Origin of the sequence: Paraconexibacter sp. AEG42_29, from assembly GCF_040581415.1 — a bacterium.
Lineage (GTDB): Bacteria > Actinomycetota > Thermoleophilia > Solirubrobacterales > Solirubrobacteraceae > Paraconexibacter.
The window spans coordinates 5,498,039-5,554,393 of the sequence record NZ_CP114014.1; the positions used below are offsets into that span (position 1 = coordinate 5,498,039).

General features: G+C 73.0%; 49 protein-coding genes (2 of these 49 only partly in view). 23 read left to right on the forward strand and 26 right to left on the reverse strand.

Annotated elements, in window-relative coordinates; translation table 11 throughout:
- Positions 1-1,499, reverse strand: partial view of an ATP-binding protein gene (locus DSM112329_RS26075; protein ID WP_354699498.1) — the 5' portion only. Its footprint begins 907 nt before the window's first position; only the first 1,499 of its 2,406 coding nucleotides appear in the window; the start codon lies at positions 1,497-1,499; its stop codon lies beyond the left edge, outside the window.
- Positions 1,500-1,569: 70 nt separating this feature from the next.
- Between DSM112329_RS26075 and DSM112329_RS26080 the strand changes: the two genes are divergently transcribed.
- Both DSM112329_RS26080 and DSM112329_RS26085 read left to right on the forward strand, forming a co-directional pair.
- Complete coding sequence (locus tag DSM112329_RS26080; RefSeq protein ID WP_354699499.1) at positions 1,570-2,928, forward strand: hypothetical protein; 1,359 nt, start codon at positions 1,570-1,572, stop codon at positions 2,926-2,928.
- A 35-nt stretch (positions 2,929-2,963) separates the two neighbouring features.
- Positions 2,964-4,007, forward strand: coding sequence for a glycosyltransferase (locus DSM112329_RS26085; protein ID WP_354699500.1), 1,044 nt, complete (start codon positions 2,964-2,966; stop codon positions 4,005-4,007).
- Positions 4,008-4,214: 207 nt separating this feature from the next.
- On the opposite strand, the gene polX is transcribed toward DSM112329_RS26085, so the two are convergent.
- Positions 4,215-5,960 (reverse strand): DNA polymerase/3'-5' exonuclease PolX, encoded by a 1,746-nt coding sequence (polX, locus tag DSM112329_RS26090; RefSeq protein ID WP_354699501.1) that lies wholly within the window; start codon positions 5,958-5,960, stop codon positions 4,215-4,217.
- Positions 5,961-5,985: 25 nt separating this feature from the next.
- Between polX and DSM112329_RS26095 the strand changes: the two genes are divergently transcribed.
- The 3 genes from DSM112329_RS26095 (at position 5,986) to trxA (ending at position 7,884) form a co-directional block, all read left to right on the forward strand.
- Positions 5,986-6,708 carry a polyprenol monophosphomannose synthase gene (locus tag DSM112329_RS26095; RefSeq protein ID WP_354699502.1) on the forward strand — a complete coding sequence of 241 codons (723 nt, stop codon included), beginning with the start codon at positions 5,986-5,988 and terminating at the stop codon, positions 6,706-6,708.
- 69 nt (positions 6,709-6,777) lie between these two features.
- A complete protein-coding gene (locus tag DSM112329_RS26100; protein WP_354699503.1) occupies positions 6,778-7,482 on the forward strand; it encodes a stage II sporulation protein M in 705 nt (234 codons plus the stop codon).
- A gap of 78 nt (positions 7,483-7,560) precedes the next feature.
- Positions 7,561-7,884 (forward strand): thioredoxin, encoded by a 324-nt coding sequence (gene trxA, locus DSM112329_RS26105; protein ID WP_354699504.1) that lies wholly within the window; start codon positions 7,561-7,563, stop codon positions 7,882-7,884.
- Positions 7,885-7,940: 56 nt separating this feature from the next.
- On the opposite strand, the gene DSM112329_RS26110 is transcribed toward trxA, so the two are convergent.
- The 4 genes from DSM112329_RS26110 to DSM112329_RS26125 form a co-directional block, all read right to left on the reverse strand.
- Entirely contained in the window at positions 7,941-8,237 is a 297-nt protein-coding gene (locus DSM112329_RS26110; RefSeq protein ID WP_354699505.1) for an MGMT family protein, read from the reverse strand.
- Between the two features lie 78 nt (positions 8,238-8,315).
- Positions 8,316-8,666, reverse strand: coding sequence for a VOC family protein (locus DSM112329_RS26115; protein WP_354699506.1), 351 nt, complete (start codon positions 8,664-8,666; stop codon positions 8,316-8,318).
- Between the two features lie 44 nt (positions 8,667-8,710).
- Positions 8,711-11,848 (reverse strand): isoleucine--tRNA ligase, encoded by a 3,138-nt coding sequence (ileS, locus tag DSM112329_RS26120; protein ID WP_354699507.1) that lies wholly within the window; start codon positions 11,846-11,848, stop codon positions 8,711-8,713.
- Between the two features lie 76 nt (positions 11,849-11,924).
- On the reverse strand, positions 11,925-12,809 hold the full coding sequence (locus DSM112329_RS26125) for a MerR family DNA-binding transcriptional regulator (RefSeq protein ID WP_354699508.1): 885 nt from the start codon (positions 12,807-12,809) through the stop codon (positions 11,925-11,927).
- 157 nt (positions 12,810-12,966) lie between these two features.
- Here DSM112329_RS26125 and DSM112329_RS26130 point away from each other — a divergent pair, with 157 nt between their 5' ends.
- On the forward strand, positions 12,967-13,380 hold the full coding sequence (locus DSM112329_RS26130) for a DUF192 domain-containing protein (RefSeq protein WP_354699509.1): 414 nt from the start codon (positions 12,967-12,969) through the stop codon (positions 13,378-13,380).
- A gap of 7 nt (positions 13,381-13,387) precedes the next feature.
- On the forward strand, positions 13,388-13,897 hold the full coding sequence (locus DSM112329_RS26135; RefSeq protein ID WP_354699510.1) for an isoprenylcysteine carboxylmethyltransferase family protein: 510 nt from the start codon (positions 13,388-13,390) through the stop codon (positions 13,895-13,897).
- A gap of 656 nt (positions 13,898-14,553) precedes the next feature.
- Here the strand turns inward: DSM112329_RS26135 and DSM112329_RS26140 are convergent.
- On the reverse strand, positions 14,554-14,772 hold the full coding sequence (locus tag DSM112329_RS26140) for a helix-turn-helix domain-containing protein (protein WP_354699511.1): 219 nt from the start codon (positions 14,770-14,772) through the stop codon (positions 14,554-14,556).
- A 175-nt stretch (positions 14,773-14,947) separates the two neighbouring features.
- Entirely contained in the window at positions 14,948-16,273 is a 1,326-nt protein-coding gene (locus DSM112329_RS26145; protein ID WP_354699512.1) for an MATE family efflux transporter, read from the reverse strand.
- Between the two features lie 24 nt (positions 16,274-16,297).
- On the opposite strand from DSM112329_RS26145, the gene DSM112329_RS26150 reads away from it, so the two are divergent.
- Positions 16,298-16,759 carry a hypothetical protein gene (locus DSM112329_RS26150; protein ID WP_354699513.1) on the forward strand — a complete coding sequence of 154 codons (462 nt, stop codon included), beginning with the start codon at positions 16,298-16,300 and terminating at the stop codon, positions 16,757-16,759.
- 67 nt (positions 16,760-16,826) lie between these two features.
- On the opposite strand, the gene DSM112329_RS26155 is transcribed toward DSM112329_RS26150, so the two are convergent.
- Positions 16,827-17,990: an aminotransferase class I/II-fold pyridoxal phosphate-dependent enzyme gene (locus DSM112329_RS26155; protein ID WP_354699514.1), complete on the reverse strand. Its 1,164-nt coding sequence runs from the start codon at positions 17,988-17,990 to the stop codon at positions 16,827-16,829.
- Between the two features lie 20 nt (positions 17,991-18,010).
- Complete coding sequence (locus DSM112329_RS26160; protein ID WP_354699515.1) at positions 18,011-19,120, reverse strand: serine protease; 1,110 nt, start codon at positions 19,118-19,120, stop codon at positions 18,011-18,013.
- A 109-nt stretch (positions 19,121-19,229) separates the two neighbouring features.
- Between DSM112329_RS26160 and DSM112329_RS26165 the strand changes: the two genes are divergently transcribed.
- A complete protein-coding gene (locus tag DSM112329_RS26165; protein ID WP_354699516.1) occupies positions 19,230-20,549 on the forward strand; it encodes a class II fumarate hydratase in 1,320 nt (439 codons plus the stop codon).
- A gap of 3 nt (positions 20,550-20,552) precedes the next feature.
- On the opposite strand, the gene DSM112329_RS26170 is transcribed toward DSM112329_RS26165, so the two are convergent.
- From DSM112329_RS26170 to DSM112329_RS26180, 3 genes are all read right to left on the reverse strand, one after another.
- Positions 20,553-24,389, reverse strand: coding sequence for a hypothetical protein (locus tag DSM112329_RS26170; RefSeq protein ID WP_354699517.1), 3,837 nt, complete (start codon positions 24,387-24,389; stop codon positions 20,553-20,555).
- A 100-nt stretch (positions 24,390-24,489) separates the two neighbouring features.
- Positions 24,490-26,268, reverse strand: a complete 1,779-nt coding sequence (locus tag DSM112329_RS26175; protein ID WP_354699518.1) for a glycoside hydrolase family 2 TIM barrel-domain containing protein — start codon at positions 26,266-26,268, stop codon at positions 24,490-24,492.
- Positions 26,269-26,506: 238 nt separating this feature from the next.
- Complete coding sequence (locus DSM112329_RS26180) at positions 26,507-27,988, reverse strand: NAD-dependent succinate-semialdehyde dehydrogenase (protein ID WP_354699519.1); 1,482 nt, start codon at positions 27,986-27,988, stop codon at positions 26,507-26,509.
- 178 nt (positions 27,989-28,166) lie between these two features.
- Between DSM112329_RS26180 and DSM112329_RS26185 the strand changes: the two genes are divergently transcribed.
- Positions 28,167-29,819 carry a SpoIID/LytB domain-containing protein gene (locus tag DSM112329_RS26185; RefSeq protein ID WP_354699520.1) on the forward strand — a complete coding sequence of 551 codons (1,653 nt, stop codon included), beginning with the start codon at positions 28,167-28,169 and terminating at the stop codon, positions 29,817-29,819.
- A gap of 93 nt (positions 29,820-29,912) precedes the next feature.
- On the opposite strand, the gene DSM112329_RS26190 is transcribed toward DSM112329_RS26185, so the two are convergent.
- Entirely contained in the window at positions 29,913-30,371 is a 459-nt protein-coding gene (locus tag DSM112329_RS26190) for a MaoC family dehydratase (protein ID WP_354699521.1), read from the reverse strand.
- A gap of 36 nt (positions 30,372-30,407) precedes the next feature.
- On the reverse strand, positions 30,408-31,808 hold the full coding sequence (locus tag DSM112329_RS26195) for an AarF/ABC1/UbiB kinase family protein (RefSeq protein WP_354699522.1): 1,401 nt from the start codon (positions 31,806-31,808) through the stop codon (positions 30,408-30,410).
- 52 nt (positions 31,809-31,860) lie between these two features.
- On the opposite strand from DSM112329_RS26195, the gene DSM112329_RS26200 reads away from it, so the two are divergent.
- The 3 genes from DSM112329_RS26200 (at position 31,861) to DSM112329_RS26210 (ending at position 36,550) form a co-directional block, all read left to right on the forward strand.
- Positions 31,861-32,757, forward strand: a complete 897-nt coding sequence (locus DSM112329_RS26200; RefSeq protein ID WP_354699523.1) for a 5'-3' exonuclease — start codon at positions 31,861-31,863, stop codon at positions 32,755-32,757.
- Positions 32,758-32,852: 95 nt separating this feature from the next.
- Complete coding sequence (locus DSM112329_RS26205) at positions 32,853-34,946, forward strand: glycoside hydrolase family 2 TIM barrel-domain containing protein (protein WP_354699524.1); 2,094 nt, start codon at positions 32,853-32,855, stop codon at positions 34,944-34,946.
- A 5-nt stretch (positions 34,947-34,951) separates the two neighbouring features.
- Positions 34,952-36,550: an SDR family NAD(P)-dependent oxidoreductase gene (locus DSM112329_RS26210; RefSeq protein WP_354699525.1), complete on the forward strand. Its 1,599-nt coding sequence runs from the start codon at positions 34,952-34,954 to the stop codon at positions 36,548-36,550.
- A 79-nt stretch (positions 36,551-36,629) separates the two neighbouring features.
- Here the strand turns inward: DSM112329_RS26210 and DSM112329_RS26215 are convergent, their stop codons facing one another.
- From DSM112329_RS26215 to DSM112329_RS26230, 4 genes are all read right to left on the reverse strand, one after another.
- Positions 36,630-37,889: a VWA domain-containing protein gene (locus tag DSM112329_RS26215; protein WP_354699526.1), complete on the reverse strand. Its 1,260-nt coding sequence runs from the start codon at positions 37,887-37,889 to the stop codon at positions 36,630-36,632.
- Between the two features lie 66 nt (positions 37,890-37,955).
- Positions 37,956-38,432: a DUF6174 domain-containing protein gene (locus tag DSM112329_RS26220; RefSeq protein WP_354699527.1), complete on the reverse strand. Its 477-nt coding sequence runs from the start codon at positions 38,430-38,432 to the stop codon at positions 37,956-37,958.
- 543 nt (positions 38,433-38,975) lie between these two features.
- Positions 38,976-40,052, reverse strand: coding sequence for a redox-regulated ATPase YchF (gene ychF / locus DSM112329_RS26225; protein WP_354699528.1), 1,077 nt, complete (start codon positions 40,050-40,052; stop codon positions 38,976-38,978).
- Between the two features lie 8 nt (positions 40,053-40,060).
- Positions 40,061-40,654 carry a phosphatase PAP2 family protein gene (locus DSM112329_RS26230; protein ID WP_354699529.1) on the reverse strand — a complete coding sequence of 198 codons (594 nt, stop codon included), beginning with the start codon at positions 40,652-40,654 and terminating at the stop codon, positions 40,061-40,063.
- 104 nt (positions 40,655-40,758) lie between these two features.
- On the opposite strand from DSM112329_RS26230, the gene DSM112329_RS26235 reads away from it, so the two are divergent.
- From DSM112329_RS26235 to DSM112329_RS26245, 3 genes are read left to right on the forward strand one after another with little or no spacing between them, the layout of a single operon-like run.
- Complete coding sequence (locus DSM112329_RS26235) at positions 40,759-41,598, forward strand: diacylglycerol kinase family protein (RefSeq protein WP_354699530.1); 840 nt, start codon at positions 40,759-40,761, stop codon at positions 41,596-41,598.
- Complete coding sequence (locus tag DSM112329_RS26240; protein WP_354699531.1) at positions 41,595-42,959, forward strand: phospholipase D-like domain-containing protein; 1,365 nt, start codon at positions 41,595-41,597, stop codon at positions 42,957-42,959. The genes DSM112329_RS26235 and DSM112329_RS26240 overlap by 4 nt, the downstream gene beginning before the upstream one ends.
- A gap of 6 nt (positions 42,960-42,965) precedes the next feature.
- A complete protein-coding gene (locus DSM112329_RS26245) occupies positions 42,966-43,760 on the forward strand; it encodes an alpha/beta fold hydrolase (RefSeq protein WP_354699532.1) in 795 nt (264 codons plus the stop codon).
- Between the two features lie 6 nt (positions 43,761-43,766).
- Here DSM112329_RS26245 and DSM112329_RS26250 read toward each other — a convergent pair whose 3' ends face one another.
- Together DSM112329_RS26250 and mce are read right to left on the reverse strand one after the other, a co-directional pair.
- Positions 43,767-43,982 carry a hypothetical protein gene (locus tag DSM112329_RS26250; protein ID WP_354699533.1) on the reverse strand — a complete coding sequence of 72 codons (216 nt, stop codon included), beginning with the start codon at positions 43,980-43,982 and terminating at the stop codon, positions 43,767-43,769.
- A gap of 12 nt (positions 43,983-43,994) precedes the next feature.
- Complete coding sequence (gene mce, locus DSM112329_RS26255; RefSeq protein WP_354702530.1) at positions 43,995-44,405, reverse strand: methylmalonyl-CoA epimerase; 411 nt, start codon at positions 44,403-44,405, stop codon at positions 43,995-43,997.
- Positions 44,406-44,466: 61 nt separating this feature from the next.
- Between mce and DSM112329_RS26260 the strand changes: the two genes are divergently transcribed.
- Both DSM112329_RS26260 and DSM112329_RS26265 read left to right on the forward strand, forming a co-directional pair.
- Positions 44,467-45,027, forward strand: a complete 561-nt coding sequence (locus DSM112329_RS26260) for a LemA family protein (RefSeq protein WP_354699534.1) — start codon at positions 44,467-44,469, stop codon at positions 45,025-45,027.
- A complete protein-coding gene (locus tag DSM112329_RS26265; protein WP_354699535.1) occupies positions 45,024-45,917 on the forward strand; it encodes a hypothetical protein in 894 nt (297 codons plus the stop codon). The genes DSM112329_RS26260 and DSM112329_RS26265 overlap by 4 nt, the downstream gene beginning before the upstream one ends.
- A 20-nt stretch (positions 45,918-45,937) precedes the next feature.
- Here the strand turns inward: DSM112329_RS26265 and DSM112329_RS26270 are convergent, their stop codons facing one another.
- The gene (locus DSM112329_RS26270) at positions 45,938-47,500 is read right to left on the reverse strand and encodes an AAA family ATPase (protein ID WP_354699536.1); all 1,563 of its coding nucleotides are present in this window, start codon (positions 47,498-47,500) and stop codon (positions 45,938-45,940) included.
- 68 nt (positions 47,501-47,568) lie between these two features.
- Here DSM112329_RS26270 and DSM112329_RS26275 point away from each other — a divergent pair, with 68 nt between their 5' ends.
- Together DSM112329_RS26275 and DSM112329_RS26280 are read left to right on the forward strand one after the other, a co-directional pair.
- Positions 47,569-48,312, forward strand: coding sequence for a HipA family kinase (locus DSM112329_RS26275; RefSeq protein ID WP_354699537.1), 744 nt, complete (start codon positions 47,569-47,571; stop codon positions 48,310-48,312).
- The gene (locus DSM112329_RS26280) at positions 48,299-48,682 is read left to right on the forward strand and encodes a DUF3037 domain-containing protein (protein WP_354699538.1); all 384 of its coding nucleotides are present in this window, start codon (positions 48,299-48,301) and stop codon (positions 48,680-48,682) included. The genes DSM112329_RS26275 and DSM112329_RS26280 overlap by 14 nt, the downstream gene beginning before the upstream one ends.
- Before the next feature lie 149 nt (positions 48,683-48,831).
- Here the strand turns inward: DSM112329_RS26280 and DSM112329_RS26285 are convergent, their stop codons facing one another.
- From DSM112329_RS26285 to DSM112329_RS26295, 3 genes are read right to left on the reverse strand one after another with little or no spacing between them, the layout of a single operon-like run.
- Positions 48,832-49,659 carry a DUF1385 domain-containing protein gene (locus DSM112329_RS26285; RefSeq protein ID WP_354699539.1) on the reverse strand — a complete coding sequence of 276 codons (828 nt, stop codon included), beginning with the start codon at positions 49,657-49,659 and terminating at the stop codon, positions 48,832-48,834.
- Entirely contained in the window at positions 49,656-50,957 is a 1,302-nt protein-coding gene (locus DSM112329_RS26290) for a M20/M25/M40 family metallo-hydrolase (protein ID WP_354699540.1), read from the reverse strand. The genes DSM112329_RS26285 and DSM112329_RS26290 overlap by 4 nt, the downstream gene beginning before the upstream one ends.
- A 24-nt stretch (positions 50,958-50,981) precedes the next feature.
- On the reverse strand, positions 50,982-52,229 hold the full coding sequence (locus DSM112329_RS26295) for an MFS transporter (RefSeq protein ID WP_354699541.1): 1,248 nt from the start codon (positions 52,227-52,229) through the stop codon (positions 50,982-50,984).
- Positions 52,230-52,316: 87 nt separating this feature from the next.
- On the opposite strand from DSM112329_RS26295, the gene DSM112329_RS26300 reads away from it, so the two are divergent.
- The 3 genes from DSM112329_RS26300 to DSM112329_RS26310 all read left to right on the forward strand — a co-directional run bounded on the left by DSM112329_RS26300 (position 52,317) and on the right by DSM112329_RS26310 (position 55,060).
- A complete protein-coding gene (locus DSM112329_RS26300) occupies positions 52,317-53,300 on the forward strand; it encodes a LysR family transcriptional regulator (protein ID WP_354699542.1) in 984 nt (327 codons plus the stop codon).
- Positions 53,242-54,546, forward strand: a complete 1,305-nt coding sequence (locus DSM112329_RS26305) for a replication-associated recombination protein A (RefSeq protein ID WP_354699543.1) — start codon at positions 53,242-53,244, stop codon at positions 54,544-54,546. Before DSM112329_RS26300 ends, DSM112329_RS26305 begins: the two co-directional genes overlap by 59 nt.
- A gap of 160 nt (positions 54,547-54,706) precedes the next feature.
- Positions 54,707-55,060, forward strand: a complete 354-nt coding sequence (locus DSM112329_RS26310) for a hypothetical protein (RefSeq protein ID WP_354699544.1) — start codon at positions 54,707-54,709, stop codon at positions 55,058-55,060.
- Positions 55,061-55,536: 476 nt separating this feature from the next.
- On the opposite strand, the gene DSM112329_RS26315 is transcribed toward DSM112329_RS26310, so the two are convergent.
- Positions 55,537-56,355: the 3' portion of a 2-oxoacid:ferredoxin oxidoreductase subunit beta gene (locus DSM112329_RS26315; protein ID WP_354699545.1), read on the reverse strand. 201 nt of this gene lie beyond the right edge of the window; only the last 819 of its 1,020 coding nucleotides appear in the window; its start codon lies beyond the right edge, outside the window — the gene reads right to left on this strand; it ends in the stop codon at positions 55,537-55,539.

The following is a 56,355-nucleotide window of genomic DNA, read 5'->3' on the forward strand; positions in this document are numbered from 1 at the left end:
CGCTCGAACAGCGAGGGCAGCCGGTCCGCCGCGATGCCGATCCCGGTGTCGCGGACGTCCACCAGGACGCGGACCGCGCCGTCGCCGGAAGCCTCCGTCGCGACGCTCACGACGATCTCGCCCGTGGGCGTGAACTTGACGGCGTTCGCCAGCAGGTTCAGGAGGACCTGGCGCAGGCGGGCCACATCGCCGCTGACGGCGTCGTGCAGCGGCTCCTGCACCAGGATCGCGAGCTCGAGGCCCTTGCCCAGGGCGGCAGGGCCGAGCAGTGCGACCGTGTCCTCGACGGCGGCGTGAAGGGAGAAGGGGACCCGCTCGAGCTCGATGGCGCCGGCCTCGATCTTCGAGAAGTCCAGGACGTCGTTCGTGATCGTGAGCATGTGCTCGCCCGACGTGGAGACGACGCCGACGAGGTCACGCTGCTCATGGTCGAGCGTCGTGTCGGCGAGGACCCGCGTGGTCCCGATCACCGCATGCAGCGGCGTGCGGATCTCGTGGGTGACGTTCGCCAGGAACGCGGCCTCGGCGCGCTCGCGGGACTCGGCCAGGCGGCGCGCCTGGTCGAGCTCGGCGGTGCGCTCGGCGACCCTCCGCTCAAGGACCGCCGCCGAACCCTGCACCGCGGCGAGCGCGCTCCGCCGCTCGCCCGCGAGCGTTCCGAGGATCAGCCCGGTCATCGCCACGCATCCGCCGAAGACATCGAGGACGATCAGCCGCTGGGTGAGGTCGAGGCCGGCGAACGGCCCGACGTCCGCGAGGGTCGCCGCGGAGGCCACGGACCCCATCACGATCGTGACGATGCCGATGAGCGTCAGCGACCCGCGCGCCGCCGTCCAGACGACGACCGGGAGCGCGAGGTACGCGATGGGTGCGTCCTGCGCGAAGAAGATGAGGGCCGCGGTGCCCGCAGCGAGGACGACGAGCAGGGCCGGCTCGTGGCGGCGGGTGTGGCCGGGGAGCGCCCGGCCGCGCACGTGCGCGACGAGCAGCAGCAGCGGGACCCCGACGAGCATCAGCCCGGAGACGTCGCCGGCCCACCACGCGAGCCAGGTCAGTCCCAGCTCACCCGCCTCCTCGTGGTTCAGCGCGATGACGGCCGTCCCGAGGGTCGCTCCGATCGGGGCGACGAGCGTGCCGATCAGCACGAGGCCGGCGACGTCGCGCAGCCGCTGCAGGTCCACACGGAGCTCGAACTCGAGGAACAGCTCGCGGATGATCGCCGCGTTGACGGCGGACACGAGGCCGATCGCGAGCGACTCGCCGAACTGCGCGCCCGTCAGCAGATCGGCGGCGGTCCCGCCCATGACGATCCCGATGAGCGCGGGGCGCCCGAGGAACAGCAGGGAGACGATCGCGAACCCCACGGCCGGCCAGACGGCCGACGCCTCGGCGAAGGTGTCCTCGACCGTGAGCTGGTAGCCCAGGTACGCGAGCGCGCCGTAGATCACGGCGACGCCGAGCGTCGCCGTCCCCCACCGGAGTCCCGGGCCCCCGTCCACCCGTCGCAGCATAGTGGCGATAGGGTGCCGCCCGTAGCCGGTTCCCGGGGGCGGAGGTGTTGCAGCAGTGTTGACGGTCCGCAGTGTCATCGCCGTCGTGCTCGGGGTCGCTGCGCTGCTGCTCGGCTCCTCGATGTACATCGCCAGCGTGCAGCTCGAGAACGGGAACGAGCGGGCTGACGCGGAAGAGCTGCGCGTGACGTCCGCCCGCCTCGCCGAGAGCGTCCGGGCATCGTCGAACGACCTCACGCGGATGGTGCGCCTCTACGCCACCACCGGCGACGCCACCTACCGCATCGCCTTCCGTCAGATCCTCGCGATCCGGGCGGGGACGGCGCCGCGGCCCCGGGTGTACGGGCCGTCGTTCTGGGACCGCGCGCTGCGGGACGGCCTCGGCGACATCGAGTTCGGCCCGCCGCGGTCGCTCGTGCAGCTCATGCGCGACGAGGGGTTCGCCGGCGACGAGTTCGCCGCCCTACGCCGCGCGCTGCGGGCGTCCGACGTCCTCGCCCGCACCGAGGAGGACGTCATCAGGCGCGTCCAGGCCCTGCGCCTGTCGCCCGGCGACCCCCGTGCGACCGCCGCCCTCTACCCGCTCGCGCTGCGCCTGTCCGACGCGGCGTACAACCGCGCGAAGGGGACCATCGCGGCCGAGATCGACACCTTCGTCGGGTTGGTCGACGCCCGGACGGCCCGCCAGGTCGAGCGCCTCTCCGACCGTTCGCGAACCCTCGTCCTGGTCCAGATCGGGCTGCTCGTGGCGATGGCGCTGCTGGCGTCGACGACGTTCGCCGCCGCTCGTCGCGGGCTCGTCGATCCGCTCGCCGCGGTCCGCGACGGCGCGCGGAGGGTGGCTGCGGGCGAGGTCGGCGTGCGCATCTTCCGCCGCTCACGCCGGGAGCCGCGCGAGCTGCAGGAGTCGGCCGAGGCCTTCGATGCGATGGCCGAAGCCGTCGACGCGCGCATCGCCGAGCGGGATGAGCTGCTGGCCGACGCGGCGCGCGCCGCCGACCTCGAGCCCGCAGCCGCACCCGTCCCCGGCACGACGGCGGTGGTCCCGGTGGACCTTCGCGAGCTGCTGCGCGAGCTGACGTCGCCTGTCCAGGGCGTGTCGGTCGAGGTCGACGCCACCACCCCTGCGCTCCTGGCGTTCGACCGCGAGCGCGTGGCCGAGGTCGTCGGCCTCGTGCTGCGTGCCCTCGGCGGCGCACCGGGGATCGGCATGACGGCGTCCGCCCGGCGCCTCTACGGCGAGCGCCACGAGGTGCGGATCCACGTCCACGCCCCCGGCACGTCGCCCGGGACCGGCGCCGTCGAGGCGGAGCGCGACGCCGCGCTCGCGGTCGTGGGCCGCCTGACCGAGCTGCTGGGCGGCAGCCTCGCGGTCAAGGGGCCGGCGGCCTCGCTGACGTTCATCGCGACGGGCTGACCCCGCTGCGGCCCGCTCGCCGGGATGATGCATGCGTGTCCGTCGACGTGCTCCTCGTGGCCCTCGGGTCGACCACCGGCCTGCGCCTGGCCGAGGCCGAGCTGGCGGGCTCGCTGGAGCGCGCCGGGCTCAGCGTCGCCGTCGCCCGCGCCGAGCCGCCGCGCGAGGTCCGGACGTTCGCGGCGACCGACCTCGGCTGGGCGCTGGCCGCCCGCCGCGCGGCCCGCGCCGGGATCGCCGCGCACCGGCCGCAGGCCGTCGTCTACTCGACGACGACCGCGGCGCTCCTGTGGCCGCGGCGCGGGGCCATCCGCTTCGACGCGCTCGCGGCCGCCAACCGGCCGGGGCGGCACGGCTTCTGGCAGCGCCCGCAGGAGCGCCGCCGCCTGGCCGCGGCGACGCTGCTGCTGCCGCAGGACGACGGCGCCCTCGCCGAGCTGGGGGGCGCGGCAGCCCGGGTCACGGTCCCTACGGTCGTCGTCCCGATTCCCGTCGACCCGTCGGGGGACGCGGTCCCGTGGGCGGCGCGCGACATCGCCGCGATCACCTACGCCGCCAACCCGGCGAAGAAGGGCCTGGACCGCGTGCTCGCCGCATGGGCGCTCGCGCGGTCCGGCGGCGAGGAGCTGGTCGTCTGCGGCATCGACGCGCTGCCGGCCGGCGCCGCGACCGCCGGGCTGCCGGCCGGGTCCGTCCGCGTCGCCGGGCTGCTCGCCCCTGACGCCTACCGCGCGCTGCTGCGCCGCAGCCGCCTCTACGTCACGGCCCCCCGCCGCGAGGACCACGGCATCGCGCAGCTCGAGGCGCTGGCCGACGGCTGCGCGCTCGTGACCACCACGGCACCGGGCCCCTACGCGGCGCTCGGACCGGCGCGCACGCTGGACCCGCGCTGGGTGCTGCCCGACGGCGCGCCGGCCGCCGCGCTGGCCGCAGCGATCCGCGCAGCGCTCGACGACCCGCCGGCGGACCTCGCCGCCCGCGGCCCGGCGTCGGTGGCCACGCACTCGCGAGCGGCGGTCGACGCGCTGGTGGCCACGCGCGTGGCCCCGCTGCTGCGCGCCACCCTTTCGACGGATTGAGAACCGCGAGCTGGAGATAGCAGGGATCGCCGCCGCGCTCATCGTCTGACAGCAACCACCAAGTCCTCACCAGGGCGGGCGGCCGACGGTCCTGGTCCGCAGCGGCGTCCGGCGCCGAACCGCGGTGGCCCCTTCCGCAACGCGCCCCGGCGCCCCAGCCGCGGAGGCCCATGACCGATCGCCGACCGCCCCCGGCAACGAGAACCCTCACCCTCCCTTGCGCAGCTTAAGAAGCTCCGGCAGGGGACGGGTGTTCGCCACGTCGGCCGCCGTCAGCCACGCGCGCCGCGCCGTCCCGACCCCCCAGCCCGTCACCCCCAGCTTCTCGGCGCCGTGGGCGTCCGAGTCGATGACGATCAGGACACCCGCCGCCGCGGCTGCCCGTGCGTGGACGTCGTGCAGGTCGCGCCGGTCCGGGGCGCTGTTGATCTCGAGGAACGTGCCGGTCCGGGCGGCGGCGTCGATGATCGCGTCGATGTCGAGCGCGTACGCCGGGCGCTGCTCGATCTTGCGCCCGGTCGGATGGCCGAGGGCGTGGACCGACGGATGCTCGAGCGCGGTGACGATCCGCTTGGTCATCGTGCGCTCGTCCATCCCGAACTGCGTGTGGACGGAGGCGACGACCCAGTCCAGCTCGGCCAGCAGCTCGTCGTCGTAGTCGAGCGTGCCGTCCGGGAGGATGTTGACCTCGCTGCCGGCGAGCACGGTGATGCCGTCGAGCTCCTGGTCGACCTCGTGCACCCGTTCGATCTGCCGCCGCAGCTCGTCCGGGGAGACGTCGTTGCCGAAGCCGTGCGACGCCGAGTGATCGGTGATCGCGATGTACTCGAGGCCGCGCGCGAGGGCCGCCTCCGCCATCTCCCGGATCGTCCCGCGCCCGTCCGAGGCGACCGTGTGCATGTGCAGGTCGCCCTTGAGGTCCTCCTGCGTGATCAGGTCGGGGATGTCCGCGGCGTCCTTGAACGCCAGCTCCCCCCGGTCCTCCCGCAGCTCCGGCGGGATCAGCGGAAGGCCGAGCAGCGCGTAGACCTCCTCCTCGGTGGCGCAGCGGTGCGTGACCCCGGTGGCGTCGTCGAGGACGCCGTATTCGCTGACGTGCAGGCCCTTGCGGACCGCCGCCGCCCGCAGCGCGAGGTTGTGGTTCTTCGAGCCGGTGAAGTGCTGCAGCAGGTTGCCGAGCTGGTCGGGCTCAACGACGCGCACATCGATCGACAGCCCGTTGTGGGTGACGCCCTTGGCCGCGTTGTCGCCGGGGACGTTCGACGTCTCGAGCTCGGGCAGCGCCGCGAACGCCTCGAGCAGGGCCCGCGGGTCGGAGGCCGTCGCGATGATGTCGAGGTCCTTGGCGCTGTCGGCGAGGCGCCGGGCGCTGCCCGCGACGTGGACCTGGTCAGCGGCGGGGTGCGCCCGCAGCGCCTCCACGATCGGCGCGGCCGTCTCGAGCGCGCGGTGCATCGGGATCCGACGCGAGCCCTCGGCCCCGTGACCGGCGTCGATCGCGGCCAGGACCATCTCCTCGAACTTCTCGCCGAAGCCCTTGACCTCGCGCAGCTTCTGCTCCTTCGCCGCCGTCGCGAGCGCGTCGAGCGAATCGAGGCCGAGCTCGTCGTACAGCTTCCGCGCGCGCTTGGGTCCCAGGCCGGGCAGGCGCGTCATCGCGAGCAGGCCGGGCGGGAACTTGGCGCGCAGCTTCTCGAGCGCCGGGATCGACCCCGTCTCCAGCAGCGCGACGAGCTTCTCCTCGAGCGTCTTGCCGACGCCCGGCAGCGACGTGACGGTGCCCCCGCGCGTCAGCGTCGCGACGGAGCGCGTCGCGTCCCGCACCGCCTTCGCCGCGTTGCGGTAGGCCAGCACGCGGTGGATGACCGCCCCGTCGAGCTCGTAGAGGTCCCCGAGCTCATCGAGCAGCTCCGCGATGCGGGCGTTGGACAGGTCGGGTGGGGTCTCGGGCATCGGTATCCATAGGCTACGCCGACCCGTGCCCGGATTGCCCTGGCTCATCCTGCCGACCTTCAACGAGGCCGAGAACATCGACGCCGTCGTGCGCGCGGCCGATGCCGCGCTGGCCTCCGCGTCGCCTGAGGGACACCGGATCCTGGTCGTCGACGACGACTCGCCCGACGGGACCGGCCGCCTCGCCGACGGACTCGCCGAGGAGCTTGCCGCCGTCTCGGTCCTGCACCGCACCGTCCGCGAGGGTCTGGGGCCTGCCTACCTCGCGGGGTTCACCCACGCCCTCGACCACGACGCCGGCTACGTCCTGGAGATGGACGCCGACTTCTCCCACGACCCCGCCGACCTCGGCCGGCTCCTCGACGCGGTCCGCTCAGGCTGCGACCTCGCGCTCGGGTCGCGCTACGTGCCCGGCGGGTCGGTCGTGGACTGGAGCCGCTCGCGTCAGTTCGTCAGCCGCGGCGGCTCGTGGTACGCGCGCCGCGCCCTCGGCCTCGGCGTGCAGGACCTGACCGGCGGCTACAAGTGCTTCCGCGCCGAGGTCCTGCGCGCCATCGACCTGCCCACGGTGCGCTCGCGCGGATACGCCTTCCAGGTGGAGCTGACCTACCGTGCCGTCCGCGCCGGGTTCCGGGTCTGCGAGGTGCCGATCCGGTTCCGCGACCGGCAGCTGGGCCAGTCCAAGATGTCCGCCGCGATCGCGGTCGAGGCCATGTTCCTCGTCCCTCGCCTGCGCCGCCGCCGCTGACCGGGGCCGCGCCCGGATCCGACGTGCTTGACTCAAGGGTCGACGATGCGGCGCCGATGCAAGCCCTCCATGGACTCCTCTCAGTTCGCCTTCGTCCAGGGGGTCCGCGACACCCGCACGGCACTCGTCCGCTGGAACAACGACCCCTGGTCGGTCCTGCGCGGCTGGCTGCTCGGGGCCGCCCTGGTCACGGCCGGCCTCCTCGGCTCGGTGTGGGTCATCGGCTCGCTGGCCACCCCGGACCCGTCCACCACCGGGAGCTACCTGCCGGGCTTCAACGCGCCCGCCGGGATGTCGGACGTCGGCCATGTCCTGTACCGCAACGCGCTGGTGCTCGCCCTTCACTCGCTGGCCTGCGTCGCCGGCTTCATCGCAGGCAGCTCGCTGCCCGCCCAGTCCGAGGGACGCGGCCGGCTCTCGGCCCGGCTGCACGATCACATCGGCCGCGCCGCGATCATCTTCGTCGTCTGCGCGACCACCTTCTCGCTGGTCACCCAGGCCCTGACCATCGGCCAGGCTGCGTCCTCGCTCGCTGCGGACAACGACATGTCGGTCGGCATCCTGCTGCTGGGCCTGCTGCCGCACGCGATCCCGGAGCTGATGGCGCTGTTCCTCCCGCTGGCCGCGTGGATCGTCGCGAGTCGCCAGGGAGACTGGGACCAGCTGCTGGCCGCGACCTTCGTCACGACCGCCCTGGCCGTGCCGGTGATCGTCGTCGCCGCGTTCGTCGAGGTCTTCGTCAGCCCGCATCTGCTCGTGTCGCTACGCGGGTAGGCTCGTTGCAGGACCCGTCACGAGGCGGGTCACTTCACTTTGTATAGTGGTTGTCAGCGCAACTTCAAGGAGGCCGACATGGGCAGTCTGCAGGACGTCACCGATTCCAACTTCCAGGCCGAGGTCATCGAGTCAGAGCAGCCCGTGCTCGTCGACTTCTGGGCCCCCTGGTGCGGTCCGTGCCGCGTCGTCGGGCCCGTCCTCGAGGAGATCGCCGGTGAGCGCGACGACCTCAAGATCGTGAAGCTCAACGTCGACGAGAACCAGCTGGTCGCCAGCAAGTACGGGGTGCTCTCGATCCCGACGATGATCCTGTTCAAGAACGGCGCCGAGGCCAAGAAGATCATCGGCGCGTTCCCCAAGCGCAAGATCGAGGCCGAGCTCGGGTCAGCCCTCGCCTAGCGGCTCGGGCTGACCCTGGGAGTTCCTCGCCCAGGGGCTCGGAACTCCCGGCCGGCCTATACCGCTGCCGGCGCGACCCTTGCGGCCGGATCGGCTCGGCCGCGGGTGAAGCTCAGCTTCTCCTTCGCCAGCGCGTTGTGCACCTTGCGCGGGTCGCCGAGTGCGGTCGGCGCGACGGTGCCGTCCGCCTTCAGCACCCGGTGGGCGCCCTTGCACCCCAGGCGCGTGAGCCGCATGTTCAGGCCGAGCGCCTGGCGCGGGTGGCCGCCCGCCGCCTCGCAGACGTCCGCGTAGCTCATCCAGTGACCGGGCGGGATCGCGCCCACGATGTCCTGCAGGGTCTCGTCGTCCATCGTCGCTGCTCCTTCGGTTGGGAGGGTGTCCCTCCCTATAGGCCGGCGCGGGGCACGCTCGCCCCCGTCGATCCCTGATCAGGCGTGGGCGACGACGTTGACGACCGCGCCGCTGCGGTCGCGGACGAAGAAGCGGCGGACGCCCCAGGGCTCGTCCGTGAGCGGGTGCACGATCTCGAACCCGCGCCGCACGGCATCGGCGTGGGCGGCGTCGACGTCATCCACCTCGATCGAGACGTGCGGCCGGACCGGGGCGCTCGCGTCCTCGCGCATGACGCTCAGCTGCGTCTGCGGCGCCCCGGGTGCCGCGTAGGTGACGATCCACCCATGATCCATCGCGACCTGCAGCCCGAGGACGTCGACGTAGAGCTCGTGGCTCGCCGCCGGGTCGTCGGCGTGCAGGTCCGGGACGATGCGCCTCACGTGCATGCGGCTGAGTATCGCCGCGTGGGCGCCGGCCGTGGGTCGCCTGGTCAGGCCAGGCGGATCGCCAGGTGCAGCGCCTGGCCGTCGACCGCGATGTCCGTCGCACCCGCCGCAGGCCCCGCGGCCCCGGCGTCGTCCCCGTAGGCGACCGCGGTCGCCAGCACCTCGCCCGCGATCCAGTCCTCCCACTCCCGGGCGGCGCCGACCAGCAGGTCGCCCCCCTCGAGCGCGAGCGTGATGCGGTCCCCGACGCTGAGCCCCGAGTCCTTGCGCAGGTTCTGCACGGCCCGGACGACCTCGCGTGCCCAGCCCTCCCGGCGCAGCGCGTCGTCGATCGTCAGGTCGAGGGCGACGGCGTGCGCGCCCTCGCGCTCGACCTCGTAGCCCTCAAGGGGCTGCATCACCAGCTGGATGTCGTCCGGCCCGAGCTCGTGCTCCTTGCCGTCGACGAAGACGCCGACCGTCCGCCCGCCACGCAGGGCGGTCGCCACGTGCGCGGCGTCGAGCGCGTCGACGGCGTCCCGCGCCGCCGGCATCTGCTTGCCGAAGCGCGGCCCGAGGGAGCGGTAGTTGGCCTTCAGCTCGTAGGACCCGAGCTCGTCGGCCGACGCGATGAAGCGCAGCTCCTTGACGTTCAGCTCCTCGCGGATCATCCCGTCGTGGGCGGCGATCGCCTCGCGCTCGCGGTCGGCCGCGACGATCACGGCCTCGCGCAGCGGCTGGCGGACCTTGATCTTCGACTGCCCGCGCGCCTTCAGGCCGAGGCGGACCGCGTCGCGTGCGATCGCCATCTGCTCCTCGAGGGCGACGTCCCGCGGGGCGGCGACGGGCCAGTCGGTGAGGTGGACGGAGTCGAGGGCCTCGTCCGTCCCCTCGGTCAGGCCGACGTAGATCGCGTCGGCGATGAACGGCGTGAACGGCGCCAGCAGCTGGGACACGGTCAGCAGGCAGTGGCGCAGCGTCGCGAAGGCACCGGGGTCGCCGGCGAAGAACCGGGGCCGGGAGCGGCGGACGTACCAGTTGGAGAGGTCGTCGACGAACGCCCCGATCGCGCGGCCGGCAAAGGTCGCGTCGTAGTCGTCCAGGCGCTCGGTGACCTCTTCGACGGTGGCCGAGAGGCGGGACAGGACCCAGCGGTCGAGCTCGGTCTCGGTCGCCGGGGCTCCCTCCTCGACGGTGTAGAGCTGCAGGAACGCGTACGTGTTCCACAGCTGCCGCAGGAACAGCCGGACGCCCTCGCCGATCGCCTCCGTCGAGAAGCGGTAGCCGTCCCACGGCTGCTTGGACGTGAAGAAGTACCAGCGGAACGCGTCGGCGCCGAACTGGTCGATGACCTCCCAGGGCACGACGATGTTGCCCTTGGACTTGGACATCTTCTGGCCCTCGCCGTCCAGGATCAGGCCGAGGCAGACGACGTTCTCGTACGGCGCGCGGTCGAACAGCAGCGTCCCGACAGCGAGCAGCGAGTAGAACCAGCCGCGGGTCTGGTCGAGCGCCTCGCAGATGTAGTCCGCGGGGAACTGGTCGGCGAGCAGCTCCTGCGAGCCCGCGGCGTGCGGGTAGGCGTGCTGGGCGAAGGGCATGCAGCCGCTGTCGAACCAGACGTCGATGACCTCGGGGACGCGCGTGAGCGTCGCCCCCGTGACCGGATGGGGGAACGTGACGTCGTCGACAAAGGGCCGGTGCGGGTCGTCCAGCTTCGTCCCGGACAGCTCCTCGAGCTCCGCCAGCGACCCGATGACGTGCACGTCCTTGCCGTCCTCGCTGCGCCAGACCGGCAGCGGCGTGCCCCAGTAGCGCTCGCGCGAGAGGGCCCAGTCGACGTTGTTGTTCAGCCAGTCGCCGAAGCGCCCGTGCTTGATGTGCTCGGGGTGCCACGCGACGTCCTCGTTGGACGCGAGCAGCTTGTCGCGCAGCTTCGACGTCCCGACGAACCACGACGGCTTCGCGTAGTAGATGAGCGGCGTGGAGCAGCGCCAGCAGTGGGGGTAGGAGTGCTCGTAGTCGGTCGCCTTCAGGAGCCGCCCGAGCGCGTCGAGCTGCGCGACGATCTCCCCGTCGACGTCCTTCACCGAGCGGCCCGCGTAGTCGGTGATGCGCTCGTCGTAGGTGCCGTCGAGCTTGACCGGGTTGACGACGGTCAGGCCGGCTTCGGTCCCGAGGCGGTAGTCGTCCTCGCCGAACGCGATGGCGGTGTGGACGATGCCGGTGCCGTCGTCCGCGGTGACGAAGTCGCCCTCCAGGACGGAGTGCGCGCGGTCGCCCCATTCGCTGCTCGCGATGTAGTGGAACGGCGGGTCGTAGACGGCGCCGGTGAACTGCGCGCCCTGGAAACGGTCGTGGACCTTCGCGCCCTCGCCCAGGACGCGGTCGACGAGCCCGGCGGCGAGGACGAACGTCCCCGCCCTGCCGCCCTCGGGTGCGCTCGCGCGGACGTACTCGAGGTCCGGGGCGACCGCGACAGCGGCGTTCGACGGCAGTGTCCACGGCGTCGTCGTCCACACCAGCAGCTCGTCGCCGACCTGGACCGGCCCGGCGGCGGTCGTGACCGGCAGGCGGACGTAGACCGACTGGTCGACGACGTCCTTGTACCCCTGTGCGACCTCGTGGGAGCTGAGCGCGGTGCCGCAGCGGGGGCAATAGGGGACCACCTTGTGGCCCTCGAACAGCAGGTCCTTCTCGCTGAGCGTCTTGAGCGCCCACCACACCGACTCGACGTAGCTGCTGTCGAGCGTGCGGTACGGGTTCTCGAGGTCGAGCCAGAAGCCGATCCGCTCGGTGAGGCGGTCCCACTCCTCCAGGAAGGTGAAGACGGACTCGCGGCACTTCTGGTTGAAGGCCTCGATCCCGTAGGCCTCGATGTCGGCCTTGTTCGTGAGGCCCAGCTCCTTCTCTACCTGGATCTCGACCGGGAGGCCGTGGCAGTCCCAGCCGCCCTTGCGGTCGACGCGGTAGCCGCGCATCGTCTTGAAGCGCGGGTAGATGTCCTTGAAGGCGCGAGCCAGGACGTGGTGGCTGCCGGGGCGGCCGTTGGCGGTCGGCGGGCCCTCGTAGAAGACCCACGGCTCGGCGCCCGCACGGCGCTCGATCGACTGGCGGAAGACGTCGCGCTCGCGCCAGCGCTCGAGGATCGCCTCTTCGAGCGCGGGGAAGGACTGGGCGGGATCGACGACCGGGCGGGACATTGCGATCCATTCTCGCAATCAGGCGCCGCCGGACCCCTCCCGGTGGAGGCGTGGGTGCGTCGGCCCGGCCGCAGGGTCAGCCGGCGCTGCGGGCGCGGCTGTCCTGCGTGCGGCCGTCGACGTGCTCGAGGACCAGCTCGCGGGCGGCGACCGGCTGGTCGCCGAGGGAGGCGACGGTCGAGCCGGTGATCCCCCCGCGGGCGCTGAGGGCGCCGCGGTAGTCCAGGACGGTGACGCGGTCGCCCGCCACGCGGCGGACGGCGAAGACCAGGCGCCCGAGCTCGTCGAGCGAGGCGCGGCGGCCGGTGAGGATGACGATCCGCGGGTCCAGGGCGGTGAGGGCGTGCGTCAGGCGGTTCGGGTCCAGCGTCGCGGTGAGGGTCAGCGTCCGCAGCCCGGCCCGGCGCAGGAACAGCTCGAGCGCCTGGGCGTGCAGGGCGTCGAGGTCGACCGGCCGGGAGGCGTCGAAGACGAGGACCGAGTCGCGGCGGCTCGCGGGCGGCGCCACGCGCTGCTGCGCGGCGAGCCAGCCGGCGGCCCAGCGCCAGGCGAAGCCGTACTCGACGCTCTCGCCGCTCTCGGCTTCGGGCTCCTGCTCGTCGAGGGCGGCGACCGACGGGAGCATGACCTCCTCGACGGTGCGCTCCAGCGAGCGGACCGTGAGGGACTCCTCGACGATGCGGTCGGCCTCGCCGTCGTCGAACCGGGTGAAGGCGGACTTCAGGCGTGCGGGGGTGGCGGGACCGGCGCCGCGCTCGCGGGCGATCGCGATCGCGCTGGAGACGTTGTGCGTCTCCTCGAAGGCGCTGCGGAGGGCCTCGACCTCGGTCAGCTCGAACTGGCGGTGCCCACCCGCGGTGCGGCGCGGCTCGGGGAAGCCGAAGCGGCGCTCCCACGAGCGCAGCGTGTTCGGGCTCACGCCGAGCATCGCTGCCGCCGCGTTGGTCCTGATGGCGGGCATGGGGCGATCATCGGGAGCGGGCGGGTGTTGTGCAAGAGGTGCAGGGATAGCTGCAGATGTGGAGCTTTGGCGGGGTCTGCGGTCCGAGCGCCGCGCGGGTGTGCCGATTGACGCGCTTCTGCGGGGCGTGCCGTGCGGGTGCGGTCTCCTGGGGCGGATGACCGGTTCACCGCAGGCCGCCCCCTTCGTCATCACCTGCCGCGGCCGCGTGCTGTGCGCACAGTGCACGGTGGCCCGGACCTCACGGCAGCGCCTGCGCGGCCTGATCGGGCGTCCGCTGCCGGCGGGTGGCGGACTGCTGATCGTGCCGTGCGCCTCGGTGCACACCGCGTTCATGCGCCGAGCGATCGACGTCGTCTTCCTGGACCGGGCCGGGTGCGTGCTGCGGGTCGTGCCGGCGCTCGGGCCCTGGCGGGTCGTTGCCTGCCGGGGCTCGCGCGCTGTGCTCGAGCTCCCGGCCGGGACGTGCACCGCGGTCGGGGTCGCGGCGGGCGTGACGCTGCGGTCCGCCGGCGCCGAGCTGCCCGGCCGCCGCAACGGCTGGGCCGGCCGTAGCGGGCGTCCGCGATGATGGCCGCGTGCCCCGTCGTGCCGCCGCCTGCCTGAGCGTGCTGTTCTTCGTCCTCGGCCCCTGTCTGGAGGCGGGCGTGGGCCCGTTCCTGCTGACCGGTGGGTGGGACCAGGGTTCCGACCTGCCGGCGCAGCCGTTCTGGACGGTGCTCGGGGTGGCGCTGGTCTGCGCCGGCCTGGCCGTGGTCGTGCGCGCGTTCGTCGCGTTCGCGGTCGACGGCCGGGGGACGCCCACACCGGCCGCACCGACGGACCGGCTCGTGGTGAGCGGCGCCTACCGCCACGTCCGCAACCCGATGTACCTGGCGACGGCGGCGATGATCGTCGGCGAGGGACTCGTGCTGGCCCGTCCGATCCTGCTGGTGGCGGCTGCGGCCTATCTGGCGACCCTCGCGGTGCTGACGACACGCCTGGAGGAGCCGACGCTCGCCGCGCGGTTCGGGGCGCCGTACGAGGACTACCGCCGTGCCGTCCCGGGCTGGGTGCCGCGGCTGCGGCCGTGGTCGCCGGGGGGCTGACGCGCCGGCGACGACCGGTGCGGTCGTCCCCATGCCTGCCACCGACCGGCAGCACTCATGACCGCGCTTACGGGGCGGAGCGGGGGTGTGGTGCCGGGGGGCGTGGTCTGGTCGTCGGGCGGTGTCCCGGGTGAGGGCCAGGGGCGACGCGCGGAGGGCCTGGCGGGCCTGACCCGTCGGATCCTCCGAGCGTCCCGCCCAGGCCCGGCTGCGTGGAGGGTCGCGGGGGCCTGACCCCCCGAATCCTCCGAGCGTGCCGGGCCGCCGGGCGGCGACGGCCTACGGCGATCTACCGGGCTGGGAGCCGTGCGATCCACCACTCGTCCCGCCCGGCAGCGGCCGATGGCGCTCCACCCGACTGGGAGCCGTGCGATCCACCACTCGTCCCGCCCGGCCAGCCGCCCGCCCCACGCCCCGCACCCGAGACCCCGCAGCGTCCCAGCGCCCGCCATCGTCTACAGCCCGCAGTTCCCAGAGCCGCCACGACCGGGACGGCCGTCGGCGTCAGCGCCACCGACCCCCGACCACCGAGCCCTCGGCGTCAGCGCCACCGACCCCCGACCACCAGTCCGTCGGCGTCAGCGTCCCGACCACGACGTCCCTCCCCGCGCCAGGCAGGGACGTGCCCGCCGCGGACCGCAGGACCCCTACCCGTCTCAGAGCGCGGAGCGCTCGCGGGCGTCCTGCTCGAGCGAGTCCAGGAATGCGTCGAGCTGCTGCAGGCTGAAGCGCCGCTGGCCACCCGGCGTCCGGTAGCCGATCAGGTGACCCTGGTCCGACCAGCGCCGCACCGTCGACAGGCTGACGCCGAGGTGGGCGGCGGCCTGGGACGTGGTGAGCCCGAGGCGGGTCGGGACGGTCGTGCGCTGAGCCATGGAGCCGGTGTTCTACGGGCCGCCGGGGCGGCGACGGCCGGAGCACCCGCTTTGCGGAGCTTTCGCGCGCGATCGGCACGTTCGCTGCAGCTTGGCCGGTCGCCCGCGGGCGGCGTGCGGCGTGGAGCTCCTCATATGAGCTCTGCGCCGCACGCCGACTCCGTCGGCGGATGGCTCAGCGCTCCGCGCCGACGACGGCCCACGCACCGCCGCGGAACCGCCAGGCCATCGTCCCCAGCCGCGCGAGCATCAGGACGTTGATCGCGACCCACACCCCCACCACGCCCCAGTCGAAGACGAGGCTGGCGAGCGCGACCGGGGCGAAGCAGGCCAATGCGCTGAAGGCCATCGCCCGCGCGATGAAGCGGGTGTCGCCGGCCCCGATGAGGATCCCGTCGAGCGCGAACACCACCGCGCCCGACACCTGCAGGACCGCGAACAGCGGCCACAGGTCACGGGCCTGGTCCAGCACAGCGTCGTCGCTCGTGAACGCCCGCGGCACGATCCCGGTGAGCCCGAGCAGGACGACGGCGAACAACGCGCCGACGACCACCGACCAGCCGATCATCCGGCGGGCGGCGACGGTCGCGCCGGACGCATCGCCGGCGCCGAGCGCGCGACCGACGATGATCTGGCCGGCGATCGCGATCGCGTCCAGCACCAGCGCGAGGAAGACGAACAGCTGGAAGGCGATCTGGTGCGCCGCGAGCGCCGCGGTGGACGTCCGCGCGACCACGGCGCCCGCCGCGATGAACGCCAGCAGCAGCGCCCCGGTCCGCACCAGCAGGTCCCCGCCCAGGACCAGCAGCGCGCGGATGTCGGCCGGGCGCGGGCGGCGGGAGACGTCGGGCCCGCCGGCCCGCAGGAGCGTGATCGCGAACGCCGCGCCCATCCCCGCCTGCGCGGCGACCGTCCCGAGCGCCGACCCGTCGAGCCCCAGGTCCAGCCCGTAGACGAGCACCAGCTCGAGCACGACGTTGACGAGGTTCGCGACGATCAGGATGACGAGCGGGGTCCGCAGCCGGTCGACCCCGCGGAGGTACCCCTGGCCCGCGAGCGCGATCAGCGCGAAGGGCAGCCCGGGGGCGCTGAGCCGCAGGTAGCGCTCGGCGGCGCCGGCCGCGTCCCCCGTCCCGCCGAGCGCGAGCATGAGCGGGTGCGCCAGCAGGACCAGCGCGACCGCGAGCAGGACACCGAGGCCCGCGGCGAGCCACAGGGCCTGGGCGGCGATCTGGGCCGCCCGTTCGGGCTGACCGGCGCCGTGCAGCCGTGCGACCTGCGCCGTCGTCCCGTACGTGAGGAAGTTGCAGAGCGCCACGACGGACGTCAGCGCCGTCGCCGCCAGTGCGAGCGCGCCGAGTTCCAGCGTCCCCAGGTGGCCGACGATCGCGGTGTCCGCGAGCAGATACAGCGGCTCTGCGGCGAGCGCGCCGAGGGCGGGGACGGCGAGACGCACCATCTCGCGATCGTGCGCACGCGGGCTGAGCGGTTCCGTGGGCAAGGGCGCGGACTCTACGATGCGTCGATGAGGAGGTCGTGGGTCCCCACGCTGGGCTGTGCCGTGGCGGTGCTGGCCGGCTGCGGGCCCGGCGCCACGCCGATCTCGCCTGGCTGCACCGAGGACGTGGCCCCCGTGATCCGCGCGCTCGAGCGCGCCCCGGCGGCCGTCACGCTCGTCGACGGCTCCCGGTTGTCCGAGTGCATCAGCGACGGGACCGACGAGGCCGAGCTCCTGAACGTCGGCATCACCTTCTCCCGCGCGGCGGAGGAGCTGCGGGTCACCGCCCGCGAACAGGAGGATCGCGCCGTCGCGGTGCAGCTGGGCTACCTGATCGGGGCGACCCGTCGTGGGGCCGAGCGCACCGCAGGCGTCATGTCCGAGCTCCAGCGCCGGGTCGAGCTCGTCGGCGGCCGGCTGCAGACCGAGGCGCCGGACCTGGCCGCAGACGTGGACCGCGGCCTCGCGGCCGGCGAGAAGACCGGTTGAACCCCCGTCCTACGGGCGCCGAGACCCGGCGGGCATCGGACCGGGTGATGAGGAACGGGTCTCGACGTCAGGGGAGCGTGCGGGTGACCGCTGCCGCCAGGCGGCGGGCGCCCTCGTCGAGGTCCGTGTCCGCCGTCGCCAGCGAGAGGCGGACCCAGCCCTCGCCCTCGGCGCCGAACCCGACGCCCGGCGCGACCCCGACGCGGTCCTCGCGCAGGAGGGTCGCCGCGTCCAGGCCGGCCGGTGGCCGCCACCAGGCGAAGAACGTCCCGGCCGGTGCGTCGATCTCGGCGCCGGCCGCGCGCAGCGTCCCGACGAGCCGATCGGCCCGCGCGCGGTACAGCGCGCGCAGCTCCGCGACCCCGTCCTGCGGCCCGGTGAGCGCAGCGTGCAGGCCGCGCTGGACGGCTGCGAAGACCCCGGCCGTCGTGTGGTCGATCAGCGTCTGGACTCGCGCGACCACGTCTGCGCGACCGACGAGGAAGCCGACGCGCCAGCCCGCCATGCCGTAGATCTTCGACGCCGACCACAGCTCGACGGCGACCTCCCGCGCACCCGGCACGGCGAGGACGCTGCGCGGCGGCGACGTCCCGAGCCCGAGCGCGCCGTAGGCGAAGTCGTTCAGCAGGACGGCGTCCCGCTCGGCGGCGTATGCGACGGCGGCCTCGAAGGTCCCGGGCCGCTCGACGACCGCGCAGGGGTTCGACGGATAGTTCAGGACGACCAATGCCGGCCGCTCGGCGGCGACCGCGTGGTCGCCCACGAAGTCCGGCTGGAAGCCGCCGGCCGCCCGGAGCAGCAGCGGAACCCGCCGCGCGCCGGCCAGTGCGATCGCCGAGAGGTAGTCCGGGTAGCCCGGGTCCGGGAGCAGCACCGCGTCCCCCGCCGCCGCGCAGGCCAGCGTCGCCAGCATGATCCCGGTCTTCGTCCCCGGGACCACCGCGATCTCGCGCTCCGGGTCCAGGACGACCCCGTGATCGGCGCGGTAGCGCGCCGCGATCGCCTCGCGCAGCGCGGGGAGCCCGGCGAACGGCGGGTAGCCGTGCACCGCCGCGACCGGATCGCCGGCGGCCGCCTGCAGCGCTGCAACGGCGTGGTCGGGCGGCGGCTGGTCGGGGTTGCCGCGCCCGAGGTCGATGATCGGCGCGCCGGGCGTCGCCCGCGCCGCGGCGACCTCGGCGAGGATCCCGGTGAAGAACTGGGCGGGGAGGCGGTCGACGGCGCGGGACACCGTCGTGACGCTACCGCGGGCTACCCGCCGCAGACCTTGAAGCGCCGCGTGTCGGTCACCTGCTTGCCGCTCTTGAGCCGCATGACGAGCTTGACGGTGACCGTCCGCGGTTTGCCGGCGGGCAGGACCACGCGCGTCGACGTCTTGCCCGACCGCAGCGTCGTCAGCCGCTTCCCGGCGACCAGGACGACCACGGAGCGCAGCTTGCCCCGGTAGATCCGCTTGACGGTGACGGTCAGCCTCCGCGGCTTGGAGCAGGTGGTGGGCCGCACGACCGGCTTGGGCCCGGCGACGGGCGTCGGGGTGGCCGGCGCCGCGGACGCGTCGGCGTCGACGGCGTCGCCCGCGATCCCGCGGATCCACTCGCGCAGCGGTGCGTCGGCGATCCGGGCGTAGATGCCGGGCTTGCCGGCGCGCGCGCAGCCGTCGCCGTTGCTGGTCGCGCCGACGAGCACGAGCGAGCCGTCCGCGCGGCGGCCGAAGAGCGGCCCGCCCGAGTCGCCCTGGCAGCTGTCGATGCCGCCCTGCGGGAAGCCCGCGCAGATCTGCGTGGTGAAGTCGGTCCCCGGATACGACTTCGCGCAGTCCGGGTCGGCGATGATCGGGACGTTGGCTTCTTGGAGGTGATCGGGGATGTCCCCGTCTTCCTTGGTAAGCCCGTAGCCGACGATCGTCTCGCTGACGCCGGGCGCCCAGGCCCCCTCTCCGCCGCGGCCCGCGATCCGGACCGGCGTCGTCTTCGCGGGCTTGTCGAGGATCAGCAGCGAGATGTCGGACCCCGTGGTGGCGAGGTAGTCCGGCGGGATCCTCACGGAGGACACCGTGGCGCGCTCGCCCGGCCCGTCCGGCGACTCCGCACCGAGCGTGACGGCGATCATCGACGGCGGCCAGCCGATCGGCGTGGCGATGAGCGAGCCCGTCAGGGAGCCACAGTGGCCGGCGGTGACGACCACCTTCGGCGCGACGAGCGTCCCCGTGCAGGCGAACGAGCCGCTGATCTTCACGAACGCCACCGCGGGATACGCACCCGGCGCGGTGTCCTTGCCGCCGACGATCGCCTGCGCAGGAGCAGCTACGACCACGCTCGCGAGCAGCGTGGCGGCGGTCAGGACTGAAATCCGGAGTCGCATGCTCTACGAACGTAGCGGGAGCACCACCGATGCGGCGCCGTTTGCGCCATCTGACGGAGTGTCGAGCGGCACGCCGCCTGCCCCGGTGATATGGGAGGCTCCGGGATCTATGGCCAAGAAGATCCTGTACAGCGGCGAGACCCAGAAGGCCGTCGACAACTTTCCGATCAGCGGCGAGGTCGTCCCGATCGCCGTCATCCACTGGCTCGGGCGCATCAAGGGTGCGGCCGCGCGCGTGAACGGCGACCTCGGGCTGATCGACGCGGACCTCGCGGCGAAGATCGCCGAGGCGGCGGACGCGGTCGCGACGGGCGCGTACGACGACCAGTTCCCGATCGACGTCTTCCAGACCGGCTCGGGCACGTCGTCGAACATGAACACGAACGAGGTCCTCGCCTCGCTCGCGGGCGCGCACCCGAACGACCACGTGAACTACGGGCAGTCGTCGAACGACGTCTTCCCGTCCGCCGTCCACCTCGCGGCGCTGGACAAGACCGTGAACGAGCTCCTGCCCGCGCTGAGGCAGCTGCAGAAGTCGTTCGCGAAGAAGGCCACGAAGTTCAAGGACGTCGTGAAGTCGGGCCGCACGCACCTGATGGACGCAGTCCCGGTCACGCTCGGCCAGGAGTTCGGCGGCTACGCGGCGCAGCTGACCCTCGCGATCGAGCGCGTGGAGGCGACGCTGGTCCACGTCGGGCAGATCCCGCTCGGCGGCACCGCGACCGGCACCGGCCTGAACACCGACCCGAAGTTCGCCGGCAAGGTCATCGCGCTGCTGAAGAAGGAGTCCAAGCTCAAGCAGATCGCCCCGCCGCTGGACCGCTTCGAGGCGCAGGCCAACCGCGACGCGCTCGTCGAGCTGTCCGGCGCGCTGAAGGTCGTCGCCGTGTCGCTGACCAAGATCGCGAACGACATCGCGCTCATGGGCTCCGGCCCGCGTGCCGGCATCGGCGAGATCTACCTGCCCGAGCTGCAGAAGGGCTCGTCGATCATGCCGGGCAAGGTCAACCCGGTCCTCCCCGAGGTCGTGCTCCAGGTGTCCGCACAGGTGATCGGCAACGACACCGCGATCACCATCGGCGGCATGCAGGGCCAGTTCGAGCTGAACGTGCGCATCCCGCTGATCGCCCGCAACCTGCTGCAGTCGATCCACCTGCTCTCGACGACGTCCAAGGCGTTCGCCGAGAAGTGCGTCGACGGCATCACCGTGAACAAGGGCGGCGTCGAGGCGTCGGCCGGCAACACGCTCGCCGTGGCGACCGCGCTGAACGGCGCGATCGGCTACGACAAGGCCGCCGTGCTCGTCAAGAAGGCGGCCGCCACCGGCCGCCCGCTGCGCGAGATCGCGCTCGAGGAGGGCGTCGACGGCGACCTCTACGACAAGACGATCGACCTGCGGAAGATCGCTGCCGGCAACCAGAAGTATTGACGGCTAGGCCTTCTTCTTCTTCGTCTTGGCGGCCGTCGCGGGCCTGAGGGTCGCGACGGTCGACGGGCCGGTCAGCGCGGTCCGTCCGACCGCGACGACCGTGACCCTGCCGCCCTTCCTCGGCAGGAACGCCGCCACCCGGACGAACGGGCGCGCCGTCGCCTTCACGATCCTGGTCGTCGCGTGGCCGTCCTTGAGCCGGAACGTCACCACGTAGCGCGACGCACGCGGCACGGCCTTCCAGCTCGCGCGGACCGCGCCGGCACCGGAGACGCGGAGCGTCACCCCGCGCGGCCTGCCCGGCTTCAGCGACGCCGGCGCGACGTAGCTCGTGAGCACGACGCTCCTCCGCGGCAGCCCGTCCTGCGAGACGAGCGCCACGATCTGACGGCGGCCACCCCGGCCCTCCCCGGGCGTGAAGCGGACGCTGCCGGCCTTCACGCCGGCCCTGAGGTCCCCGATCGGGTGCTGCAGGGACTTGGCACGCTCGACGAGGGTGACGGTCTCGCCCGCGCGCAGCTCGCGCTTGAACGCGACGACCCGGCTCCGGCCCTTGCCCGACACGCGCGCGGTCACCTTCGGCTGCGGGAAGTCGACGCTCTTCTGGATGCGCGTGATCGGCGCGGTACCCAGCTGCGACTCCACCCGCCACACGCCGGCGGCCGGACGCCGGAGCTGCACGTAGGACGCCTTCAGCGTCCGGGAGGAGAGGATCGACCCGGCCGGCCCGCCCGCGATCTGCTCGGCCCGGATGCGGCCTTCGTAGGACTGCGTCGGACCGTCGACGCGCTCGCCGCCGGGGCCGACCACCGAGATCAGCGGCGTCTGGTTGCCGCTGACCTTCAGCTCGAGGACCTTCGTCCCCGGTGGGACGGTGAAGGACTGCGCGGTGCTCGCCTGTCGCGTGAAGGCGTCCGTCCGCCAGATCGGCGCCGGCGCCAGGCGCGTGGTCTTGAACGTCTGGTAGCTGCTCAGGTCGCAGTGGAAGAAGAGCTCATCCGGGATGAACGGGCTGTTCTTCCAGCGGATCGCGACGCCGATGGCGAGGTCGACGACCGGGGTGACGAGTCCGCCGCAGGCCGCCGCACCGACCTCGGAGATGAGCGCCGAAGAGCCGGCGCAGACGCTCAGAACGCAGGCGCGCGCATCGCCCTGGAGGAAGAAGTGCTTGCCCTGTACGCCGCCCTGCACGTCGACGCTGACGTCCGCCACGAACGCGTTGAAGCTCGCGTTGCCCTTGAGGAAGAACGTGCCACCCGTGTCGTAGTGCACGCTCGCGCTCGCCACCGGGATCGACACGACGCGCACCTTGCCCGTGATGTCGACCGCGATCGCGTACGGCTTGCCGGGGAACGAGATCGTGCCCTGCAGGTCGGCGTCGATGGCCGCCGATCCCAGGAACGTCGGGCCGGCCGTGAGGTGCACGCCGCCCGTGATCGCGGTGAACGGCTTGATCTGGATGCCGGCGTTGACCCCCTTCAGGCCGATCGACGGCGGCAGGATCGGGATCGCGGTCGGGAACTCGATGCCGATCAGCGCGGCGCCGAAGTCCCCGCTGACGAACGTGATCTCGCCGGTGAGCTCGACCTCGCGCGGGAGCGGCAGGGTCAGCGTCAGGCGGCCCTTCCACGTGTCCGACGTGCCGGTGTACGCGATCGCGATCCGGGCGAACTGCAGCGGCCCGAGCTGCGCTGTCCCGACGTCGACCTTCAGCGAGTCGAGCCGCAGGCCGCCGCCGGTGGTGGTGACCAGCGTCGCGCAGCCGGTCGCGTTCACGAACGCGGGCTTGGGCAGCGAGACGTTGACCTGGATGTACGTGGTGCCGTTCGCCGTGCTGACCCGCGCATCGCCGGGCAGCGGGAAGCCGAGCAGGTTGCCGACGCCCTGCGTCGGGATCGTGCCGATCGCGGCCCCCACCGGCTTGCAGGCGTCGCCGTCGCGCAGCGTGGCGACGCGAGCACCGCCGCCCTTGGGCACCGTGAAGTCGACCTTGCCCTTGGACAGCTGTACGACCGCGCCGCCGGGGGTCGCGACGCTCACCCGCGCGGTGCCGGGCCCGCCGGCCGCCGTCTGTGTCCTGATCGTCCCCAGCGCGGGGTTCGCGACCAGCCGCGTGCCGCTCAGCAGCGCGATCCGCGTGCCGTTCATCAGCACGGTGCCGGACGGGTAGGTGAAGACGCCGCCCTTCTTTGTGGCGCAGCCCGTGAGCGTCACCGACCGGATCTTCACGGTGTCGTCCGAGCAGCCAGGGTCCGGGGTGACGGGCGGCGGCTGGGCGGGGCCCGGGGTGACCGTCCCCATCCCGAGCCGGACGAGCAGGAAGTCGGACGCGAACGGGGCCGGGTCGTTGTCACTCTGGGAGGAGACCTGCTTGGCCCGGCCGGCGATCACGATGCTGCCCCCGGCGATCACCATGCGGCGCGGGACGGAGTAGCGCTGGGCGCCGGCCGGGTAGACCGCGACGCCGGGCACGGGACCGCCGCTGTGGGCGCCGGGGTCCAGGCGGCCCGCCGACGTCAGGCCGGCGACGAGCAGGTCCGGCGTCGTCCGCGAGGTGAACTGGCTGCCCTGGACCGGCTGCTTGATCTGGATGGAGTCCTCGACGGAGTCCTGGGTGCCGGACACGATGATCCGGCCGCCGTCGACCGCCACCGAGTTCAGGATGGTGTCGTAGTTGTGATCGCGCCGGTCCGGCTGCTGCTGGCCGCGGAACCGCGCAAACCCCTTCTGCCCGAAGGCGGCGTCGAGCTTTCCGCTGTCCGTGAAGCGCCCGACCAGCGCGATGTTCGCGCCCCGGGTGGTCCCGGTGCCGGCAACGATGATCGTGCCGTCGGGCGCGATGGCGACCGCACGCAGCTGCTGCGTCACGGGGCTGAGGCCGTCGATGGTGCTCGAGGACGTGCCGTCGTCGACGGCGGGCGCGGGGGCGGTGGCGATGCCGGGGACCGTGGGACCGCCGAAGCCCGGGTCGAGCGCCCCGGCCGCCGTCACGCGGGCGACGCCGCCGGCGACCGAGCTGCTGAACAGGACGGAGCCCGCCAGCACGACGCGTCCCTGCGGGTCCTGCACCATCTTGGCGGCCGTGAAGTAGTTCTCGCCGGCCTGGATGCGCGCGAGGCCATCGACGCCGTAGGACGCGTCGCGCGTCCCGCCGGGGGTCAGCTTCACGATGCCCGTCTGGGGCGCGGCGACGCCGGGCTGCTCGAGCACGGAGAGCACGAAGAGGCTGCCGTCCGGCCCGATGAGCACCTGCTGGGCGGTCGATCCGGCGATGATCGCGACCCCGCCGGTTCCGAAGGCGGGGTCGACCGTGCCGTCCGGCAGGACGTGCGCCACGATCGCCTGGCCGCTCTCCTCGTACTCCCCGACGCGCTCGGCGATCCGGCCGGCCACGTAGATGGACCCGTCGGGCGCGAGGACGCCGTCCTGCAGCAGCGTGGCCTTGCCCGCCTCCCCGGGAGCGGCGTTCAGGAAGATCGTCCCCGGGAAGCTCGAGGCGGCGGCGAACGTCGGGTCGGGCTCGCCGCTGGGCAGCACGCGGAGGACCGCCCCGAGCGTGTTGTCGCCCTGCTTGGCGTAGCCGGTGACGACGGTGCGCCCGTCGGGCATCACCGCGACCCCGGCCGCCCCGGCGATGTCCCGGTCGCCGACCGGGATGCGGTCGATGCCCGAGCCGGCGAGGGACTTGTCGAGCGTGAAGGCCCCGGCCGGGGCGGGGAGGGCCGCCGCCGCCGTGAGCACCGCGGCAGCGGTCAGGAGCGCGCGGCGGGCGCCGCCTCGGCGTCGCGCACGAGGGCGGGCGGTCGACGACGTGGCTGCGGCCTGGTGCGTCGTGTCCATCGTGTCCCCCCGACCTCGCCGGATGTGCGGCGCCGTCGGCGCCGCCGAAGACGCTACACCAGAAAAGGGCGTCGCAGGAAACGGAGGACGGACGGACGAGCTACTTGCCCGCGAGGGCGTCGCGGACGACCGCGAGCGACGGCTTCGGCTTGCCGTCGTAGGTGAAGAGGCCCTTCTGGTTCAGGCCGCGGACGATCTTGATGTCCGGGACCTGCCGGCGGATCGACCCGCCGTAGAAGGCCGGCGTCACGCCGAAGTCGCGCAGGTTCCACACCAGCATCCCGGACACCCGCGGGTTGGCCCGGTAGATGTCGACGTGCAGCTTCAGGAGGGACGCCTGGAACGCGAAGCCGCCGGGGATGTTCGTCGCGTTGAGGTCGTTCGCCTCGGCGCCGAACTCGGTGATCACGAGGATCTTCCCGGCGAAGATCCGCTCGAACTTCTTCACGTGGTCGCGGATCGCCTGCCCGACGGAGGGGCGCGGGTCGAGCGTGCGCTCGTACCAGCCGATGTAGTTCGTGTCGCCGATGGCGTCGATGTAGCGGTACATCGGCCCCATCGTCTTCGGCGGGTGGATGCCCCAGACGTCGAGGCCGACCAGCCGCCCGGGATCGCGGCGCTTGAGCTCCCGCGCCATCTCGTCGATGTACTTGGACTGGCCTTCCTTGCGCCCGTTGCCGGCGACCTCGTTCGCGAGGTTCCAGACGATGATCGACGGGTGGGTCTGCAGCTGGAACAGCGACGTGCGGACGCGGCGCTTGCCCTGCGCCACCAGCGCCGGGGTGCGCGACGTCCAGGCGCCGGGGGCGTCGACGGGGCCGACGCCCATCCAGACCATGATGCCCGCGGCGTCCAGGCGCTCCATCAGGGCGGGGTTCAGCGGGTGCTGCGCGCGGGTGGCGTTCGCCCCGAGGGCCTGCAGCTCGCGGATCGTCTGATCCATGTCGGCGGACGTCAGCGCGTCGCCGCGCCCCATCGCGTCCTCGTGGATCGAGGCGCCCCTGAGGATGATCGGCTTGCCGTTCAGGACGATGCGGGTGCCGACCTTCTTGACCTCCCGCAGCCCGGTCTTCAGCCGGTACGCCGACTCGCTGCCCGCGTTGAACTGGAGCTCGTAGAGGTTCGGGGAGCCGGGGGCCCAGAGCCGCGGCGAGGCGACGTCCACCCGCGTCTTCAGCACCCGCGTCTGGTTCGGCGGGACCGAGACCTTCGGCAGGTCGAACTCGATCTTCTGGTCGCCGTTCTGCAAGGACCCGCTGACCGGGATCTCGCGCTCCTCGGCCAGGCGGTTCGTGACGTGGACGCTGAGGTCGACCAGGGCGTGGCCGTTCGACTGCAGGCGCGTGCGGATTGTGGGCGTGGTGAGGTCGCTCTCGGTGAGCTTCCGCACCGTGACCTCGCGGTTCACGCCGCCGAAGTTGAACCACGTGCGGTGCCACGCGGTGCGCTTCATCTCCATCGGGTCGCGGTAGTCCGCGCGGATGACGAGCGTGTGCGGGACGTCCGGCGCGAGCGTCGCGTGCGCCTCGAAGGGCAGGTACTCGCCGGTGTGATGGGCGACCGCCTTGCCGTCGACCCAGACCGTCGCCTTGTGGTTGACGGACTCCATCCGGATCTCGTACCTCCCGGCCTCCGGGACCGTGAAGGCCGTCCGGTACCAGGCGGTCGTGCCCGCGAAGGACTTCTTCTGCTTCGGGCCGGTCACGCGGCCGCCGTTGGCCGCGTTGGGCACCGTGACGTTGGAGCCGGCGAAGTTGCCGGTCTGCCAGCCCTTCAGCGTCCCGTGCGAGTTCGGGTCGCTGCGCAGGACCCAGGCGCCGTTGAGCGCGACGCGGCCGGGCGGGCCGCCGTCGATCATCGGCAGCGATGCGGCCGGCACGCCGCCGCCCTGCCCCGCGGCAGGGGAAACGTCGCCGTTCGGCGCTGCGGCAACTGCCACCGCTACGGCGGCCACCGCCACCGCCAAGGCTTTCCCCCCGGACTTCATCCACCGACGAGGGTACCGGCGTCCCCCGGCGCGCGCGCCGCGCGTCACGGACGCGACGGGTGACTGTCAGCGCACGCGGAGCGCGCGGTAAGCCCGGGAACAGGCTGATACCGACCCGAACCGGGGACCATCAGGCGAGGTTCATGGCCACGTACTTCGTCTCGAGGTACTCCTCCATGCCCTCCGGGCCACCCTCGCGCCCGAAGCCGGACTGCTTCACGCCGCCGAATGGCGCACCCGCGTTGGACACCATCCCCTGGTTGAGGCCGATCATCCCGCTCTCGAGGCGCTCCATGACGTCGAACGCCCGGTTCAGGTCGCGGGTGTAGACGTAGGCGACGAGCCCGTACTCGGTGTCGTTGGCCATCGCGATCGCGCTGTCGGTGTCCGTGAAGGTCGTGATCGGCGCGACCGGCCCGAAGATCTCCTCTGTGAGGACCCGTGCGCCTTCCGGGACGTCGGCCAGGACGGTCGGCGCGTAGAAGTGACCCGGGCCGTCGACGGCCGACCCGCCGGTGAGGACCGTCGCGCCGGCACTGACCGCCTCCTGCACCTTCCCGTCGATGTCCTGCACGGCGTCCGCGTTGATCAGCGGCCCGACCTGGGCCCCGTCCTCCGTCCCGCGCGCGACGACCATGGCGCCCATCCGCTCGGCGAGCTTCGCGCCGAATTCGGCGGCGACGGACTCGTGCACCACGAACCGGTTGGCGGACGTGCACGCCTCGCCCATGTTGCGCATCTTGGCGATCATCGCGCCGTCGACGGCCGCGTCCACGTCGGCGTCCGCGAAGACCAGGAACGGCGCGTTCCCGCCGAGCTCCATCGAGACCTTGAGCACCTGCTCGGAGGCCTGCTTGATCAGGTCCTTGCCGACGCTCGTGGACCCGGTGAACGAGAGCTTGCGCGTGCGCGGGTCCGCGATCAGCGGCGCCATCGTGTCGCCCGACTTCGCCGCGGTGATCACGTTCAGGACGCCGCCCGGCAGCCCGGCCTCCTCCAGGATCTGCGCGAGCGCGAGCATGCACAGCGGGGTCTGCTTGGCCGGCTTGACCACCATCGTGCAGCCGGCGGCGATCGCCGGGCCGACCTTGCGGGTGCCCATCGCGAGTGGGAAGTTCCACGGCGTGATGAAGACGCACGGGCCGACGGGCTGCTTCATGGTCAGCACCCGCCCGGCGCCGTTCTCGTTGACGGTGAAGCGCCCGTTGATGCGAACCGCTTCCTCGGAGTACCAGCGCAGGAAGTTGTTGGCGTAGGTGATCTCCGCCTTGGACTCGCTGATGGGCTTGCCCATCTCGAGCGTCATCAGCAGCGCGATGTCGTCGGTGCGCTCGAGGATCAGCTCGTAGGCCCGGCGCAGGACGTCGCCGCGCTCGCGGGGCGCGGTGGCCCGCCAGGCCGCGGCCGCCGCGCAGGCCGCGTCCAGGGCCGCCGCCGCGTCGTCGAGCGATGCGTCGGCGACGGTGCACAGCTCCTGTCCGGTACTCGGATCCTCGACGCCGATCGTCGAGCCACCGGTCGCGTCGCGCCAGGTTCCGCCGATGTACAGCTGGTGCGGCACGGCGTCCACGACGGCGGTTTCGCGGGCGGTCAGCGTGCTCGAGGAGGCCATGCGGTCGAGCATAGAGGCGCGCCGGACCGCCGCACGGGCGCGCGCGGACAGCTCACGCTGGACGGGTCGGCGGCCACCCGACGGGGCAAAACCATCTGCCGATGGAGGCACGCCGCCCGTCGAACCGCCGCATGGCGTGCATCCGCTGTGGCAGGCTCGCGCCGCCGCCTGTCCTGAGATGTCCCGCCGCCCCCTCGTCACCCGCCTGGTCACCGTCTGCCTTGCCGCCCTCGCGGCCGGCGGCGCGTCCGCGGGCCCGGCCGGCGCCGCCCCGGCCGGCACGCTGACGATCGACGGCCGCGGCTTCGGGCACGGCGTCGGGCTGAGCCAGTACGGCGCCTACGGCTTCGCGCAGCGCGGCTACAGCTACCGCCAGATCCTCGCGCACTACTACCGCGAGACGCAGATCGGGTCGACCTCCACCGGCCAGGAGATGACCGTCGCGCTGGCGTCGGGCCGGCGGTCGTACACCGTCACCCAGGCGACGAACGCCGGAGGGCTGTCGCTCGACCCGGGCCGCGCGTACCGGTTGTCGGCCAGCAAGAAGGGTGGTGTCGTGGTCCTCGACGACACCGGCAAGCGCCTCGGCCGCACGCCGGGAAGCGTCCGGGTCTCCGCCGGCGGCGCGCCCGTGAAGCTCCTCGGGCGCTCCGGCGACGGGCTCACGGACGGGCAGTACCGCGGGGCGCTGGACGTCGCGCCGGCGGGCGGGCTGCAGCTCGGCGTGGTGAACGCCGTCCCCCTGGAGGACTACGTCCGCGGCGTCGTCGGCGCCGAGAGCCCCTCCGGCTGGCCGGCCGCCGCGCTGCGGGCGCAGGCCGTCGCCGCGCGGACCTACGCCATCGCGACCGGGTCCGGCGGAACGCTGCACGCGGACACGCGCTCGCAGGTCTACCGCGGGATCGCCGCGGAGACGGCGTCCACCGACGCTGCGGTGGCCGGGACCCGGGGTGAGGTCGTCACCTACAAGGGCACCCCGATCGTCGCCTACTTCTTCTCGACCTCCGGCGGCCGGACCGAGAGCGTGCAGCACGGCTTCCCGGGGGCCGACCCGAAGCCCTACCTGGTCTCGGTCAAGGATCCGTACGACGGCTCCTCGCCGAAGCACACGTGGCGGATGCGGATGACGCTTGCCGCAGCCGAGGCCAAGCTCGGGCCGCTGGTGAAGGGCTCGCTGCGCCGCATCGTGATCCTGCAGCGCGGGGTCTCCCGGCGCATCGTCCGGGCGCGGATCGACGGGACCGGCGGCACGACGCTGGTCGACGCCGCCACCCTCAAGAAGCGGTTCGGGCTGTTCGACACCTGGGCGCGGTTCAGCATCGTCACCACGGGCGCCGCCCGCAAGACCGAGCGCCGCCGCGTCACGATCCGCGTGCTGCCGGCGGGCGATGCCGAGGCGGTCGCCGCGGTCGCGTCGGACGGCGACGTACCCGCAGGCGGCTGGGCCCTGTTCAGCCGCCTCGCGGCAAGCGCAGCCGCCGACCGCCCTGCGGTCGCACCGGCCCCCACCGGGTGGGCCGGGCTGATCTCCGTCACCCGGCAGATCGCGCAGCCGACGACCGGCACCGTGCTCGCCGCCCCGACCCCCGCGGCGCGGATCGGCACGCGCAAGGTCCGGGTCAAGGTCCTGCGCGGCCGCGTCGCCGTGACGGGCCGCCGCGTCGGCGGGACGTTGCTGCGGGTGCAGCGGGGCCTCGGCGACGGCCGCTGGCGGACCGTCGCCACCACGAAGGCGACCCGGAGCGGCACGTTCGCCGTCAAGGTCGCCCGCAGCGGCGTGTACCGGGTGCGCACGGGTGCGCTGACCGGCCCGAACGTCCGCGTCGGCTGACGGAGCCAGGCCGAGGCGAACCGCCGACCGGGCGAACGAGCCCCCTGGGCGAGTTCGCCCGACCTGAAGCGAGCCCCCCCCCCCGGGCGAGCTTCAGGCAGCGCCGTACACGCGGACCAGCGCCTCGGCGACGCAGACCGGCTTGCTGCCGCCCTCGATCTCGAAGGTCTGCGTGATGCGGGCCTGGACGCCGCCGGGGACCTCGGCCACGTCGGCGAGCGTCGCCGTCATCCGCAGCTTGGAGTCGACCGGCACCGGCGACGGGAAGCGGACCTTCTCGTAGCCGTAGTTCAGCGCGAAGGCGACGTTGTCGATCGTGAAGATCTCGAACTGGAACACGGGGCCGAGCGAGAGCGTCAGCAGGCCGTGGGCGATCGTCCCCCCGAACGGCGTCTCCTTCGCCTTCTCCGGGTCGACGTGGATGAACTGGTGGTCGCCGGTCGCGTCGGCGAATGCGTCGATCGTCGCCTGGTCGATGGTCTTCCACTCGGAGACGCCGAGCTCCTCGCCCGTGCGCGCCTTGAGGTCGTCGATGCCGTTGATGGTGAGCATGCCGCCGATCCTATGCGGCAGCGGCCCGGCCGCGGACTACGCGGCGGCGGGCGCGGGGGCGCGCGGCTGGCCCAGCCATTCGGCCTCGGCGCGCCCGAGCTCGGTCGTCGCCTCCCCGGACTCGAGCAGCGACTCGCTCATCAGCGCGTTCCAGTCGGCCGCGGCGCGCAGCTCGCCGAGGACCGCGAACAGCAGGCCCTCCATCCGGCGGATCAGCAGTGCCTCGGGCGGGACGGTCTGCCGGCGCATCGCCTCGAAGTACGGCGAGCGCGGCGAGCCGGCGATCTCCATGACCTCGCGGACGACGTCCGGCGTGATTCGCAGGACGCCTGGCGTGAGGTACCACGACCCCGCGCCGCGCAGCTGCTCGTACGTCGCGTCCACGTCGAAGGACTCCGGGTCGGGCAGGTAGCCGAGCTTCCCGAGCTGGCGGTGGACGGCGACGGCGTCCTCGTTCAGCAGCGCGCGACCGATGTCGCGCTCGCCCTCGAGGTAGAGCTCGGGGACCTTGCGCATCAGCCCGAAGTCGAGGAAGCAGATCTTCCCGTCCGGGGTGAAGATGACGTTGCCCGGATGCGGATCGCCGCAGGCCAGGTGCTCGCGGTTCAGCAGGCCGAAGTAGAAGCGGTAGAGGATCTCGCCGTAGCGGTCGCGCTCGGCGTCCGGCAGGCCGGCGATCTCACCGAAGCCGACGCCTGCCACGTACTCGCTGACGAGCACCCGGCGCGTCGACAGGGACGTGTCGACCGCGGGGACAGTGACGAACGGGTGGCCGCGGAAGGCGCGGGCGACGGTCCGCTGGTGCTGGGCCTCGATCTCGTAGTCGAGCTCCTCGCCGATGCGGTCCTTGAGCTCGCCGGCGATCGCCTTCACGTCGAGGCCGGGGGCCAGGCGCTTGACGAGCGGGAACAGCATGTTGGCGTTGCGCAGGTCGGTCTCGACCGCCTCGGCGACCCCTGGGTACTGGACCTTTACGGCGACCTCGCGGCCGTCGTGGGTGGTCGCGCGGTAGACCTGCCCGATCGACGCGGCGGCGATCGGCGTCTCGTCGAAGGTCGCGAAGACCGTCGACACCGACCCGCCGAGGTCGGACTCGAGGACCTTGCGCATCTTGGGGAAGTCGACCTTCGGCGCGTCGTCGCGCAGCTGCGCGAGCTTCTGCTTGAACGCGTCCCGCTCACCCTCGGGGACGAGCTCGAAGTCGATCGTCGAGAGGACCTGGCCGATCTTCATGGCCGCGCCCTTCATCTGCCCGAGCTGGGCGACGATCTCGTTCGCGGTGTCCATCGCCCGCTCGCCCATCTTCTCGTCGGCCTTGTCGTCCGTCCGGAAGCGGTTGGCGGTCTGCGTGCCGACCCAGCGCGCGCTCTGCCCGGCGACGAGGCCGCCGAACTTCGCGGTGCGGCCGATGCGGGAGGTGGGGATCTTGGGGCTCATGGCTCTCGATGGATACGTGCGACGGGCCGTCCAGGATGGCAAAGTGCCCAGAATGTCCGAGAAGGCCGATCCCGCTCCGCTGCTCGTCGTCGACACCCCGTCGCTGCTGTACCGCGCCTACTTCGCGCTGCCGTCGTCGATCAAGGGCGCCGAGGGGCGGCCGGTCAACGGGCTGCTGGGCTGCGCGAACCTGATCCTGCAGGTGATCGAGAACCACGCGCCGCGGGCGGTCGCGTTCTGCAACGGGGCCGAGGCCGCGCACTACCGGACGGCCGCCTACCCCGGGTACCACGGCGACCGCGACGAGATGCCGGAGAAGCTCGTCTGGCAGTGGGAGCAGGCGCCGGCGTTCTACGAGTCCTTCGGCTGGACGCACCACACCACGCCCGACCTGGAGGCGGACGACCTACTGGGTGCGTTCGCGGAGGTCGAGAGCGCGGCGGGCGGCCGGACGCTGCTCTTCACCGGGGACCGGGACATGTTCCAGTGCGTGGACGAGGACGTCGTCGTCCTGTTCCCCGGCGGGGCGAAGGCCGGGCCGGCCTGGGTGGACGTCGCCGAGGTGCGGAAGCGGTACGGGATCGAACCGGCCCAGGTGCCCGACTTCATCGCGCTGCGCGGGGACCCGTCCGACGGCCTGCCCGGCGCGAAGGGCGTCGGCGAGAAAGGCGCCGCCGCCCTGCTGACCGAGCACGGCGACCTCGAGACGCTGATCGACCTCGCACAGCGCGACGCCGCGGTCGACTCGAAGAGCCTCAAGCCGCGGGTCCGGACGGCGCTGCGCGAACAGGCGGACGAGCTGCGGGCGTTCCGCCACATCGCGACCCTGCAGCCGGTCGACGTGACGCGCCCGGCCGACGCGCCCACGCGGTACGCCGACGCTGCCCGGGCTGCCCAGGAGCTGGGCATGGGCGCGCTGGCCAAGCGCCTGGAGGGCCTCGCCGGCTGAGCAGGACCCCCGGGACGGCATCCCCCCGCGGGCTCTGCCGACGCGCCCGATCGTCGCCGCCCGGCGGCGAGTGCGTCATCATTGACGCCTCGCCCGTGCACCGCCGTTCCCTCGCGACGTCACTGGCGGCCTTCCTGGCCGTCCTCTGCCTGCTCCAACCCGCGTCCAGCGCGGCGGAGGACGTCGGCGTGCCCGCGCCCTTCCCGCTCACCGCGGGCTGGCAGAAGTTCGAGGACCGCGGGAACGTCGGCGTCGGCCTCGGCCTGTACACGCCCGACAACAAGGCGGCGTGGAAGCCGGCCGTGGTCCCGTCCGTCTTCTCCGGCCAGACGCCGGAGTCGAGCTTCCGCGGCACGGTCGGCTGGTACCGGGCGACGTTCAAGGCCCCGGAGAAGACCCCCGGGTTCACCTACGACATCCACTTCGAGCAGGTCCGCCGGGTCGCCCAGGTCTGGCTGAACGGCGTCAGGCTCGGCCGCCACGAGGATCCGTACGTCCCGTTCGACCTGCAGGTCGGCAACGCGCTCAAGCCGGGCCAGCGGAACGTCCTGGTGGTCCGCGTGGACAACCGCAAGGACGGGGCGATCCGCGAGGGCTGGTGGAACTGGGGCGGCATCACGCGCCCGGTCACGCTCGTCCCGCGCGCGGCCCTGGTCCTGCAGACACCGGGCGTGCTCAGCGTCGTCGACTGCCCGCCCGGCGGGGCCACCGACGGCGCGCCATGCACGGCGAAGGTGCGCTTCGACGGCGTCCTGGTGAACCGCGGCGACAGCACGATCGAGAACCCGCAGGTCCGCCTCGACCTCGGGGCGGGCGGCGCGGTGACGCAGACGATCCCGTCCCGGCCGCTGGCCCCCGGCGAGTCCACCCACCTGGCGAGCGAGGTCGCGGTCCCGGACCCGCAGCTGTGGTCGCCCGAGAAGCCGACGCTCTACGACGTGACGCTGACGACGTCCGCCGGGGACCGCATGCAGCAGGTCGACACGTGGAAGACGGGGCTGCGTGAGGTCAAGGTCCGGAACGGGATGCTGACCCTCAACGGGCGCCAGCTGACCCTGCGCGGCGCGTCGATCCAGGAGGACGTGCCAGGCCGCGGGCCGGCGCTGAAGGACGAGGACATCGCCGGCATCGTGCGCGACCTGAAGGCCGTCCGCGCGAACGTCACCCGCGCCCACTACCTGCTGCACCCGAAGCTGCTCGACGCGCTCGACGCGGCCGGGATCATGGTGTGGAGCCAGGCGCCGGTCTACCACCGCGACGTGCGGCTGAAGCACCCCGAGCAGCGCGAGACCGCGCTCGCGTCGGTCCGCGGGACGATCCTGAGCGCCCGTAACCACCCGTCGGTCATCACCCACTCGGTGGCGAACGAGCTCAGCCCGACGCCCGACACCGTGCCGGGAACGCGGGCCTTCCTGGCCGCCGCCCGCACCCTGGCGAGCGAGCTCGACCCGACCCTGCCGCCCAGCGTCGACATGCTGAGCTACCCGGGTTACGCGCGCCAGGCGGCGTACGCGCAGTACCCGCTGCTGGGCATCAACTCGTACTTCGGCTGGTATCAGGGCAAGAAGGACCACTCGGTGGCGAACCTCGCGGACTTCGGCCCGTTCCTGGACCGCCTCCGCCGGCAGTATCCGACGCAGGGCCTGCAGGTGACCGAGTTCGGCGCCGAGTCCACGTACTCCGGCCCGGTCACCGAGAAGGAGACGTACGCCTTCCAGACCCAGTACCTGAAGGACGTCCTGGCGATCATCGACGCGCGGCCGTTCATCGGTGGCGCGATCTACTGGACCCTGCGCGAGTTCGCGGTCAAGCCGAACTGGGTCGGCGGCCACGAACGCCCGGGGGTCAAGCGCGACTCGATTCACCGCAAGGGCCTGATCACCTACGCGGGGCGCAAGAAGCCGGCGTGGCAGGTGGCGGCGGACGACTTCGGCCAGACGCCCCTCTACCGGACCGTCAGCCCGGCGGCCGCGGCAGGCGTCCCCGAGGCGAAGGGCGGCGGCGGCTCGGTGCTGGCGATCATTATCGCGGTCGGCGTGATCGGCCTGCTCGCGGTCGACGGCTGGGCGATCGCGGGCATCTGGCGCCGCGACGGGCGCCTGCGCCGGACCGAGCAGCGGCGTCGCGCCGGCAAGGGCAAGGGCAAGGGCGGGGACGGCATCGAGCCGGCCGGCGCCCGCGCGCTGTGACCACGATGGACGGGCGGGGCAGCGGATTCGACGCGGACGCGACCGGCGGCGGGGCGCAGGCCGGCGGCGGGGCGCAGGCCGGCGGCGGGGCGCAGGCCGGCGGCGACGACGTGGTCGGCCCGGCCGGGGTCGACCCCGCGCGCCTGGAGGCGTGCCTCGCGGTAATCGCCGAGCTCGACGACCTGCCGGTCGACCACCCGGACGCGGTCGCCGTGCGGCTGGCGACCGCGCGCCTGTTCAAGACCGTCAAGGAGCGGCGGCGGGCCGAGCGGCGGGCCGCGATCCAGGCCGCCGACCGTGCGGTCCTCGCGGCGACGGCCACCGCGGCGCCGGGCCGCATCGACGACGAGACGCTCGGCATACCGCTCGTGAGCGCCGCGGCCGGGGCGACCGCCGGCACGCTGATCAAGGCCCGCCCGTGCTACGTCTGCAAGACCTCCTACACCGAGGTCGACGCCTTCTACCACCAGCTCTGCCCGACCTGCGCCGCGCACCACCATGAGCGCCGGCACGTGAGCGTGGACCTGCGCGGCCGGCGGGCGCTGCTCACCGGCGGGCGCGCGAAGATCGGCATGTACATCGCGCTGCGCCTGCTGCGCGACGGCGCGCACACGACGATCACGACGCGCTTCCCGCAGGACGCCGCGCGGCGATTCGCGTCGATGGACGACAGCGCGGACTGGCTGCACCGCCTGCGGATCGTCGGTATCGACCTGCGCGACCCAGCGCAGGTGATCGCGCTGGCGGACACGGTCGCCGACGCGGGGCCGCTGGACATCCTGATCAACAACGCGGCGCAGACGGTGCGGCGGACGGCGGACGCCTACTCGCTGCTGTCGGCGGCGGAGTCCGAGCCTCACCCCGCGGGATTGCCCCGTCCCGACGTCGTCGTCCTCGGCGCGACGCGGACCGAGCACCCGGCGTCCCTTCCCGCGACGTTGACGGCCGCCGACCGGTCGGGCCCGTCTGCCGCTGCCCTGGCCACGCACGACGGGCCCGCGGCCGTCGACGTCACCGCGCTCGCCCTGACCGCGCGCTCGGCCGCCCTCGGGGCCGGACTGGACGCGTCCACGCTGGGCGTGGCGATCGATGCCGGCGGCCTGGTCCCGGACGAGGTCCACATCAACAGCTGGACGCAGCGTGTCGAGGAGGTCGACCCCGTCGAGCTGCTCGAGGTCCAGCTCTGCAACATGACCGCGCCGTTCATCCTCGTCAGCCGCCTGCGGCCGGCCATGGCAGCGTCCACCGCGCGACGGACCTACGTCGTGAACGTGTCCGCCATGGAGGGCCAGTTCGGCCGCGGGTACAAGGGTCCCGGGCACCCCCACACGAACATGGCCAAGGCCGCGCTGAACATGCTGACCCGCACGAGCGCGCACGAGATGCTGCAGACCGACGGCATCCTCATGACCAGCGTCGACACGGGCTGGATCACGGACGAGCGGCCGCACACCACCAAGGTCCGGCTGGCCGACGAGGGCTTCCACGCCCCGCTCGACCTGGTCGACGGCGCGGCGCGGGTCTATGACCCGATCGTCCGCGGCGAGGCGGGCGAGGACCTGTTCGGCGTCTTCCTCAAGGACTTCAAGACCTGCGCCTGGTAGTCACGCAGCCGGCCGCGCACCCGCCGAGTGATAGCTGACGCACGCACGGGTGTGCGCCAGCTGTCACCCGGTGCGTCGTTCAGCCCACGATGCCCTTCGAGCGGGCCGCCTGCAGCCACTGCGGGAACTCGCTCATCATCAGCTCGAAGAACTCGTTGTCGCTGATCGACTTCGGGTCGCGGACAGCGAAGAAGCCGGCGTTGTCGACCTCCCGCCCGGAGAGGTCGTCGAGCTTCTGCAGGTACGGGAACGAGTTGGCCTCGCCCACGGCGATGAACTGGACGAACGCGGGCAGGCCCGCGAGCTCCTTGATGATGCGGTCGGTCGGGCCCTTGTCGGAGTTGCCGCCATCGGTGATGAACGCGATGAAGGTCGGCGTGCGGTCGCCGCGGCGCAGCGTCTTGGCGATCGCCTGCAGCGGCGGGGCGTAGCACGTGCCGCCCCACTTCTTCTCGACCGAGTTCGCCCAGCCGGCGAAGTTGCCCAGGGTGACCGGCGCCGCCTCGTAGGACTTGGTCGCGAACAGGTGCGTCGGGATCTCGCCGTCGTCGTCGAACAGCAGCCCGGCCGCGAAGACGCGGTCGCACAGCGCCTGGTAGGCCCCGTTGGAGAACAGCGGCTTGGCCGAGTAGCTGACGTCCAGCACCAGGATCACCGCCGCGCGCTCGTCGAGCATCCCGCGCTTCTCGAGGCTGACGGCGGCGGACGCGATCTTCTTCGACAGGTCCACGCCGCCGCTACCCGACGCCTCGGCCTTCTTGGTGAGGTCGATGACGCGCTGCTTGGAGAGGCTGATCGCGGGCGTGGCGGCCGCGGGCGGCGCCGCCGGCGTGGGAGTGGGCGCCGGGGCCGGGTCGTCCGCGACCTCGATGCCGTGGACCGACAGCAGCTTCGCCATGCCCTCGGCGTAGCCGTCGCCCAGCGCGCGGACCTTCCACGCGTTATTGCGCTTGTAGAGCTCGACGCACTGCACGGCCTGCGCGCTGGTCTCCGGGCAGGTGAACTCGACGTCGGCGACCGTGGTCGTGATGGTGGAGCCGAAGCTGCCCCGCGGCGTGTCGGTCATCGTCGCGACGACGATCCGCTCGATCTTCGCCGGCAGGGCACGGACGTCGATCGTGACCTGGTCGCCCGCGCTGTCGTCCGTCGTCAGCTTGACGGAGCCCCCGCCGGCGACGGGGTTCGAGAAGAGGACGACCCCGTCGTCACCGTCGGCCTTGCCGCCGGCGTCGAGCAGCAGGGCGATCAGGTCCATGTGACCGGCGCCGTACTTCGCGCGGACGGTGTAGGTGGGCGCGTCGGGGAGCGGTGCGTTCGCACCGGCGGAGAGCGAGGTCATCTGGGCATCTCATGGGGTCGGACGGCGGAGGCGGTTCGAGCGTACCTCGTCACCGTTCACGAGCCGTCACTTGCCCGTCTTCTTGAAGCGGTCGATCGTGTAGTAGCTCTCCTCGTCCGCGATCCGGAAGTCGCGGTCGATGGTGATCGTCGAGGGGACGCCGTAGCGGCCGTACTTCACGCCGATCGTGGCGACCTTCCCGTCGATCGCGCCCTGGATCGTCCTGAACATCCGCGGCACCGACGCGACGGGCCCGAGGTTCTGGGGCGGCTTGACCGGGAACGTGTTCCTGACCTTGATCGTCCGCGGCCTGCGGTACGTCTCGGGGCAGAAGCACGAGATGGCAGCCCGCAGCTGGTAGTTGCGGATCTTCGCCTGCTTCCACTTCCGCTTCGCCGCGTCCAGCTGCTTCTGCGCCGTGCCGTCGGTGATGTTCGGGTCGGTCGCGGGCGGCTGCGCCTCCTGGGCGGTGACGGGCCCGGCGAGCGCGAACGTGGCCATGAGCGTCAGGACAGCGGCTGAGAGACGGCGGGCGACGGGCATGGCCGCGAGCGTACCCGCGGCCTGCGCAGCCCGCCTAGTGTCAACCCGGTCTCCCGCAACGGCACGCTGCTGGTTTGGGTGCGTTGTGGGGGTGTGGTGCCGGGGGCGCCGCGCGGAAGGTCTGGTGGGCCTGACCCGCCGGATCCTCCGCGCGTCCAGCCCGGGCGCGCTGTGTGGAGGCTCCCGGGGACCTGACCCCCCTCATCCTCCGAGCGTGCCGGGCCGCGGCGGCGGCGGCGCGGCGCCGGTGGCGTTCTACCGGGCTGGGAGCCGTGCAGTCCACCGTTCGCCCGCCCGGCCAGCCGCCCGCCCCACGCCCCGCACCCGCGACCACGCGGCCTCCCAGCGCCCACCGCCGTCAACAGCCCGCAGTTCTCAAAGCCGCCACGACCAGGACGGTCCTCGGCGTCAGCGCCACCGACCTCCGACCACCAGGCCCTCGGCGTCACCGAACCCCGACCACCAGGGTCCCGGTGTCAGCGCCATCGACCACGACGGTCCTTCCGGCGCGAGCGGCCGGTCCGGGCGATCGCTGCGACCTGCCTACGGCGTGAACTTCACCGTCAGCACGTCGCCGTCCTGCATGACGTAGTCGCGACCCTCGAGCCGCAGCGTCCCGCGGTCGCGGGCCTGGGAGTAGCCGCCCGCGTCCAGCAGGGCGTCCCACGGGATGACCTCCGCGCGGACGAAGCCGCGCTGGATGTCCGAATGGATCTGGCCGGCCGCGTGCCACGCGGTGAGGCCGTCCCTCAGGTGCCAGGACTGCGCGCGCTTGCCCTGCCCGATCGTGAAGAACGAGTTCAGGTTCAGCAGCGCGAACGCCCCGTGGACCACGCGCTGCAGGCCGGACTCGCCGATGCCGAGCTCGGCGCGCATGCTCGCGGCCTCCTCGTCCTCCATCTCCGACAGCTCGGCCTCCATGCGGCTGGACACGGCGACGACACCGGCGCCGTTGGCCGCCGCATGCGCGGCGACCGCGTCCGGGACGTCGTCCTCGCCCTCGTCGATGTTCGCGACGAACAGCACCGGCTTGGCCGTGAGCAGCTGGACGGACTGGCCCTTGTCGACGTCGACCGGCATCGGGACGGTCCGCGCGGGCTTGCCGGTCTGCAGGACCTCGGTGACCTCCTCGAGCCACTTCTGCTCGGCGATCGCCGCCTTGTCCCCGCCGCGGGCGTCGCGGGTGACCTTGCCGACGCGTTTCTCGATCGCCTCGAGGTCAGCGAAGATCAGCTCGGTCTCGATCGTCTCGATGTCCCGCAGCGGGTCGACGGAGCCGTCGGGGTGGATGATCCCGTCGTCGTGATGGGCGCGGACGACGTGCACGAGCGCGTCGGTCTCGCGGATGTTGGCCAGAAACTTGTTGCCGAGGCCCTCGCCCTCGTGCGCGCCCTTGACCAGCCCGGCGATGTCGTGGAAGTCGATGTGGTCGGCGACGATGTCGCTCGCGCCGATCATCGTGGCGACCTTCGTCATCCGGTCGTCCTCCACCGGGACGACCGCGATGTTCGGCTCGATCGTGGTGAACGGGTAGTTGGCCGCCTCCGCGCCGGCCTTCGTCAGCGCGTTGAAGAGCGACGACTTGCCCGCGTTGGGCATCCCGACGATTCCGACCTTCATGGGCATGCTTACGTCCTCGCCTTGGGCTTGAAGAAGGTGCCGACCGCGGTGCCGAGTGCCGCCCCCGCGAGGATGTCGACGGGGTAGTGCACGCCGAGGTAGACCCGGGACAGCGCCATCGCGCCGGCGGTCACGCGCAGCGGCGTGGCCGCGGGCCCGACGAGCGGGGCGAACACGGCGGCGGCCGCGAACGACGACGACGCGTGCGCGCTCGGGAACGACAGCGCGGTCGGGGTGGAGATCAGCGCCGGCAGGCCGTCGAACACCGGGCGCTTGCGGCGGAAGACCTGCTTGAGGGCGGTGTTCGCGACGTAGGCGGTGGCGACCCCGCCGAGGCCCCGCAGCCAGTCGTCCCGCCGACGGGCGTCGAGCGTCGCGCCGGCGGCGCCGAGGGCCAGCCAGCAGGCGGCGTGCTCGCCGGTCCGCGAGAACGACTTCACGCGCGCGACGGTCTCCGGGGTGCGCGCGACCCCGCGGATCGCGCGGTACGTGGCGACGTCGACCGCCGCCACCCGCCGGCCCACGGGTCCGGACCGGCGCAGCGCCAGCAGGGCGCGTCGGGAGCCGGAACTGGTGGCAGGGACGATCGCGGACACGGACATGGGCGCGGCGGAGGTTAGGGCTTCACCCGCCGGGGCCGCGTGGCGAGGCTCGCCGTCCGTCCACTCCGGGCTTCAACCGGACGGTTCGCGGGCAGACCGGCACGATGCGGATCCTGCTGATCGTGAACGCCGGCTCGGGCGGGGTCGACGACCCCGACGCCATCGCGGCCGGTCTGCGCACCCGCGGCGCCGACGTGGACGCCCACCCGATCGACGACCTGGACGACCTCCGCGACGCGCCCCCGGCAGGCGTCGACCGCGTCGTGGTCGCGGGCGGCGACGGCAGCCTCGGGCCGGCCGCGGCGCTCGCCGCGCAGCTGGACGTCCCGCTCGCCGTGCTTCCGGTGGGGACGGCGAACGACCTGGCCCGCGCCCTGGAGCTGCCGCTGGACGACCTCGAGGCCGCGCTGGACCTAGCGGCTCGCGGCGAAGGTCTGCGCACCGTCGACATCGCCGACGCCGGGGTCGTCCCCTTCCTCAACACCGCCTCCGCCGGGCTCTCCGTGCACGCCACCCGCAGCGCCGTCCCGCTCAAGCGCGTCCTCGGGCCGCTCGCCTACGCGGCCGGCGCAGTGCACGCCGGCGTCCGCGCCCAGCCGCTGCAGGTCCGGGTGGCCGCCGACGGCGAGCCCGTCTTCAGCGGCCGGGCCTGGCAGGTGATCGTCGCCGGCACCGGGGCGTTCGGCGGCGGCTCCAAGCTGGACGTCGCCAGGCCCGGGGCGCTCGACGTGGCGGTGCTGGTCGCCGGCCCGCGGCGGCAGCTGCTGCGGCGCGCGCACGGCATGCGGGTGGGCGGACTGACCGAGCAGGACGGCGTGGTGCACGCCCGCGGCACGACCGTCACCGTCGAGGGGCCCGGCGACTTCAACGTCGACGGCGACGTGCGGACGGTGCCGGGTGGCCGCTTCACCACCGCCGACCAGGTAAGGATCGTGGTCTCATGAACGCCGACGACCTCGCCCGCTGGACCCGCCGGCGGACCGCCCCCCGCCGGACCGTCCGCCTCCCCGCCGCCCGCTACGCCTACCCGGTCGCCGTCGGCGCGAGCGGTGCCGCCTGGTACGCGGCCGACAGCCTGCGCCACCGCCGCGAGCAGGGCTCCGGCTACGAGCTCGGCGCGGACGCCCCGCCCGTCGGCGACCGCGCGTTCCTGCGGACCACCGAGGCGCTGACCGGCGCGCCGATCTCGGTCGGCAACGACATCGAGCTGCTCATCAACGGCGACGCGATCTTCCCCGCGTTCCTCGAGACGATCCGCGGCGCGAAGAAGACGCTCAACCTGCTCACCTACGTCTACTGGCGCGGTGACATCACCCACGAGATCGCCGACGCGCTCTGCGAGAAGGCGCGGGAGGGCGTCGAGGTGAACGTCCTGCTCGACTGGGTCGGGACCCTGAAGATGGACGGGTCGCTCGTGGAGCGCCTGCGCGAGGCCGGCGCGACCGTCGCGAAGTTCCGCCCGCTGAAGCCGTACGCGGTCCGGCGCCTGGACAACCGGACGCACCGCAAGCTGCTGATCGCGGACGGCGAGGTCGGCATGACCGGCGGCGTCGGGATCGCGGACGAGTGGACCGGCAACGCGCAGGACCCCGACCACTGGCGGGACACGCACGTCCGGGTCCGCGGCCCGGTCGTCCGCGGGCTGCAGGGCGCCTTCATCGAGAACTGGCTCGAGGCGACGGGGACGGTCCTCGTCGGCGACGACCACCTGCCGGACCTCGACGACGACAACATCGACGAGGACGACGAGTCGGTGGCCGCGATGCAGGTGGTGCGGTCCCGGGCCGGCGTCGGCGACACGAACATCGAGGCGCTGATGTTCCTGGCGATCGCCTCCGCGCGCGAGCACCTGGACCTGACCGCCGCCTACTTCGCCCCGCGGCCGGCGTTCACGACCGCGCTGTGCGAGGCGGCGGCGCGCGGGGTGCGCGTGCGCGTGCTGGTGCCTGGGGCGAAGGGGGACAAGCAGATCGTCCGCATGGCCGGCCGCGAGAGCTACGACGACCTGCTCGACTGCGGCGTGGAGGTCTACGAGTACTGCCCGACGATGCTCCACGCCAAGTCGCTGGTCATCGACGGCGCGTGGTCCTCGGTCGGCTCGGTGAACTTCGACAACCGCTCCTTCCAGCTCCAGGACGAGGCGACGCTCTGCGTCCAGGATCCGGGCTTCGCCGCAAAGCTGACCGAGCAGTACGAGCGCGACCTCGAGCAGTCCGAGCCGATCGCGCCGGGCCGGTGGGCGCAGCGCGGCCTGCGCGAGCGCGCGGCGGAGCGGGCCCTCACCCTCATCCGGCGGGAGCTCTGAGGTGGTGTGACGGACGACGACCGGCCGGGGTCGGCGGTGCTGGCGCACGACGACGTCGGGACCGGTCCGGCGGTCCTGCTGATCCACGCCGGGATCGCCGACCGCCGCATGTGGTCGGACCACACGCAGGCCCTGGCCCAGGCCGGCCGCCGGGTGATCGCGGTCGACCTGCCGGGCTACGGGGACTCGCCCGCACCGGCGTCGGTCGACGAGCCCTGGGAGGACGTGATCGCGGTCCTCGACGGACTCGGGATCACCCGCGCGGCCGTGGTCGGCGTGTCGTTCGGCGGGGCGGTGGCGCTGCGCGTGGCCGCCGCGGCGCCGGCACGGGTCTCGGCGCTGGTCGTCGTCTCCGCGCCGGTCGACGCCGTGGCGCCGTCCCCCTCGCTGCAGGCCGCGTGGGCCGCCGAGGAGGTCGCGCTCGAGCGCGGGGACGTCGACGCGGCGGTCACCGCCGTGGTGGACGCCTGGACGCTGCCGGGGGCACCGGCCGCGCTGCGCGAGCGGGTTGCCGCGATGCAGCGGCGCGCCTTCGCCGTGCAGCTGACCGCCCCCGACACCGGCGAGGCCCCGGACCCGCTCGACGAGGAACTGGGCGCGCTGGCGGCGATCAGCGGGCTCCCCATCCTGTTCGCCGTCGGCGAGCACGACCGCAGCGACTTCCACGATGGCGCCGCGCTGCTGGCGGCCGCCGTCCCGGGCAGCCGCCTCGCCGTCATCCCGGGCGCCGGTCACCTCGCGCCGCTGGAGGCTCCCGGCGCCTTCCGGGACCTGCTGCTGGATGTCCTGGGCCGGACGTGAGGCCCGTCAGCCGCTGAGGCCGAAGCCGACGCGCTGCTCGTCCTTGTCGATCTTCACCCACAGGACGTGGGCGAGGTTCAGCTTGATGTTGGCGTCCTCCGCGTCGACGACGTGCCAGCCCTCGGTGCCGACCGCGGCCTGGAGCTTCGCCAGCTCGTCGTCGGAGACGCGGAGGGCGACGGGGGGGCTGGCGTGGAAGCCGATGGAGATGCGCTGGGCCATGGTCCTGTGAGCTTAGTGGCCGTCGGCGGGCTGGACGATCTCCGTCAGCACCCCGCCCGTGGACTTCGGATGCACGAACGCGACGCTCGACCCGCGGATCCCGATCCGCGGCGTCTTGTCGATCAGCTGGATGCCGGCGGCGGTCAGGCGCTCGAGCTCGGCCACAATGTCGCCCGTCTGGTAGGCGACGTGGTGGATCCCGGGCCCCTTCTTGGCGAGGAACTTGCCGACGGGCGTGTCGTCCCCCAGCGGCGCGAGCAGCTCGACGTGGTTCTCGCCGACGTCCAGGAGGATCGCCTCGACACCCTGCTCGGTGACGGTCTCCCGGTGGACGAGGGTCATGTCGTAGTCGCGCTCGTAGAGGGCGAGGGCGGCGTCGAGGTCGGTGACGGCGACGCCGATGTGATCGATGCGGGCGAACATGGCCGCAAGTCTCGCGGATCCGAGGGTGGAGCCGTCGTCCGGGCGGGTACGGTCCCGGGCCATGATCGTCCTCTACGTCGTCGTCGCGCTCGTCGTGATCGTCGGCCTCGCCTACATCCTCATCTACAACGGGCTCGTCGGGGCGCGGAACAAGGTCGACGAGGCGTGGAGTGGGATCGACGTGCAGCTGAAGCGCCGCCACGACCTGGTCCCGAACCTTGTCGCGGCCGTCAAGGGCTACGCGGAGCACGAGCGGTCCACGCTCGACGCGGTCGTCGAAGCCCGCAGCGCCGCGCAGTCGGCGAGCGGCCCGGCCGCGCAGGGTGCGGCCGAGAACCGGCTCACCGGGGCGATCGGGCCGGTGCTCGCGCTCGCCGAGCAGTACCCGCAGCTCCGCGCGGTCGAGGGCTTCACGCGGCTGCAGGACGAGCTCGCGCAGCTCGAGGACGAGATCCAGGCCGCGCGCCGCCTCTACAACGGCAACGTGCAGAGCTACACGACCAAGACGCAGGTCTTCCCGTCGTCGATCGTCGCCGCCCGCGGGCCGTTCCCGCCGAAGGAGCTGTTCGCCCTGTCCTCCCCGGCGGAGCGCGAGGTCCCGTCGGTCGACTTCGGGGCATGAGCGCCCGCGAGCCCGACCCGCGGATCGTCGCGGCGTTCGACACGACCCGCGGCCGCCACCTGAAGACCGTCCTGGCGGGCGGGACCTTCCGCCTGGGCACCGGGGCCGGCCTGGTCGCCGGCGTCGGCGTCGGCGTCGCCGTGGCCGGCCTCCCGGGTGCGCTGGTCGGCCTGGTGGCGGTGAGCATCGTGGCCCTGGTGATCGCCTTCGCGGTCGCGAGCAGCCGGGCCAAGCACGACTTCTGGACCGCGTTCGCCGCGAGCCTCGGCATGACCTACGTCGGCTCGACCAAGCTGCCGGAGACCACCCCGATCCTGAGCGCCGGCGACCGCTGCTCGTGCCGGGACTGGATGCACGGCACCGGCGACGACGGGCGGGCCTTCGGGCTCGGGAACTACACCTACCAGACGCGTGAGCGCAACGCGGACGGCAAGGGGTACCACTACGACGACCACGACTACACGCTCGCGACCGTCGAGGTCGCCGGGGCGGACGAGTGCTTCGTCCGCGCGCTCTCGCTCCGCACGCACCGGCGCAACAAGCTCACGCGCCTGCTCGGACAGGACAGCGTGGGCGCGCTGACGATGGAGAACCTGGCGACGGAGTCCGCGGCCTTCGACGACCGCTACGACCTCATGATCGAGAAGGACGGCGACGCGGTCCGCGTGCTGGAAGTCTTCACGCCCGCGTTCATCGCGCGGCTGGCGCAGCATCCGCTCGAGCCGTACTTCGACTATCGCAGCGGCACGCTCGTCGTCTTCGTCCCGGGCCACAGCAACGAGGCCGTCGAGTTCACGGCCCTCCTGGAGTGCGCGCGGGAGATCGCCGGGCGTTTCCGTGAGGAGGTCGACGAGTCGCTGCGCGCGACCGGGTCCGCGGCACCCCGGTAGCCCGGCGAACGTCGACCGCGTCAGGCGACGACGGGGCCGTCCTCGTCGAGGCGCTTGGCCGCGACGACCCGGAGCCCGGGCTCGCCGGGACGGCGCTCGAGCTGCGCCACGCCGCGCATGATCTCGTCGATCGAGTCGCGTTCGAGCACCTCGCGGCGCAGCAGCTCCTCGGCGATCTCGTCGAGCTTCGCGCGGTGCTCCAGGATCAGGCGGCGCGCGGCGCTCTCGCCCTCGAAGGCCAGCTCCTGCTGCTCCTCGTCGCGGATCCGGCGGGTGACGTCGCTGACGACGTTCGAGTCGGTGATCGCCTTCGCGACCGAGGTCGACGTGCCCATGGCGTACTCGTGGACCATCGCGTGGGTCAGCTCGGCGACGCGCAGCAGGTCGTTGGCCGCGCCGGTCGTCACCGCGCCGAAGACGATCTGCTCGGCCACGCGGCCACCGAGGAGGACGGTGATCTGGTCGATCAGCTCCTCGCGGGTCTTCAGGTAGCTGTCCTCGTCGGGCACGTTCATGACGTAGCCGAGCGCGGCGCCGCGGGGCACGATCGAGATCTTGTGGACCGGGTCGGTCGTCTTCAGCAGCTCGCGGCAGAGCGCGTGACCGGCCTCGTGGAAGGCGACGATCCGGCGCTCGCGCGGGTTCAGCGTCGTGGAGGACTGCACGCCGGCGACGACCCGCTCGAGGGCGTCGTCGAAGTCGGCCTTGGAGACCGCGAGCCCGCTGCGACGGGCGCAGAAGATCGCCGCCTCGTTCGCGAGGTTCGCGAGGTCGGCGCCGGTCAGGCCGCTGGTCTGCTGGGCGATGACGTCGAGGTCGACGTCGAGGCCGAGCGGCTTCGTGCGGGTGTGGACGTCGAGGACCTTGCGGCGGCCCGCGACGTCCGGCGGGGTCACGAAGACCTGGCGGTCGAAGCGCCCCGGGCGGGTCAGCGCCGGGTCGAGCTTGTCGAGCAGGTTGGAGGCGGCGATGACGACGACGTTGTCGCTGCCACTGAAGCCGTCCATCTCGACCAGCAGCTGGTTGAGCGTCTGCTCGCGCTCGGAGTTGTTGTCGGTGCCGCGGCGGGCACCCACGGCGTCGAGCTCGTCGATGAACAGGATCGACGGCGAGTTCTTGCGGGCCTCGCGGAACAGGCGGCGAATCCGGGCGGCGCCGAGGCCGGCGAACATCTCGACGAACGAGGACGCCGACTGGCTGAAGAACTGCGCTCCGGACTCGTGCGCGACGGCCTTCGCGAGCAGCGTCTTGCCGGTGCCGGGCGGGCCGTGGAGCAGGACGCCCCGCGGGACCTTCGCGCCGAGCTTCTCGAACTTCTTCGGGTCCTTGAGGAACTCGACGACCTCGCGCAGCTCGGCCTTGGCCTCGTCGACCCCGGCGATGTCGTCCCAGCCGATGTCGCTCTTCGAGTCCGGCTTGATCTGCACCGGCTTCGTCTTCGGCATCCGCTTGAGCGTCTGGATGAGGACGTAGGCGATCGCCATCATGAAGACGATGCCCAGGGTCTGACCCCAGTCGTCTCCGAACTGGCGGACCTGCTCAGACCATGTCAGTGCAAGGGGAATGGCTGCCGAGATACCCACAGTCGTCACTATCGAGTCGTTCGGCCTGGTCCTCAAGGGGGTCAAGGCCCCATCTGGACGATTGACCCATGCGCACGATCACGGCCACCCGCTACGTCACGCCCTTCCGCGAAGGCGGCTCCATGCCGGCGCTGGTCGAGGCCGACGACGACGGGCTGTACGTCCTGAAGTTCCGCGGCGCGGGCCAGGGGCCACGGGCGCTGGTCGCCGAGCTGATCGCCGGCGAGCTCGCCCGCGCGCTCGGCCTGCCCGTCCCCGAGCTCGTGCTCTGCGAGCTCGATCCGCGCATCGGCGTGGCCGAGCCGGACCCCGAGATCCAGGAGCTCCTGCAGGCCAGTGCAGGGCTGAACGTCGCGATGGACTTCCTCCCGGGGTCGCTCGCGTTCGCCGGACCGGACGCCGTGGACCCCGCGCTGGCCGCCGAGGTCGTGTGGCTCGACAGCCTCGTGATGAACGTCGACCGCACGCCGCGCAACCCGAACCTGCTGCAGTGGCACGGCGCCACCTGGCTGATCGACCACGGGGCGGCGTTCTACCGCCACCACCGCGACGACTCGGACCCCGAAGGCCTCGCCGTGCAGCCGTTCCCGCTGATCGCGCAGCACGTGCTGTTGGCGCGTGCGGGCTCGCTGGCGGACGCAGGCTCGCGGCTCGCACCGCTGGTGGACGACGCGCTGCTGGAGCGGCTCGCCGGTTTCGTCCCCGACGGGTGGGCGGGCGACGCCGGCCCGGAGGCGTACACGCGCTTCCTGCGCGCCCGGGTCGCCGCGTCGACGCAGCTCTGCCAGGAGGCCGAGGATGCCCGCGGGTGAGCCGTTCGCCTACGCGGTGCTGCGCGTGATCCCCGACCTGGAGCGCGGCGAGTGCGTGAACGCGGGCGTCGTGCTGTTCTGCCGGCGCGCGCGCTTCCTCGAGGCCCGCACCGCCGTCGACGAGGCCCGCCTCCATGCGCTGGCGCCGACCGCCGACGGCGTCGCGATCGCGGCCTACCTGCGGACGCTCGAGCTGATCGCGGCCGGGGACCCCGCGGGTGGACCGGTGGCGGCGCAGGAGCCGTCCGAGCGGTTCCACTGGCTGGTCGCCCCGGCGAGCACGATCGTGCAGCCGTCGACGGTCCACACGGGCCTGACGCAGGACGCGCCGGCGACGCTCACCCGCCTGATGACGCGCCTCGTCGGCTGACCTCGGCCGCCCCACCCGCGTCGAGACCCGTTTCTCATCACCAGGGTCGACGCTCATCGCATCTCGGCCGGCTCTCCGGGAGTTCGTTCTCGGCGGCCCGCATCGCCGCGGGGCCAGGCGCGAACTCCCCAGCTGATCGACGCAGTCGATCAGCCCTCGACGCGCAGGATCTCGGCGAGGGCTGCGTAGCCCACCTCGAGCTGGGCGTCCGTCGGCTCGCGCGTCCCGATCACCCGCTGCAGCTCGTGGCCCGGTCGCCGCAGGGCGCGAGCGGCACCGCTGGACGCGTGCTTCTCCGCCCACGAGAAGACCTCGACCGCGACCCCGACCGACGCCAGCTGCAGCGCGATGCCCTGCGCCTGCGTCGGCTTCTCGACCATGCGGCGCAGCAGCGTGTTGCCGGCGACGGTGGCGACCATCAGCGGCGCCATCAGGTGCGACCCGCAGCGATCGTGCTCCTTCGAGGCGTCGCGCGCGCCCGCGGTGACACCGGCGACGGCGTCGTCGGGGTCCGACCCCTCGTACGCGGCGATCGCCTTGTGCTCGACGCCGTGGTAGGCCGCGAGGTCGCCGCCGCGCAGCGCGATCAGCGACGGCGCGAGCCCCAGCAGCGCGAGCGCCGCCTCGCCGCCCGGCCCGGAGATCCGCCGCCGCAGCAGGGCGCCGGTCAGCATCGTCGCGCCCATCGCGCCCAGGACCGCCGGGTTCTGGAACGGCAGCTGCGCCTCCGGCAGCCCGCGCTTGACGAGCGGGATCACGGCCATCGCCTCGCCGATCGCCGCGATGCCGCGGACGAGCGGGACGTCGGACGCCGCGCGGCGCAGCTGCGGCTTGCGACCGGAGGCGACCCCGATCGTGCCGTCCGGCCGGCGGGCCGCGACCGACCAGTGCGTCGGGCCGTGCACGAGCAGGCCGTTGCGGAGCGCCATGCCCCCGAGTCGCAGCCGTTCCGGCTGCTGCGCTTCCGTGGTGCTCATGAACCCAGGCGCTCCTTGATGATGTGGGCGTAGCAGCGGGTGGCGTACCCGAGATCCCGCACGTCGATCCGCTCGTTGGCCGAATGGACGAGCGGGGCGGTCTCGTAGAGCGTCTGGTGCTTGTGCGGGAACCAGCCGTAGGCGACGCACTCCGGGAAGGCGTTGCGGAAGGTCCGCGAGTCGGTGAAGCCCGCGAGGATCGTCGGGATCACCTTCGCCTCCGGATCCTCCTTGGCGATCCACGACTCGATCGTCCGGAACAGGTCGGTGTCGACCGGCGACTCGTTGCCGGGAACCTGCTCGGTGAAGTCCAGCCGGTAGCCGTCGGTCCCCAGGACCTCGGTGATGCGGCGCTCGGCGAGCTCGCGGCCGAGGCCCGGCGGGACGCGGCAGTCGACGCGGATCTCGGCGCTCGCGGGGATGACGTTGATCTTCTTGCTCGCGCTGATCTTCGTCGGCGCGAGGCTGACGCCGAGCATCGGCTCGACGAGCATCCCGAGGATGGGGTCACGGCGCTGCAGCTCGGCCAGCGCGCCGGCCGGGTCGCCGTCGACCGGGATGCCGAGGCCCTCGAGCATCCCGCGCGGCCCCGTCGTGATGTCCAGCCCGGGCTGCCGGTCGGCCATCAGCTGCAGGAACGGCGCGAGCTTCAGCAGCGCGTTGTCGCCCATCTTCGGGATCGACGCGTGCCCGGCGATGCCGTCGGTGGTGATCGTGAAGCGGAAGACGCCCTTCTCCGCGACGCAGACCCCGTAGTAGCGGCCGTCCTCGAACGGGATGACGGGGCCACCGCCCTCGTTCAGCAGCTCGTCGCAGCGGACGAGGTCGGGGTGGTGCTCGCAGATCCACTGGGCGCCCTGCGAGCCGCCCGTCTCCTCGTCGGCGACCGACACGATCAGCAGCTCGCCGCGCTCGGGCCGCCAGCCGGACGCCGCCAGGGTGCATGCGGCGGCGACCTCCGCCGCGGTCTGCGACTTCATGTCCAGCGCACCGCGGCCCCACAACATGCCGTCGTCGTCAACGGTCCCCGACCACGGGTCCCGCTCCCAGTCGGCGGGGGAGGCGAGGACCGTGTCCACGTGGGAGAGCAGGCACAGCGTCGGCCCGTCCGCCTTGCCCTTCAGCCGCGCCACGAGGTTCGGCCGCTCCTCCGAGGAGCCGACCATGGTGATGCCCTCGAAGCCCGCGCCCTCGAGCTCGGCGGCGAGCAGCTCCTGCGCCGGGCGCTCGTTCCCCGGAGGGTTGACGGTGTTGCACCGGATCAGTTGCTGCAGCAGGGCCGTCGCGAGTCGCTCCACGACGCCCACTCTACGAGCAGCTGGTCACACCGGCACAGGCACCTTGTTCGCCCCCTGCTCGGCGTCCTTGCGGCCGCCGAGCAGCACCGGCGTGGCGGCCAGGACCCCCGCGGCGAGGACGCCGGCGAAGATCGCGAGCGCCGACCGCGGGCTCAGCGCCTCGTTCATGAGGCCGAGCCCGATCACCGGGACGGAGATCCCGACGTAGGCGCACAGGAACAGGCCGGCCAGCGCCTCGGCGCGGGTCTCGGGCGGGGCGATCGAGGCGACGGTCGTGAGCGCGCCCTTGAACAGCAGGCCACCCGCACCGCCGGCGACCGCTCCGCCGATCAGGAACAGCGCGAGGCTCGGCGTGGGCAGCCAGACCGCAAGGACGAGGATCGCAAGGCCGGCGAGCATCGCCCCGATCCCGGTGCGCAGGATCCGGTCGACGCTGAGGCGCTCCGCGGCGAGCTGCGCGCCGACACCGGACCCGAACGCGACGAACGCAGCGGCGCCCGCGAGGGCGTGGGACGTGTGGTGCAGCGTTCCGGCGAGGAAGGTCGGCGCCATCGCGTTGAAGAGGCCGTACACGGCGAAGGCGACGAGCGATGCCAGGGCGGCCGCCGCGAAGCGGGCCCGGTCGGCCGCCGGGATCGTGACGCTCTGCGGGCGGTAGGCGGGCCGCGGCACGGCGGCGGGACGGGTCTCCGGCGCCAGCAGGACGAACACGAGCCCGGCCACCAGCGTCGCGATCGAGACCAGGTACGGGATCGTCAGCGGATGGTCGACCCACTGGGCGAGCGCGCCGGCCGCGAGCGGGCCGACCGCGAGGCCGCCGATGTTCGCGATCAGGGCGACACGCTGCGCGCGGCGGGCGTCCGCCTCGGGCCGCGCGCCCGTGTGGAGCTCGGCGATCCACGCGGTCGCGGTGGCGGTGGCGGCCCCGATGCCCAGCCCGTTGACGAAGCGGCCGATCATCAGGCCGGGCACCTCGCGCCAGAAGAGGAAGAAGAGGCTGCTGAGCAGGGTCAGGACGAGCGCGGCGACCAACAGCCGGCGGCGGCCCAGGACGTCCGACAGGTGGCCCGCCAGCCACAGGCTCGCCATCACGCCGAACGCGTACACGGCGAAGATCACGGTCACGGTCAGCGACCCGAAGCCGTCGCGCGCCATGTAGATCGCGTAGAGGGGCGTCGGGACGGCCGAGTACGCCATGAGCGCGAGGAAGGTGAAGGCGACGGCCCAGAAGCCGCGCTCGTGGGACCGGGTCGTGGCTGTCGCTCGGGTCATGCCCTGCATCCTGGCAACCGTCGGTCATCACCGAAAGCGGTCAGGAGCGATATCGGTCATCGCCTGTCGCGATAACCTCTGCTGCCGATGATGGAGCTCCGGCACCTGCTGACGTTCCTCGCGGTCGCGGAGACGCAGAGCTTCACGCGGGCCGCGGAGCGCCTCGGGACGTCGCAGTCGGCGGTGTCCGCGACCGTGCGGCGGCTCGAGGAGGAGCTCGAGGCGCCGCTCTTCGACCGCACGACCCACCGCGTGGACCTGACCGACGCGGGCCGGGCGCTGGTGCCCGAGGCGCGCGGCACGCTGGCGGCGGCCGCCGCCGCGCGCGAGGCAGTCGACCAGGTCCGCGGCGGGCTGCGCGGGACGGTGCGCCTCGGCGTCATGCAGGCCCAGGCGACGGGGCCGGTCAGCACCGCCGCATTCGTCGCCGCGTTCCGCCGCGACCATGCCGCGGTCCACGTGGAGCTGCGCCAGGCGGGCTCGGCGGTCCTGGCGGACATGGTGCGCGACGGGCGGCTCGACCTCGCGGTCCTGGGCAATCCCGCCCCGCTGTCCGCGCCGCCTGCCGGCCTCGCCCTGACCGAGCTCGCGAGCGAGCCGATGGCCCTCGCCTGCCACGCCGGCCACCGGTTCGCGTCGTGGCCGGCGATCGACCTGGCGACGGTCGCCGCCGAACCTGCGGCGGATCTGCCGCCCGGGTGGAGCATGCGCACCGCCAACGACCGGGTGTTCGCCGCCGCCGGCCTGCGGCGCCGCCTCGAGTACGAGGTCAACGACAGCTCGTCGATCGTCGACCTCGTCCGCCACGGGCTCGCCGTCGCGCTGATCCCGGCGTCGCTCGTCGGGGCGGACGACGGGTCGATCGCCACCGTCCCGCTCACCGGCGCGCCGGACCACGCGCACCGCGTCGCCCTCGCCGTCCCGACCGGCCGGCCCCTCGGCCTCGCCGCACAGGCGCTCCGGGACACCATCCTGGGCGGGGGCGTCCCGGCCGCGTCGCATACTAGGACGCGTGGACCAGCTCTTCGGCGACCCGACCCCGACCCCCGCGGCCGCGCAGCCGACGGGTGACGCCGGGGCCGGCTCGCCGCTGGCCGCCCGGATGCGCCCCGCGACCGTCGCCGAGGTCGTCGGGCAGCAGCACCTGCTGAAGGACGGCGCGCCGCTGCGGGTCGCGGTCGACCGCGGCCGGCCGCACTCGATGCTGCTCTACGGCCCGCCGGGCACGGGCAAGACGACGCTCGCCCGGATCGTCGCCGCGGCGGCCAACGCCGCCTTCGAGGAGCTCAGCGCGGTCGAGGCCGGCCGCGCCGAGGTGCGCGCGGTGATGGAGCGCGCCCGCCACCGCCGCTCGACCAGCGGCACCGCCACGGTCTTCTTCCTCGACGAGATCCACCGCTTCAACAAGGCGCAGCAAGACGCGCTGCTGCCCGCGGTCGAGGAGGGCCTCGTGACGCTCATCGGCGCGACGACCGAGAACCCGTCCTACGAGGTCAACGCCGCGCTCCTCAGCCGCTGCCGCCTGTACGAGCTGCACCTGCTGACCGCGGACGACGTCGAGCTCCTGCTGCGGCGGGCGCTCGACGGCGAGCTCGCCAGCACGGGCGCGCGGGCCGACGACGAGGCGCTCGCCTTCCTGGCCGACCGCGCCAGCGGCGACGCGCGCGCGGCCCTGGCGGCGCTCGAGCTGGCGGTCGCCACGACCGGCGGCCACGTCACGCTGGCCGCGGCGGAGGACGCCTTCCAGCGCCGCGCGATCCGCTACGACAAGGCGGGCGACCAGCACTACGACGTCATCTCCGCCTGGATCAAGGCGACGCGTGCGAGCGACCCGGACGCGTCGCTCTACTACCTCGCGGTGATGCTCGAAGCCGGCGAAGACCCGCGCTTCATCGCCCGCCGCATGGTCATCCTGGCCAGCGAGGACATCGGCGGCGCCGACCCGCAGGCGCTCGTCGTCGCGGCCGCCGCCGCGCAGGCCGTCCAGCTCGTCGGCATGCCGGAGGCGATGCATCCCCTCGCCCAGTGCGCGATCCATCTCGCGCTCGCGCCGAAGTCCAACGCGGGCTACGTCGCCATCGCCGCCGCGCGCGAGCACGTGCGGCAGCACGGGGCGCAGGTCCCGCCTGCCTACCTGCGATCGGCGAACCGGCGCGAGCCCGGGTACGACTACCCGCATGACAACCCGGGCCACCTGACGCGCCAGGACGTCATGCCACCGTCGATCGCCGGGACCCGCTTCTACGCGCCGGACGACGCTGAGGCCGCACTGGCCGAGCGACTGGCCGCGGTCCGCCGCGACCGCGGGCTGGACTGATCCCTCCTGCCCACCGTCCGCGTACGAACGTTGCAGAAACGTTGCGTACACAAACATCTTTACATCCGCCACACCGTTCGTTGCGAACATGTGTTTGCAGGAATAGCCGTTCGTGCACGCGAAGTGCTTCCTTCCCCGCTCCACCTGACCGCTCATCCCAGTGCTGCTCCACACCCACCTCACGCTGCTCGACGGCAGCCGCGTCCGCCTGCGCCTTCCGCAGGCGCGTGATCGCGCGGGGCTGCTGGCGCTGCTCGGCCGGGTCGGCGTGGGCATCGACCTGCTCGACCTGCAGCGCACGCTGCGGTTCGATCCGCAGCGCCGGGCGGTGGTCTTCGCCACGACCTGGACGCCGGGCGCGGTGGCCGGCGAGACCGTGGTCGGCGTCGGGGCGGTCACCTTCGCCCACGGCACGCCGGACCTGCTGATCGCCGACGAGGCGTCGGCCCCGGGCCTGGGCGCGGCGCTGGCCGACGTCCTCCACACGGCGGCCTCCGCTCGCCGCGCCGCCTGAAGCGCTCCTGCCTCTGCGTCGGGGCATCCTGATGGTCGGGGGTCGGTGGCGCTGACGCCGAGGACCTCGCGCGTCGCGGGTCGGTGGCGGTGAACGAGGGCCTCGTGGTCGCGGGTCGGTGGCGCTGACGCCGAGGACCGCCCTGGGCGCGGCGGCTTTGGGAACTGCGGGCTGTTGACAGCGGAGGACGCTGGGAGGCTGCGTGGTCTCGGGTGCGGCGCGTGGAGCGAGCGGCTGGCCGGGCGGGGCGAGAGGTGGATCGCACGGGTCCGCGGAGGATTTGGCGGGCCTGACCCGCGGAACCCTCCGCGCAGCCGGTCCGGGATGGACGCTCGGAGTATCCGACGGGTATCGCCCGCAGGACCCTCCGGGCAGCACCGGTCGGGGGTCGGTGGCGCCGAGGACCGCACGGCGTGAGTGGCGTATCACACGGCTCGGAGCCGGGTGGACCGCCATTCACCGCTCGAGCAGAAGCGTCAGGCGACCGTCCAGGTGTCGCCCCCGTGGAGCAGTTCCTCGACCTGCGAGCGGTCCGGGGTGCCTGCCGGCGGCAGGTCCGCCGCGTAGACCGGTCGCTGCACGTCCCGGAAGACGCCGATCGGCGTCGGGCCGTCCGGGTGGGCCGAGAGCCGCGACAGGGCGAAGGCGAGCGCCGGGTTCTCCCGAGTCGGGTCATGCACGACGACCGCGGCCTCGTCGACCTCGCCGACCGGCGCGATCACGAGGTCCCCGTCGTCCCCGCGCGCCACGCACCGCTGCGCGCCCTCGGCGTCCGCTGGCCATACGATCGGCTCCCCCGCCACGAGCCGGATCTGGTTCAGCGCAGCGAGGTCCTTGTCGGTCAGCGCGCCGAACGCGCCGTCGTTGAACACGGGACAGTTCTGGTAGATCTCGACGAGCGCCGACCCCGGGTGCGCGGCCGCGGCCCGTAGCGTGGCCGTCAGGTGCTTCTTGTCCTTGTCGATCGTGCGGGCGACGAACGTCGCGTCCGCCCCGAGCGCGAGCGAGACCGGGTTGAAGGGCGCGTCCGTCGAGCCGAACGGCGTCGACTTCGTGACCTTGCCGACCTCGGACGTCGGGGACGCCTGCCCCTTCGTCAGCCCGTAGATCTGGTTGTTGAAGAGCAGGATCTTCAGCGGCACGTTGCGGCGCAGCGCGTGGATCAGGTGGTTGCCGCCGATCGACAGCGCGTCGCCGTCGCCGGTCACCACCCAGATCGACAGATCGTCGCGGGCGGTGGCCAGGCCCGTCGCCAGCGCGGGACCACGGCCGTGGATGCCGTGCATCCCGTACGT

Bases quoted from the DNA above. Each gene is read 5' to 3' on its own strand.
- DSM112329_RS26125 (WP_354699508.1), bottom strand. From the start codon at position 12,809: ATGCCCGCCATCAGGACCAACGCGGCGGCAGCGATGCTCGGCGTGAGC.
- DSM112329_RS26210 (WP_354699525.1), top strand. From the start codon at position 34,952: ATGGACGGGCGGGGCAGCGGATTCGACGCGGACGCGACCGGCGGCGGG.
- DSM112329_RS26185 (WP_354699520.1), top strand. From the start codon at position 28,167: ATGTCCCGCCGCCCCCTCGTCACCCGCCTGGTCACCGTCTGCCTTGCC.
- DSM112329_RS26235 (WP_354699530.1), top strand. From the start codon at position 40,759: ATGCGGATCCTGCTGATCGTGAACGCCGGCTCGGGCGGGGTCGACGAC.
- DSM112329_RS26260 (WP_354699534.1), top strand. From the start codon at position 44,467: ATGATCGTCCTCTACGTCGTCGTCGCGCTCGTCGTGATCGTCGGCCTC.
- DSM112329_RS26110 (WP_354699505.1), bottom strand. From the start codon at position 8,237: ATGGACGACGAGACCCTGCAGGACATCGTGGGCGCGATCCCGCCCGGT.
- DSM112329_RS26130 (WP_354699509.1), top strand. From the start codon at position 12,967: ATGACCGGTTCACCGCAGGCCGCCCCCTTCGTCATCACCTGCCGCGGC.
- DSM112329_RS26160 (WP_354699515.1), bottom strand. From the start codon at position 19,120: ATGCGACTCCGGATTTCAGTCCTGACCGCCGCCACGCTGCTCGCGAGC.
- DSM112329_RS26240 (WP_354699531.1), top strand. From the start codon at position 41,595: ATGAACGCCGACGACCTCGCCCGCTGGACCCGCCGGCGGACCGCCCCC.
- DSM112329_RS26200 (WP_354699523.1), top strand. From the start codon at position 31,861: ATGTCCGAGAAGGCCGATCCCGCTCCGCTGCTCGTCGTCGACACCCCG.
- DSM112329_RS26220 (WP_354699527.1), bottom strand. From the start codon at position 38,432: ATGCCCGTCGCCCGCCGTCTCTCAGCCGCTGTCCTGACGCTCATGGCC.
- DSM112329_RS26265 (WP_354699535.1), top strand. From the start codon at position 45,024: ATGAGCGCCCGCGAGCCCGACCCGCGGATCGTCGCGGCGTTCGACACG.
- DSM112329_RS26170 (WP_354699517.1), bottom strand. From the start codon at position 24,389: ATGGACACGACGCACCAGGCCGCAGCCACGTCGTCGACCGCCCGCCCT.
- DSM112329_RS26300 (WP_354699542.1), top strand. From the start codon at position 52,317: ATGATGGAGCTCCGGCACCTGCTGACGTTCCTCGCGGTCGCGGAGACG.
- DSM112329_RS26250 (WP_354699533.1), bottom strand. From the start codon at position 43,982: ATGGCCCAGCGCATCTCCATCGGCTTCCACGCCAGCCCCCCCGTCGCC.
- trxA (WP_354699504.1), top strand. From the start codon at position 7,561: ATGGGCAGTCTGCAGGACGTCACCGATTCCAACTTCCAGGCCGAGGTC.
- DSM112329_RS26150 (WP_354699513.1), top strand. From the start codon at position 16,298: ATGAGGAGGTCGTGGGTCCCCACGCTGGGCTGTGCCGTGGCGGTGCTG.
- DSM112329_RS26295 (WP_354699541.1), bottom strand. From the start codon at position 52,229: ATGACCCGAGCGACAGCCACGACCCGGTCCCACGAGCGCGGCTTCTGG.
- DSM112329_RS26195 (WP_354699522.1), bottom strand. From the start codon at position 31,808: ATGAGCCCCAAGATCCCCACCTCCCGCATCGGCCGCACCGCGAAGTTC.
- DSM112329_RS26285 (WP_354699539.1), bottom strand. From the start codon at position 49,659: ATGAGCACCACGGAAGCGCAGCAGCCGGAACGGCTGCGACTCGGGGGC.
- DSM112329_RS26275 (WP_354699537.1), top strand. From the start codon at position 47,569: ATGCGCACGATCACGGCCACCCGCTACGTCACGCCCTTCCGCGAAGGC.
- ileS (WP_354699507.1), bottom strand. From the start codon at position 11,848: ATGTCCCGCCCGGTCGTCGATCCCGCCCAGTCCTTCCCCGCGCTCGAA.
- DSM112329_RS26115 (WP_354699506.1), bottom strand. From the start codon at position 8,666: ATGCACGTGAGGCGCATCGTCCCGGACCTGCACGCCGACGACCCGGCG.
- ychF (WP_354699528.1), bottom strand. From the start codon at position 40,052: ATGAAGGTCGGAATCGTCGGGATGCCCAACGCGGGCAAGTCGTCGCTC.
- DSM112329_RS26215 (WP_354699526.1), bottom strand. From the start codon at position 37,889: ATGACCTCGCTCTCCGCCGGTGCGAACGCACCGCTCCCCGACGCGCCC.
- DSM112329_RS26280 (WP_354699538.1), top strand. From the start codon at position 48,299: ATGCCCGCGGGTGAGCCGTTCGCCTACGCGGTGCTGCGCGTGATCCCC.
- DSM112329_RS26190 (WP_354699521.1), bottom strand. From the start codon at position 30,371: ATGCTCACCATCAACGGCATCGACGACCTCAAGGCGCGCACGGGCGAG.
- mce (WP_354702530.1), bottom strand. From the start codon at position 44,405: ATGTTCGCCCGCATCGATCACATCGGCGTCGCCGTCACCGACCTCGAC.
- DSM112329_RS26100 (WP_354699503.1), top strand. From the start codon at position 6,778: ATGGACTCCTCTCAGTTCGCCTTCGTCCAGGGGGTCCGCGACACCCGC.
- DSM112329_RS26180 (WP_354699519.1), bottom strand. From the start codon at position 27,988: ATGGCCTCCTCGAGCACGCTGACCGCCCGCGAAACCGCCGTCGTGGAC.
- polX (WP_354699501.1), bottom strand. From the start codon at position 5,960: ATGCCCGAGACCCCACCCGACCTGTCCAACGCCCGCATCGCGGAGCTG.
- DSM112329_RS26165 (WP_354699516.1), top strand. From the start codon at position 19,230: ATGGCCAAGAAGATCCTGTACAGCGGCGAGACCCAGAAGGCCGTCGAC.
- DSM112329_RS26230 (WP_354699529.1), bottom strand. From the start codon at position 40,654: ATGTCCGTGTCCGCGATCGTCCCTGCCACCAGTTCCGGCTCCCGACGC.
- DSM112329_RS26140 (WP_354699511.1), bottom strand. From the start codon at position 14,772: ATGGCTCAGCGCACGACCGTCCCGACCCGCCTCGGGCTCACCACGTCC.